The 57,671-nt window shown below is 62.1% G+C and carries 36 protein-coding genes (1 of these 36 running past the window's edge); 12 read left to right on the top strand and 24 right to left on the bottom strand.

All coding sequences use genetic code 11. The features are described 5' to 3' along the window. From AC1DX3_RS18915 to AC1DX3_RS18900, 4 genes are all read right to left on the bottom strand, one after another. A protein-coding gene (locus tag AC1DX3_RS18915) for a PAS domain S-box protein (RefSeq protein ID WP_476990887.1) crosses the window boundary here: on the bottom strand, positions 1-1,423 show its 5' portion. It extends 902 nt beyond the left edge of the window; only the first 1,423 of its 2,325 coding nucleotides appear in the window; it begins with the start codon at positions 1,421-1,423; its stop codon lies off the left edge, out of view. Next, on the bottom strand, positions 1,420-2,214 hold the full coding sequence (locus AC1DX3_RS18910; protein ID WP_476990886.1) for an alpha/beta fold hydrolase: 795 nt from the start codon (positions 2,212-2,214) through the stop codon (positions 1,420-1,422). The genes AC1DX3_RS18915 and AC1DX3_RS18910 overlap by 4 nt, the downstream gene beginning before the upstream one ends. A gap of 155 nt (positions 2,215-2,369) precedes the next feature. Then, positions 2,370-2,888 carry a response regulator gene (locus AC1DX3_RS18905; RefSeq protein ID WP_476990885.1) on the bottom strand — a complete coding sequence of 173 codons (519 nt, stop codon included), beginning with the start codon at positions 2,886-2,888 and terminating at the stop codon, positions 2,370-2,372. Continuing rightward, on the bottom strand, positions 2,885-4,042 hold the full coding sequence (locus tag AC1DX3_RS18900) for a TadE/TadG family type IV pilus assembly protein (protein WP_476990884.1): 1,158 nt from the start codon (positions 4,040-4,042) through the stop codon (positions 2,885-2,887). Before AC1DX3_RS18900 ends, AC1DX3_RS18905 begins: the two co-directional genes overlap by 4 nt. A gap of 186 nt (positions 4,043-4,228) precedes the next feature. Here AC1DX3_RS18900 and AC1DX3_RS18895 point away from each other — a divergent pair, with 186 nt between their 5' ends. Then, positions 4,229-7,735 carry an EAL domain-containing protein gene (locus AC1DX3_RS18895; protein ID WP_476990883.1) on the top strand — a complete coding sequence of 1,169 codons (3,507 nt, stop codon included), beginning with the start codon at positions 4,229-4,231 and terminating at the stop codon, positions 7,733-7,735. A gap of 6 nt (positions 7,736-7,741) precedes the next feature. On the opposite strand, the gene AC1DX3_RS18890 is transcribed toward AC1DX3_RS18895, so the two are convergent. The 6 genes from AC1DX3_RS18890 to AC1DX3_RS18865 all read right to left on the bottom strand — a co-directional run bounded on the left by AC1DX3_RS18890 (position 7,742) and on the right by AC1DX3_RS18865 (position 19,282). Next, positions 7,742-9,319 (bottom strand): trypsin-like serine protease, encoded by a 1,578-nt coding sequence (locus tag AC1DX3_RS18890; RefSeq protein ID WP_476990882.1) that lies wholly within the window; start codon positions 9,317-9,319, stop codon positions 7,742-7,744. A 1-nt stretch (position 9,320) separates the two neighbouring features. Next, complete coding sequence (locus AC1DX3_RS18885; protein WP_476990881.1) at positions 9,321-10,877, bottom strand: caspase family protein; 1,557 nt, start codon at positions 10,875-10,877, stop codon at positions 9,321-9,323. 7 nt (positions 10,878-10,884) lie between these two features. After that, on the bottom strand, positions 10,885-13,062 hold the full coding sequence (locus AC1DX3_RS18880; RefSeq protein WP_476990880.1) for a C1 family peptidase: 2,178 nt from the start codon (positions 13,060-13,062) through the stop codon (positions 10,885-10,887). Positions 13,063-13,181: 119 nt separating this feature from the next. After that, on the bottom strand, positions 13,182-16,028 hold the full coding sequence (locus AC1DX3_RS18875) for a beta-L-arabinofuranosidase domain-containing protein (RefSeq protein ID WP_476990879.1): 2,847 nt from the start codon (positions 16,026-16,028) through the stop codon (positions 13,182-13,184). A gap of 97 nt (positions 16,029-16,125) precedes the next feature. Continuing rightward, entirely contained in the window at positions 16,126-16,872 is a 747-nt protein-coding gene (locus AC1DX3_RS18870; RefSeq protein WP_476990878.1) for a hypothetical protein, read from the bottom strand. A 10-nt stretch (positions 16,873-16,882) separates the two neighbouring features. Beyond that, positions 16,883-19,282: a beta-L-arabinofuranosidase domain-containing protein gene (locus AC1DX3_RS18865; protein WP_476990877.1), complete on the bottom strand. Its 2,400-nt coding sequence runs from the start codon at positions 19,280-19,282 to the stop codon at positions 16,883-16,885. A gap of 107 nt (positions 19,283-19,389) precedes the next feature. Here AC1DX3_RS18865 and AC1DX3_RS18860 point away from each other — a divergent pair, with 107 nt between their 5' ends. After that, a complete protein-coding gene (locus AC1DX3_RS18860) occupies positions 19,390-21,192 on the top strand; it encodes a DUF885 domain-containing protein (RefSeq protein WP_476990876.1) in 1,803 nt (600 codons plus the stop codon). Positions 21,193-21,323: 131 nt separating this feature from the next. On the opposite strand, the gene AC1DX3_RS18855 is transcribed toward AC1DX3_RS18860, so the two are convergent. Further along, on the bottom strand, positions 21,324-22,502 hold the full coding sequence (locus tag AC1DX3_RS18855; RefSeq protein ID WP_476990875.1) for a M24 family metallopeptidase: 1,179 nt from the start codon (positions 22,500-22,502) through the stop codon (positions 21,324-21,326). 7 nt (positions 22,503-22,509) lie between these two features. Then, a complete protein-coding gene (locus tag AC1DX3_RS18850; RefSeq protein ID WP_476990874.1) occupies positions 22,510-23,721 on the bottom strand; it encodes an NAD(P)/FAD-dependent oxidoreductase in 1,212 nt (403 codons plus the stop codon). Between the two features lie 83 nt (positions 23,722-23,804). Here AC1DX3_RS18850 and AC1DX3_RS18845 point away from each other — a divergent pair, with 83 nt between their 5' ends. The 3 genes from AC1DX3_RS18845 (at position 23,805) to AC1DX3_RS18835 (ending at position 26,904) form a co-directional block, all read left to right on the top strand. Then, positions 23,805-24,719: a dihydrodipicolinate synthase family protein gene (locus AC1DX3_RS18845; RefSeq protein ID WP_476990873.1), complete on the top strand. Its 915-nt coding sequence runs from the start codon at positions 23,805-23,807 to the stop codon at positions 24,717-24,719. Between the two features lie 258 nt (positions 24,720-24,977). Further along, positions 24,978-25,988, top strand: coding sequence for a 4-hydroxyproline epimerase (locus tag AC1DX3_RS18840; protein WP_476990872.1), 1,011 nt, complete (start codon positions 24,978-24,980; stop codon positions 25,986-25,988). Positions 25,989-26,244: 256 nt separating this feature from the next. Beyond that, entirely contained in the window at positions 26,245-26,904 is a 660-nt protein-coding gene (locus AC1DX3_RS18835) for a GntR family transcriptional regulator (RefSeq protein ID WP_476990871.1), read from the top strand. Between the two features lie 144 nt (positions 26,905-27,048). On the opposite strand, the gene AC1DX3_RS18830 is transcribed toward AC1DX3_RS18835, so the two are convergent. The 6 genes from AC1DX3_RS18830 to AC1DX3_RS18805 all read right to left on the bottom strand — a co-directional run bounded on the left by AC1DX3_RS18830 (position 27,049) and on the right by AC1DX3_RS18805 (position 35,285). After that, positions 27,049-27,651, bottom strand: coding sequence for a hypothetical protein (locus AC1DX3_RS18830; RefSeq protein WP_476990870.1), 603 nt, complete (start codon positions 27,649-27,651; stop codon positions 27,049-27,051). Beyond that, the gene (locus AC1DX3_RS18825; protein ID WP_476990869.1) at positions 27,635-28,927 is read right to left on the bottom strand and encodes an adenosylmethionine--8-amino-7-oxononanoate transaminase; all 1,293 of its coding nucleotides are present in this window, start codon (positions 28,925-28,927) and stop codon (positions 27,635-27,637) included. Before AC1DX3_RS18825 ends, AC1DX3_RS18830 begins: the two co-directional genes overlap by 17 nt. Further along, a complete protein-coding gene (gene bioD, locus AC1DX3_RS18820) occupies positions 28,924-29,550 on the bottom strand; it encodes a dethiobiotin synthase (RefSeq protein ID WP_476990868.1) in 627 nt (208 codons plus the stop codon). Before bioD ends, AC1DX3_RS18825 begins: the two co-directional genes overlap by 4 nt. Then, positions 29,547-30,665 (bottom strand): aminotransferase class I/II-fold pyridoxal phosphate-dependent enzyme, encoded by a 1,119-nt coding sequence (locus tag AC1DX3_RS18815; RefSeq protein ID WP_476990867.1) that lies wholly within the window; start codon positions 30,663-30,665, stop codon positions 29,547-29,549. Before AC1DX3_RS18815 ends, bioD begins: the two co-directional genes overlap by 4 nt. Before the next feature lie 346 nt (positions 30,666-31,011). After that, entirely contained in the window at positions 31,012-32,430 is a 1,419-nt protein-coding gene (locus AC1DX3_RS18810; RefSeq protein ID WP_476990866.1) for an amino acid permease, read from the bottom strand. A 62-nt stretch (positions 32,431-32,492) separates the two neighbouring features. Next, positions 32,493-35,285: a DUF5695 domain-containing protein gene (locus tag AC1DX3_RS18805; protein ID WP_476990865.1), complete on the bottom strand. Its 2,793-nt coding sequence runs from the start codon at positions 35,283-35,285 to the stop codon at positions 32,493-32,495. Between the two features lie 575 nt (positions 35,286-35,860). On the opposite strand from AC1DX3_RS18805, the gene AC1DX3_RS18800 reads away from it, so the two are divergent. Beyond that, the gene (locus tag AC1DX3_RS18800; RefSeq protein WP_476990864.1) at positions 35,861-37,381 is read left to right on the top strand and encodes a glycoside hydrolase family 27 protein; all 1,521 of its coding nucleotides are present in this window, start codon (positions 35,861-35,863) and stop codon (positions 37,379-37,381) included. Here AC1DX3_RS18800 and AC1DX3_RS18795 read toward each other — a convergent pair. The 3 genes from AC1DX3_RS18795 to AC1DX3_RS18785 all read right to left on the bottom strand — a co-directional run bounded on the left by AC1DX3_RS18795 (position 37,376) and on the right by AC1DX3_RS18785 (position 42,238). Then, positions 37,376-39,256 (bottom strand): peptide MFS transporter, encoded by a 1,881-nt coding sequence (locus AC1DX3_RS18795; RefSeq protein WP_476990863.1) that lies wholly within the window; start codon positions 39,254-39,256, stop codon positions 37,376-37,378. The two genes, AC1DX3_RS18800 and AC1DX3_RS18795, sit on opposite strands and share 6 nt — an antisense overlap. A 69-nt stretch (positions 39,257-39,325) precedes the next feature. Then, positions 39,326-41,605, bottom strand: a complete 2,280-nt coding sequence (locus AC1DX3_RS18790; RefSeq protein WP_476990862.1) for a S9 family peptidase — start codon at positions 41,603-41,605, stop codon at positions 39,326-39,328. A gap of 87 nt (positions 41,606-41,692) precedes the next feature. Further along, a complete protein-coding gene (locus AC1DX3_RS18785) occupies positions 41,693-42,238 on the bottom strand; it encodes a hypothetical protein (protein WP_476990861.1) in 546 nt (181 codons plus the stop codon). 176 nt (positions 42,239-42,414) lie between these two features. Here AC1DX3_RS18785 and AC1DX3_RS18780 point away from each other — a divergent pair, with 176 nt between their 5' ends. After that, positions 42,415-43,932, top strand: a complete 1,518-nt coding sequence (locus AC1DX3_RS18780; protein WP_476990860.1) for a tryptophan halogenase family protein — start codon at positions 42,415-42,417, stop codon at positions 43,930-43,932. A 113-nt stretch (positions 43,933-44,045) separates the two neighbouring features. Here AC1DX3_RS18780 and AC1DX3_RS18775 read toward each other — a convergent pair whose 3' ends face one another. Further along, positions 44,046-46,817, bottom strand: coding sequence for a TonB-dependent receptor (locus AC1DX3_RS18775; protein WP_476990859.1), 2,772 nt, complete (start codon positions 46,815-46,817; stop codon positions 44,046-44,048). 430 nt (positions 46,818-47,247) lie between these two features. On the opposite strand from AC1DX3_RS18775, the gene AC1DX3_RS18770 reads away from it, so the two are divergent. From AC1DX3_RS18770 to AC1DX3_RS18760, 3 genes are read left to right on the top strand one after another with little or no spacing between them, the layout of a single operon-like run. After that, positions 47,248-49,644: a beta-L-arabinofuranosidase domain-containing protein gene (locus AC1DX3_RS18770; protein ID WP_476990858.1), complete on the top strand. Its 2,397-nt coding sequence runs from the start codon at positions 47,248-47,250 to the stop codon at positions 49,642-49,644. A gap of 8 nt (positions 49,645-49,652) precedes the next feature. Next, complete coding sequence (locus AC1DX3_RS18765; RefSeq protein ID WP_476990857.1) at positions 49,653-51,539, top strand: Svx/AvrXca family virulence/avirulence protein; 1,887 nt, start codon at positions 49,653-49,655, stop codon at positions 51,537-51,539. 20 nt (positions 51,540-51,559) lie between these two features. Next, positions 51,560-52,294 (top strand): FadR/GntR family transcriptional regulator, encoded by a 735-nt coding sequence (locus AC1DX3_RS18760; RefSeq protein WP_476990856.1) that lies wholly within the window; start codon positions 51,560-51,562, stop codon positions 52,292-52,294. A 3-nt stretch (positions 52,295-52,297) separates the two neighbouring features. On the opposite strand, the gene AC1DX3_RS18755 is transcribed toward AC1DX3_RS18760, so the two are convergent. Beyond that, on the bottom strand, positions 52,298-54,415 hold the full coding sequence (locus AC1DX3_RS18755; protein WP_476990855.1) for a family 43 glycosylhydrolase: 2,118 nt from the start codon (positions 54,413-54,415) through the stop codon (positions 52,298-52,300). A gap of 200 nt (positions 54,416-54,615) precedes the next feature. Next, positions 54,616-55,092, bottom strand: a complete 477-nt coding sequence (locus tag AC1DX3_RS18750) for a terminase small subunit-like protein (RefSeq protein WP_476990854.1) — start codon at positions 55,090-55,092, stop codon at positions 54,616-54,618. A 515-nt stretch (positions 55,093-55,607) separates the two neighbouring features. Between AC1DX3_RS18750 and ku the strand changes: the two genes are divergently transcribed. Continuing rightward, positions 55,608-56,474 (top strand): non-homologous end joining protein Ku, encoded by an 867-nt coding sequence (gene ku, locus AC1DX3_RS18745; RefSeq protein ID WP_476990853.1) that lies wholly within the window; start codon positions 55,608-55,610, stop codon positions 56,472-56,474. A gap of 206 nt (positions 56,475-56,680) precedes the next feature. Then, on the top strand, positions 56,681-57,671 hold a 991-nt coding region (locus tag AC1DX3_RS18740), incomplete at its 3' end, for a calcium-binding protein (RefSeq protein ID WP_476990852.1).

Genomic DNA, 57,671 nt, shown 5'->3' with positions numbered 1-57,671 from the left:
GCGCCAAATCCAGTTCGAGATGGCCGGCATCGAGTTTGGAATGGTCGAGGATGTCGTTGATCAGGCTGAGCAAGCCTTGTCCTGCTGCCCAGATGCGGTGGCTGTAACGGCGATGTTGCTCATTTTCCACCAGCAGGTCGCGCAGCAGGCTGGAAAAGCCGATGATACTGGTCAGCGGCGTCCGCAGTTCGTGGCTCATGGTGGCCAGGAATTGCGCCTTGGCGTCGGCCGCGGCATTGGCTTCGACCGTCGCCTGCGCCAGGGCGTCCTCAGTCGCCTTCTGTTCGGTGATGTCGCGCACGACGTCCTGGAAGCGCAGGACCTGGCCGTCATCGCCAAGAATGGCTTTCGGGTGGGCTTCCAGCCAGACCTCGCGGCCGTCACGATTCAGGATGCGATAGCGGATATGGGGCGCGTCGTCCCATTTTCCACCGGCGGCATAGGCGCGATAGGCCGCGGCGACGGCAGGATAGTCTTCGGCCATCACGAAACTGCGCACCGTCTTGCCGATAAAGTCCTCGGGCGGGAAACCCAGCACATGTTCGACCGACGGCGAGATATATTCGATGCGGCCGGTAACATCGGTCACGGTTATGACGTCGCTGGCATTGTCGGCGAGCAGGCGATAGCGCGCCTCGCTCTGGGCCAGTTGTTCCTGGGCTCTCAGGCTCTCGGTCTGGTCCTTGAACACGCCGAACAGGCCGGTGACCCTGCCGGTGGCGTCGCGTTCGCACACGCCGCTGCAGCTCACGGTGCGGATTTCTCCGGTGTCGGCGCGGACCGCGCGCGTTTGAAAGGTGAAGGCCTCGCCGGAAGCGATCGCCGCGGCAACAATCGCCTGGGAAGCCGCGCGATCGTCCGGGTGGAGAAGCGCTTCGTGGGAGCCCAGGACAGGCTTGAACGTCTTGGGATCGCAGCCGAGAATGGCGTAGATTTCGGGCGACCAGTAGCAGGCGCGGGTGGCCAGACTGACATGCCAGTGACCGACATGGACCAGTTTCTCGGCCATCTGAAGATAATCGCGATACTGGGTCAATTGCGCCTTGGCCTGCAGGTACTCCTGCTCGTATTCGCGGCGTTCGCGCGCCGGTAATACGGCGTAATGATATTCGACGGCGCCGGCGTCACTGACGATCTTGCTGACATTGACCAGAACGGCCACGCCGGCGCCATCTGGACCGGCCACGGTCAGGGCTATTTCGCGCGCCACACCCATCGTATTGAGTTGCGGCAGCACCTTGGCATTGAAGATAAATTGGGACGGCCGTGTCAGACAGCGCCCGAACGTCCTGACCACGCCATCGGCATAGCCGCTCATATCGCAAAAATAGGCGTTGGCGCGGATTATGGCGCCATTGCCGTCGCAGACGACCAATCCACATGGCGCCTGATCGAACGACATGTCGGTAGAAGGGGGACTCATGCCGGATGTGCCTCGGCAAGATAGGCCTGCATGGCGGCCGTCACCTTGGCCGGGGCGCTGAACTGGGGATAGTGTCCCTCGGTATCGAGGACGACCATCCGGCTGTTCGCCAGGTGGCGGTGGAGGTAGCTGCCGACCTCGACCGGCGCGACGATGTCGTCGGCGCACTGCATGATGAGGCAGGGCGTGGTCATGCCGGCCAGGTCGGCGCGATGATCGGACATATAGATGGTGCGGGCGAAGTGGTGGGCGATGGCCGGATCGTTGTTGCGGAAATAGACTTCCAGGGCCGCGGCCAGTTCGGGCCTGTCGGCATTGCCCATCACCGCCGGCGCCATCTGGGCGGCCCAGGCTTCGTGGTTGAGGGCGAGGAAGTCGAGGAGTTCGTCAATCCCCGCGCGTTCGAAACCGCCGACATAGTCGCCATTGTTGATATAGCACGGCGACGGCCCAAGCAGCATCAGACGGTCGAACAGATCGGGACGCTTCTTGGCGGCCAGCAGGGCGATCATGGCGCTGGCGCTGTGGCCCAGCACGTCGACCTCCTGCAGATTCAGGTCCTCGCAGATCTCGATCAGGTCGTCGGCAAAACCGTGCAGCGTGGCATATTTGCTCTTGTCATAGGCGTTCAGATCCGAGCGGCCGGAACCGGTGTGATCGTAGAGCACCTGTTGACGGTGGCGGGTAAATTCCGGTGCGATATAGCGCCACATGGTCTGGTCGCAGCCGTAACCGTGCAGAAACAGCAAAGGCTTGCCGGTCCCCGTTACGGTGACGGCATTGCGGCGCATAACGGGGCTTAACGTGGCGGGGCTTAAGGGGGATAACGGTAAGGACATAAGGATACGCACGCATTTTGCGAAGGGACTGATGCCGGAGGTTACATAATCCCGGTTAAGATAGACCTTAAAGCAGAGTGCCCACGAGAAACTTTTACCGTTATCAATCAGGCCGCCGAAGATGTCCCGCCCATCAAACCCGCCTGGGCCGCCAATTTCAGCAGCCGGGTTTTCTCCGCCGACAGCTTCTTTTCCGCCGCCAGTTCGGCACGCAGGGTCGCCTCGGCCCGGCCGCTGCGCAAGACATAGGCCAGTTGGTGCGACAGAACGCGCCAGTTCAACGGCTTGACGATAAAGGAGGTGGCACCGACGGCATAGGCCCGGTCGACGGCATCCATGTCCTCACGGCCGGTCGCCACGATAATCGGCAGGTGTTGCAGCAGCGGATCCTTGCGCACACGCGCTATCAGTTCGAAACCGCCCATGCGCGGCATGCCGAGGTCGACCAGGGCGATGTCGATGCCGCCCTGTTCCAGTCGCTCCAGCGCCGCCATGCCATCTTCGGCCACCTCGACCTCGACATTGGGCGTCGCCAGGTGGGCGACGGCGAATTCGCGCAGAATCGGGTCGTCATCGACCACAAGCAGCCGGGCGTTAATTTGGAAATCGACGAAAGGTCCGCTCATTGTTTCAGCACCGTGGCGTTGTTCGGGCCGACGCCCTTGGGCACCGGCACGCCGGAACCGATGTAATTATTGTTGATGACCAGGGTCGGACCGTTGCTCAGCGACAACTGCTTGGCGACGATGATGCTCCAGTCGGAGTCCTGGGCGACATTGCCAGTCGATGTGACCTGCAAGGTGGCGTTGGGAATATAGATGGTGCCCAGAAGCTGGGAGACATTGGTCGAGGAAATCTTGAAGGTCTTGGTGTTGTCGCGGCTGGTGGCGATCAGGAAGCCGGCGAACGGCCCGGACTTACGCGCCGTCAGCCGGACCGTGGCCTGATTGGCGAAGTTGAAGATTTGCAGCGGGCTGAAGATCAGGGCGACATCGTCGCCGTCCAGGGTCGAGTTCTGCGACATGATCAGGCCACCGACAAAATAGTGATCGCCGGGCAAAAGATGGATGTGCGCCTTGCCCACGGCCAGGATCGGCAGGCAATGGACACCCGGCGCCAGGTTGGTGTCGCCCAGCAACGGCGTGGCGGCAACATTCAGACTTAGCGTGCACAGGCTGGTCGGGTTGAGGTTCATGCCGGCGAAAGGATCGGGGATGGCGATAGCGCCGGCATTGCCCTGGGGCGACATCGGACCACTGACCGTACCGGTGGCCTGGATGCGTTCCGCCGAGATCATGCCTGTGCTGGCGACAGCGATATTGGCGTTGGCATGGATGAGGCAGCCGGGAGCCCGAATGGTCGAATTGCTGGACAACGAGATTCCGCCCGCATCGGTTTGCAGAACGCACAGCGGCGTCTTTTGCAAGGCTTCGGCGGTGGCGGTGGCGTTCAGGGTCTTGTTGAAGTCCATGAAGCCGATCAGGGATTTGTGGTCGGCCTGGCCGTTGACCGTCAGGGTTCCGGCAGCGTGGTCGATGACAACGGTGAAGCGCCCGTCCAGCTTGCCACCCAGGTTTTCCGTCGCAGTGTTTACTGCCGCCGAGGTGGCCTCGGTATCGCCGTCGTAAAGCGCAAGTGACAGCCGGCTGGCTCCGGCCAGGGCGCCGGCATCGGTGGCCGCCTGCAAGCGCGACTTCTGGCCCGACATATCCGTCAGTTCGACGGCGCCGGCGACGGCCAGCAGCAGAGGAACGGCGGCCATGGCAAAGAAGGTGGTCACATTACCACCGTCACGCCACATAGCCCTAAGCAAATTCCGCCATACCATCAGCTTTATTCCCAGCCTTGAGCAGGCATAGCAGTAAGATTTTAAGATTTACTTAGTAAGCTTTAAGGCACATCTGCGCGCCACGGCGGCGGCGCCCGGTTCAACCTTGCAAGACTGTCCGGATGTTTCAGGGCAGATATGAGTACCATGACGTCACCGCTAAGGCCGGAAACACAGGGACGGCGCAGTTCTATTCGTCGTCGCCTGACCTTGCTGGTGCTGGGTTCGGTGCTGTTTTCGACCGTGCCTGTCGCGGGGCTGTTCGTCGCCCAGGAAACGGCCCGCCACGCCCAGGCGCGCTGGTCGCAGATGAAAACCGCGGCCGATGTGCTGGCCTCCGCCGCCACCGACGCCGCGCTGCAAAACGATTCGTCACGCGCCTTTACCGCCATTCGCGCCGTATCGCGTGTGCCCGGCATCATCTATGCCCGTGTCGAGGCCGCCGACGGTTCGGTCCTCGCCGAAACCGGCACCGGGGCACGGCTGCGCAACGACGTTCACCTCAGCACCGATACGCCCAATCCGTCGATCATGGCGCTGGTCATGACGCGCAGTATCGAGGTCGAGGCGCCGATCACTTCGGGCGGCCATGCACTGGGCCAGGTCATCGTCGTGCACAAGGCCGACGATATCGGTCTGGACCTGCTCAAATCCGTCGCCGGCATACTCGGCATCGCCATCGGCGCCCTGGTCCTGGCCTTGCTGGGCGCCCGGCGCCTGCAATTGACCATGACCCAGCCCCTGGCCGAATTGACGGCCTCGGTGGAGGCCATCAAGGGCGACGGCGATTTCAGCCGGCGTGTCGATGTGCGCAGCCATGACGAGGTCGGCCAACTGGTCGACGGCTTCAACACCATGTTGGAGGCCATTTCCCAACGCGACCGCAAGATCGACGCCCAGGTGAAGGGCCTGGAAAGCGAGGTCGCCGCCCGCACCCAGGACTATGTCGCTGCCCGCGACGAGGCTCTGTCGGCCAATGCCGCCAAATCCGATTTCCTCGCCACCATGAGCCACGAGATCCGCACGCCGATGAACGGCGTGATGGTGATGGCCGAATTGCTGGCGGCCGAGAGCCTGCCGGCCAAGGCGCGCCGCCACGCCCAGACCATCGCCAAGTCCGGGCGATCGCTGCTGGCCGTCATCAACGATATTCTCGACTTTTCCAAGATCGAGGCCGGCAAGCTGGAGGTCGAGACCGCCGAGATCGACATTATCGAGCTGGTCGACGACGTATTGACCCTGTTTCAGGCCAAGGCACGCGAAAAGGGCCTGGAGCTCGCGGCCTTCGTCCATCCGGAAGGACCGCGCTACGTGCCGGCGGACCCGGTGCGCCTGGGCCAGGTCATTTCCAACCTGATCTCCAACGCGTTGAAGTTCACAGAAAACGGCTATGTCCTGATCCAGGTCGAAAGCGGAACTGCGCCGCGCACCTGGCGTCTGACGGTGCGCGACAGCGGCATCGGCATCGCCGCCGACAAGCTGGGTTCGATCTTCTCGGCCTTCACCCAGGAAGACCAGACGACGACGCGGCGCTTTGGCGGCACGGGGCTCGGCCTGTCGATTTCGAAGCGCCTGGTCGAGGCCATGGGCGGCGAGATTTCGGTCGCCAGCCAGCAGGGCAAGGGTACGCAGTTCCGCATCGTCATGCCGGGTCTGGCCGATCCCGAAAATGCCGCACCGCCGCACCTGCCAGAGGCCATGCCGGTGTCGGTATGGATCGACGGCGTCACCACCCGCGCCGCCATCGTCCGCCGCCTCGAAGCCGCCGGCGCCGTTGTGGCCAGCGACGGCGCCGCCCTGGTCATCGCCGACAAGACCGGCCGGCTGAAAATACCCAAGACGACCCGGCATGAGGCCGTGGTGCTGCTGGCCGATCCCGACGACAGCGAGGCCGATAGCTGGGTAAGGACACGCCGCGCGTCCTGCATCCTGCCTGCGCCGGCGCGCCATCGCGATATTGACACGCTTCTGATGCATTTGCGCGACGGCACGCCCTTCTCCCTGACCGACCTGGCCATCGAGCCCAACGCCATCGATGCCGCCTATCCTCAGGCCCGCGTCCTGGTCGTCGACGACGGCGAGGTCAATCGCGAGGTGGCGTGCGAGGCGCTGTCGCGCTTCGGCATCAATGCCGACACGGCCAATGACGGCGCCGAGGCCCTCGACCGGCTCGACAAGGGCGCCTACGATCTTGTGCTGATGGACGGCTCGATGCCGATCATGGACGGTTTCGAAGCGACGCACCACCTGCGCCTGCGTGAAGACAAGTCGGGCGACGCCCGCACGCCGGTGATCGGCCTCACCGCCCACGTCGTCGGCGCCGCCGCCATGGCGTGGAAAGACGCCGGCATGGATGACGTGCTCTATAAGCCGTTTACCCTGGCCAGCCTGGCCACGGTGCTGCGCAACTGGCTGCCGCCCGAACTGTCCGAAGCGCCGATGGTCACCGCCGAAGACCTCATGCCGGTCGAGGTGGTGGAGACGGCGGTCGACGGTGAATTGTTCGATTCCGAGATTGTCACCCCCCTGATCGACGGCCTGGTCACCGGACGCGGCGACTTCGTCCGCAAGGTCATCGGCCTCTATGCCAGCCATGCGCCGGCCGCCGTTGCCAACCTCGCCGCGGCGCAGGCAGTGGGCGATCGCGACGCCATAGCGGGCGGGGCCCATGCGCTGAAATCCATGAGCCTCAATATCGGCGCCAAAGCCGTCGCCATGATGGCCGCCACGATCGAACGGGCGGTGCGCGAAGACGGCCGGGCCGTCACGGTCGACGAAATCGAAGCCGTCCAGGCCCTGGTGGAACAGTCCGTGGCGGAGCTCAACGCCATGATCGGGGTCGCTGCCTCAAGGGCGGCGCCGGCGGAAACGCCCGACCAGATCCTGCTGCGCGAACTGGAGGCCGATCTGACGGCCGGGCAGCTCGAGATGAAATATCAGCCGATCTTCGATCGCACCGGCACCCAGGTCGTCTCGGCCGAGGCGCTGATCCGCTGGGATCGTGGCGATCGTCCGCCGGTCGGGCCGGATGTCTTCATTCCTCTGGCGGAAAAATCCGGGCTCATCACCCGGATCGGCGCCTTTACCCGTCGTCGCGTCCTCGAACAGGCGGCGCATTGGGGCGGCGTGCCGATCGCCATCAATGTTTCGGCGATCGAATTCGACCGGCCGGGCTTCGTCTCAGGCCTGCGCGCCTTGTTGGACGAAACCGGTTACGACCCCAATCGGCTGGTACTGGAACTGACCGAAACGGCGTTCCTCGGCGACCCCGTCCGCACCAAGCTTTTGTTCGAAGAATTGCGCGCCATGGGTATCAAGCTGGCGCTCGACGACTTCGGTGTCGGCTATTCGTCGCTGACGGCGCTGCATCGGTTTCCGTTCGACAAGATCAAGATCGACAAGGAGTTCGTCAGCGCGCTCGACGGCGAACCGCGCGCGGCCCTCGAAGCCCTGGCCATCATCCAGGCCGTCACCGGCATCGGCCGCGCCTTCGGCATGCAGGTCGTCGCCGAAGGCATCGAAACGGCGACCCAGCACAGCCACCTCAAGGCGGCCGGCGTCCACGCCATGCAGGGCTATCTCTTCGGCAAACCGATGTCGGCGGCGGGCTTTTCGGCCCTGATCAACGCGGCGGAAGCGGCTTAAGAGGCCTTACTTCGACACCGTATAGTCGAGCACCGCAATCCCCCAGCCGGGCAAGGATCCGGTGACGGGTGCGTCTGTCGACACAGTCTGGGTGGCGTCCTTGGTGTCCGCCACCTCGGCATTGACCTGGTTGGCCAGGTTGGCGGCGAAAAAGTCAGCGCCGGTTTCACTGTCCCAGCCGGGTTCGTAGGTGACATTGACACCCTTGCCCTTAACGTCGGGAGAGGCGATGAAGTCCTCCAGTGACGCCCCGGCCGGGGCCAGGATCGCCATCAGTTGCGATGAGCCATAGGGCGGTTGCGCCTGGATGCGGAAATGCAGGCTGGCGTCCGGGAAGGTGACGGCAGCGCCGGCGGCGATGAAACCCCGTGCGGCGTCCCCTTCGAAGCTGTTGGGAAAGATCTGGTTGATCTGGAACTCGGCCGTGCGGTCGATCAGGATCAGGCGGCCGGACAACGGGCTGGTCACCTTGAGACGGATGGGTTGGCCAGCTTTCAGTTCCGTGAGCCCGCAGGGACCGTCATCGCTGTCAGCGCAGATCTCGACCTTGATGCGGCCCTCGGCCGGGGCGAGTTGGGTTTGCAGGGCCGTGAAGCCGGCGGCCTCCTTCGGCGCCTCCTGGCTGCCGGCCATGGGATGAGCGGCGGCGATGTCACCGACGACGCTTTCGATCCACGGGGCATAGGCCGAGACGCGGGTATAGACGCCGGGTTCGCCGACCTGGCCGCAGGGCGTCGGGCCCCAGCTGACGATGCCGATTTGATAGGGATGGTGGGCGCCGTCATAGGCGACCAGGGGCCCACCGGAATCGCCGCCGCAGGCGTCGCCGATGGCCTGGCTGGCCGCCACCTTGACCCAGCCGGCGCACAGCTGATGCGGGCCGATAATGCCGCCGGTTCCCTCGCGGCTGGCATTACAGGTGTCTTCGGGCACGATCGGCATATAGGCTTCGAGCAGGCGTGCCGCGCGGGCCGACAGTTTCGAGCCGTCGCGCGCGGCAAAGGTCTGGGTCTCTTCGCTTTCGGTCGTGCCGAGGCCGGCGACGGCGGTCAGGCCGCTAACTGGGTCGGTGTCGGGCGACAGAGAGAGCGGCGACAACGGACCAGTGTACGCATGGTCGACCTCGATAATCGCCAGGTCATTATCGTAGGTGGGCTTCGCGTCGGTTTGTTGCAGCTCGTCCTCGCAGGTCGCCCGGGGGTGGGCGGTGACGCGGACGGCCTTATAGGGCTTGGCGTCGGGGGCGGAGGTCAGGTCGACCAGGCCGGGATAGAGCAGCAATTGCCCAGGCGCCTTTACAACATCGCCGCAATGGGCGGCTAGCTTGGCGTCATAGGCTTCGATACAATGGGCGGCGGTCAGGGCGTGAAGCTTGCCGATCATGGTGGCGCCGCAAATCATCATGACGCTGCCATCGGGGCGCTTGAGGCCGAGCGCCGCATAGCCCGGCCAGCGGGCGGGGTCGGCGAATTGTCCGCCAACGACCTTGGCTTCGGGCGGCGGGGTCGAGACCTGGGCCGCCTGTACGGCGACGGGCAGCAGCCACGCCGCACCTGCGACCAGCCATGTTTTCAAACCGGTCATGCTATTTGTCCATCAGGTCGAGCAGGGCCTGAGCGCCGACATTGCCGGCGGCGATCGAGGACTGGTACCACTTTTTGGCCTGGGCCGGATCGTCGGGAACACCGAGGCCACCGTCATAAAGAATGCCGAGATAGAGCATGGCTTCGGAATTGCCGGCGGCGGCGCCTTTCTGGAACCAGGCGGCTGCCTGGGCCGGGTCCTTGTTAACGCCTTCACCGGCGAAATAGAGATTGCCCATGCCGTACATGGCGGCGCCATTGCCAGCGGCCGCGGCCTGTTCGTAGATGGCGCGCGCGTTGGCATAGTCCTTGTTCAGTTCGTAGGCGCGGCCGAGATTATAGGCGAGATGACGGTTGTCCGAATATTTGGCGAGCGCCCGCTTGCAGTCGGCGATCGCCTTGACCGGCTTGACGTCGCGGTCGAGCACGGCCACGGCGCCGGCGACGCGGTCCGTGTCGTGGTCGGCATTGACGTCGGTGTCACAGCTGTCGACCAGCATTTCCGTGTCGTCGTCGTACCACGGTGACGGTTCGGTTGCGGCCAGGTTCAAGGTGCCTGCCGTTGTGGCCGGCAGGTTGGTCATCGGCTTCTGGACCGATGCCTGGACCGGCGCCGGCGTAACTGTCTTGCAGGTCGGCGACGACAGGCGTCCCTGTGCCTGGGTAACAAAGGCGCCTTTGGGGTATTGGGCGACATAGCTGCTGTAGTCGACACAGTCCTTGGCCGAGGTCCAGACAGCCTGCTCGCGCTGCCAGTCGGCGTCGACCGGCGGGGCGGCGATGTTGTTGACGGTGATATCGCAACCGGCCAGGCACAGGGTGTCGTAGATGCGATTGTTCGACCACGGGCGCTGCTTGCGGCCGGTCTGGTTGGCGACCTGGACCTGAACGGAATCGAAGACCTGGGTGACGGTCTTGCCCGGTTTGACCAGTTCGGCCGCCAATATGGGCGCGTACACGCCGACGCCGGCAATGTCGCCGAGATCGGTCGAATAGGCGACGAGGGTGTTGGGGTCGGCGGCGACGGCGACCAGGCCTTTGGTGGCGCCCTTGCCGAGGCTGGGGGTATTGCGGCAGGCGTCGACGACGATGATCACGGCAGTCGCATTGGTATTGGACATGCCGTCCATCAGATCGCCCAGCTTGATGCCTGACGACGGCAGGTCGGCGGCGACCTGGACATCGGCATCGATGCTGAGGAGGTAGTTGTCGCCCTTTTCGTCGGTCGGGTCGGCCATGCCGTGGCCGGTATAGTATATAAAGCCGATGGCGCCGGGCGAGGCGGCCAGCTTACGGCGGAAGTCCTTGATGACCTGGCGCAGATTGGGGTGACCGCCGGAACCGTCGAGTGTCGCGTCGCGGATCGAGGTGACGTCGAAGCCGACCTTGGTCAGGGCGTTTTTCATTTGCGCCGCTTCGCCGTCGGTGTCCGGCAAAGGCGTCAGGGACTGGTAATCGACCTGGTTGATGACCAGGGCCAATTTGGTCGCGTCGGCGGCATGGGCCTGGGCGGTCAGGCACCACAGGACGGCGGCGAAGAGTGGCAATAAGCGTTTCATGACGATCTCACGCTCCCGTCTTGAAATTGAGTTCGACAATGCCCTGACGGCCGCGGGCGTCGAGGACCGTGAGGCGGAGCTTGTGGCGGCCGTCCGGCAGGGAAAGGGCATTGGTGGAGATACCCGTGGCGTTGACCTGGCCGGCGGCGCGGACGCGGTCGGTCACGTCCTTCCAGCCGGTCTGGGTGCGATATTCGACACGCACCGTGTCCGGACGGATGGTGCTGCCCCAGCCCTGATTGAACTGGGCCTTGAGCAGCAGCTTGCCACTTTGGGTTCTAAGACTGGCGGGATCGACCTTGATCTGCGGGCCGAAGAAGTCGCCCTTGGAGACAACGGCGGCCTCGGACACCAGGCTATTGCCGGCGGCGATGGTGTCGTATTCCGACGGTGTGATCAGCCAGGCATCGGACGGGTTGGGATTATCCATCACCTCGACCTGGACGATCTGGGCGCGGATCGAGGGATCGCGCTGGACTGCGGCGCCGAGATCGCCGCGCAGGTGATCCATGAAGCCGATTTCGGAGGTATTGTGTTCCATGGTCGCGGGCGACATGACGCCACGACCGGCCAGGACCAGAACGGCTTCGGTGCCGTAGGGCCGGCTGGCGGTGAGCTTGATTTTGGAGTTTGCGCCGCCGATCGACAGACGGCGGCGGCCGTTGCCATCGGGCTTGATCTCGCCGCGCCAGATTTCCTTCACCGACTGGTCGGCCTGGAGATAATAGATCTGGACATAGGGCGCCTGGTCCTGGACCTCGGCGTCGATTTCGAACTTGTCGCCGTTGCGCAGGGTAGCCGTGGTGGTGACCGGCGCGTCTTCCTCGGTGATCTGGACGCCGCGCGCCTGGGGCGGGGCATCGGGTTCGAGATTGACGACGCGGGCATCGACGCCGGGGCGCGACACCGCGTCCTTCAATATGCCGCGGATTTCGCAGGCCGGCCACGGCGTGCCCTCGACGTCGACGGCGACGCGCTGACCGTAGCGGCCGGCGACGGTGCGCAGATATTCGACCTCATCGACACAGCCGTAGCCGGTGAGACGATAGCTGTCGCCGTCGCGGAAGACCTTGATCTCGCCGGTCTTGAAACTGGCCGCCATGGCGTTGAGATCAGCGGTCAGGTCGGGTTGGGCGACCGGTGCGGGCGGCGGCGGCGGCGGGGTTGGTGGGGTATAGGTGGGCTGGCTGGGCTTGGGTGCTGGCGCCACAACAGCGGGCTGGGCGACAGGCATAGGCATCGCCACCTGGACGGGCGCCGCGCCGCTGGCCGTGATGGGCTGCATGATGCCTTCGCGCGGCACCATGGGCGGGACGACGCCCTTGTAGACATAGGCCTCCTGGACCAGGGCCAGCAGCGAATCGTAACTGGCCCAGATGAAGCCGCGATCGGCGAAGCCCTCGCCCCACGAGTTCATCACCTTGAAGGCGCCCTTTTCGCCATTGGCGGCGACCTTGTTGTCGTCATAGCCGACAATCACCATAGCGTGGCCGGTATAGCCTGGCGTCGCCGGTGTACCGAGCGAGTTGGGCGACAAGGTATAGATCGCCGTGCGGTGGTAGTTTTGCCATTCGCTGGCATTGATGAAGGCGCCGATCATGACAGGGACACCGCGTTCCAGCATTTCGCGATAGGCGTCGGGTTTGTGAATGGATTCGGGCGCGATGACATCCCAGCCCGGCACCTTCCATTGAACGGCTAGCTGTTTGTCTTCGACACCGGGCGCCGGGATGCAGCTGTCGGCCGAATAGGGCATGCGCGCCAGCGAGGTCGAGCCCTGACTGACGACGACATTGAGCGCGTCGCGCAGAGCGGCGCCGCCGCAATTGACGCCCTTGTCGGCCGGGCGGCGCGTCGACGAATTGAAGACATAGGCGGGGCTGGAAATATCGCCGGGCGTCACCGGCTTGTGGCCGCTGATGGCCGCCAGGTAGTAGGAGCGCGCCGCATAGGACACAGCCCAGGCGGTGCACGAACCCTGATACTTCTGGTCGCCGACGGGCGGAAAATAGGGGCTGAGATCGACGGCTGACAGGAAGGTGGCGCTACGGGCGCGCACGGCGTGGGGCTGAGCGGCGTATTCTTCCTTGCTCAAGGGGATGAAGCCCGTGCCGTGCTCCTCCGCCGCTACCGGAGTCGCGGCTGCGATCAGAAGCGTCAAGGTTCCGAACCGCCGACCGATCATGTAAATTCCCGCCCGATGCCTGTTATATTTATCTTAGGCAACAGGTGACACAACCGCGTTCGCTTTTCAAGCAACCGCGGCTATCGTGACGGCAATTGTAATGCCGCGGATCGATGCCCTTAAACGCGATCCTTGAGCCAAACCTGGGAATCGAGGTTCCGCGACCATGACCGCTCGGGTGCGGCAACGGCGGCCGTGGCGGTCGTGCCGGGGGCGTAGTCGACATTCCCCGCACCGACATCGGCGACCTGGGTCACGCGATTCATGCGGGCGAAGTTCGGGATGGCCAGCATGGGCGAGCCGTCCTGCCATGTGCCGGTAATCGCCATGACGCCGTCCAGCAAATCCGGACGCCATTCGGCCTTCAGCGGCGCACTTCCCAGCGCCTGTTCGATATTCGGCTGGTCGGCGCGTTCGACATTATAGACCAAGGGACCATAGGCCAGGGCGACTCGGCCGCGGTTGGCGGCGATACGGTCGTCGGCGCGGATGAGTTGGGCCGCCATCGGCAGGTCCAGCTCGATGGTATCGCCCTTCGCCCATTGCCGGGTGACGACGGCATAGCCCTTCTCGATCACCGGCGTGACGGCCTTGCCATTGACCTTGAAGGTCTTGACGCCGCTAACCCTGGGGCTGGCGGTGTAAAGTTCGCTGGTTGCGCGGTCGGGGATGCGGACGCGGATGGTGAAGGTCTTGCTTTCCTTCGGGTTGACCGTGATGGCGACGGCGCCGTTCCACGGATAGTCGGTCTTTTGCACCATTTCGACATCGGTGCCGGCGACCTTTTCGACCAGGATGCGGCTGCCGACGAACATGTTGACATAGAGCCCGCCCGCATCCTTCACATAGGTCCAGGTCGGCATCATCAAAAGCGTGCGCGGGATATTGCTGACGCAGCACGGACAGACGTGCCACAGGGTGCGTTCGGTATTGATCAGCGGGTTAGTGTAGCAGAAGCTCTTGCCGGCAAGGTCGACCCCGCCCAGCAGGGCGTTGTACATGGTCTGCTCATAGAGGTCGGCATATTTGGCGTCGTGATAGGCCAGGTTGAGCTTGTACTGGAAGAAGATCAGGCCGCAGCTCGAGCAGGATTCACAATAGGCGTCGTTGCCCAGCGAATAGTCGGGCCCGAAGCCTTCCGAGGTCTCGCCGCTGCCAATCCCGCCGGTGACATAGTATTTGCGGTTGACCATGTTGTCCCACAGGGACGCCACGGCGCTTTGGTAATCGACATCGCGGGTTTCGGCGGCGATATCGGCCATGCCGGAATAGAAATAGGTGGCGCGGACGGCGTGGCCGACGGCCTCGTACTGCTTGATCGGCGGCAGGTGGCTTTGGTCGTACTCCTGACCGCCGCGGCGCGAATCGAGCAGGAAGCGCGCCAACTTGATATAGTCGTCACCGCGTCCGTGACCTTCCTCGTCGTTGACGAAGCGGCCGAAGCGGACCAGCGCCTGTTCCATCTCCTGGTGACCGTCGTACCAATCCTTCTTGCCCGGCCCGATATTGGCGACCCAGCAATCGGCCAGCTTCTTGGCGGCGTTATACAGGCGCAGGTCCTGGCCGTCGGTCAGGGTGTAGTGGTTGATGGCGGATTCGATGAAATAGCCGGCAATATAGCCTTCGTGATTGCCGCGCTGATCGGGCGACCAGTGGGCCGGCCAGTCGGCGCGATCGGCCAGGGTATAGGCGGTTTGCAGGTAGCCGTCGGGTTCCTGGGCGGCGAGGATGATCGGAATCCAGCGGTCCAGCGTCGCCTGCATTTTGGTTTGAGCGGCGATGATGTCCGGATCGCCATGCGGATCGACCATCAGGGCGATCGACATGGCCTCGACGGTTTCCAACACCCAGGCATTGGAGAAGACATAGCCTTTATGGCGGGCGTGCGGCTCGCCGCGCAGGGCCTTGGCCGCCTCGATGAAGTTGTCGATGCCGCCCTCGCCTATCTTCAGGTCGGTGCGTTCGCAATAGTCGATGACGTGTGGGATCCAATTAACGATCAAGGTCTTGGCGCGAGCGTTCCACAGCGGGCTGTCGATGCTGTAGCGCTTGGTATAGACGACGTCGAGGCGTTGCGGCGGCGGCGCGGCCTGGGCGCGCACGCGCAGTTTCGAGGTCGTCACCTGACCGCCGGCATGGCCGACCAGTTCCAGAACATAGGTCCCGGGCGCCGAAAAGGTCGCCGTCGTTTCGGGCGCCAGGGCATCGGCGAAACTGACATCGCCGGGGCCGGAAACCTTGCGCCACAGGGCGCCCGTGTCGGGACCGGAGGTCAGGGTATCGACCTTGCCCATGAGATAGGTCTTGCCGCCCATGACGACGGAGCGATCAATGCCGGCGGCGACGGCCGGGGCAAAGACGGGCACAGGGCCGCTGCTCATGACCCGCCATTGCAGGACACCGGTCGACAGGGTGCCGTCCGAGACGATCTCCAGGCGCAGCTTGTCGGTCGTAACGGCGTCGAAGGTGGTGGTGTTGAAAGCATCTTTGGTCACGCCAAGGCCCGAGGCGTTTTTCACCGGAGCCCAGGCCTTGCCGTCCCAATAGAGCAGGCGTGCCGATTTCGGCGCGCCGACGCCTTGACCGTCGGCCCACCAATAAACGTCGATGCGGTTGGTGGTGACGGGCTGGCTCCAGTCATACTGGACCCACTGGGTGTCGGTCTTGGGCCAGTTGCCGTACATGCCGGCATTGTTGTCGGCCGAGCTGGACGGCGTGGCGCCGCTATTGAGCGCAGTGACCTTGGTGTCGCCGGACGCGTAAAGGGCTGACGGGGTGGCGACCTTGGCGAGGTTGACCGGGGCGTCGTCGGCCTTGGCGGTCTTGGCAAAAGCGGCCAGGCTGGTCACAAAAGCAGCGCCCGCAGCCCCGGCAAAAAAGCCGCGACGGCTGAGCCGGTCCTTGCAGGCGCACGGGCCGTCGACGCAGAGATGGTGGCCTGAGGCGGCAAAAAACGGGCTGGACATGGACGCTTCCTGGCTATTAAATTATACAGTATACTATTAACTCAGACAATTAGGCTTGGCAAGCGCTGAACGGCTGCAAACCCATCCTGTTGCCCGACTATTCCACCATACCCCGGATCTCGCCGGTGCGCGACAAGGTCACGGCAAAGCCATTGATGCGAATGGCGTCGCCCGGACCGCCACCTGGTCGCGCCGCCTCCGTGCCCGGCATGCCGGCATTTCCGCCGTCTCCCCCTGCGCCGCCGCTGCGGCCTCCCCGGCCGCCGCCACCCGGCGTCCCGTAGTGGCCGGCCTCGCCGAATATATTGCTACTGCTGCTCACACCGCTGCCGGCTTCGCCGCGCCGACCATTGGGAAAGCCTCCGCCCCCACCGCTGCCTGCGGGACCGGCGCCCCCGCCTCCGCCGCCTCCGCCCGCCTTGACCGAACCGCCGGCGGAAATGGTGATGGCGATCGGCGCCTGGACATAGATGGCGTCACCGCCACGACCGCCATAGGACGGGCCGGGAATATCGCCGCCGGCGCCACCGTCACCACCGCCACCATAGACATTGCCGTGGACGATGAGAGACAGGGTCACGCCATCGGGCCATTTGCCGGTATCGATGGCGCGGCCGCCGCCCGACGCGCCGAGGATATTGGTCTTGGCCGGCACGACGAAGGTAAAGGTGGCCGGGCTTTGACCGTCGAAGCCGGCCTTGTCGGCCAGATTACGCAGATTGGCCGCCTTGGTCACGGTAATGACTTGGGCCGCTTCCTGGGCAAGCGCCAAGGCGGGCGTAAGGCAGGCAGGCGACAGGAGAGCAACCGCCGCGATCACGGCGTTGCGAAAAACGTTAGGCATGGTGGTGTCCTCAGGTTTGGGCCGACGCGGTATTGGCGGTGAACAGGCGGACACCGAAGACGGGGCCTGCCGTCTTGCCCTCTTTCGGCTCGAAGCGGACGGTGATCTTGCTCTTGCCGGCCGTCAGGGCTTCGGGGATGGGATAGTCGACATCGATCCAGGCGCCGGGCTGGCGGCCGCTCAGGCGCTCATGGCCGACTGCCGTGCCGTCGACCAGGATGTCGAAGACACGATTGGTTTCGGAACCCCAATAGGTGACTTCGAGGACCAGCGGCCCCTGCGCCTTGCCATCCTTGGTGACCGCCATGTCGAACTGCATGTAGCCGAGGTTGCGGGCGTCGCGGCCGTTGCGGCCGCGATAGACGACCGGATAGGAGATGGCCGATTGCAGATTGTGGTCGTGTTCGGCCTGCATTTCGCCGAGGTGGACGACGTCGACCGAGCGCGCCGCCACGTCCTTGACGCGGGCCTGTTCGGCGCGATAGGCGACCTGGGCGGTCGCCCATTCGGCGTCGGTATAGCGGTTGAAATAGACGGCGCTGCGGCGGTTATACTGGCTGTAGAACGGTGAAAACGTCATGTCGCCCGGACGGCCGGTGCCGTTGCTGCGATAGACGGCCCCCTCCACCTTGACCGGCGTGAAGGCGGCGATCAGGTCGGCGCCGACAAGGGCGGGCGCGTCGCCTTCAAACGGGGTGGCGGCATCGCCGAGATCGGCGGCGAGCACCATCGGTCCGCGCAGGACGGCGATCACCTTGTCGTCACCGGGCGTGGCTTCGAGGCGGAGATCGAGCGGCAGGTCGAGCGTCACGACGTCGCCGGCGCGCCAGGCGCGGTGGATCAGGGCATAGCCGTTGGCGGCGGTCGCCATGGCCGGCTGGCCATTGACCAGCAGGCTGTGGCTGCTGGCCCAGGCGGGGATGCGTACGGCCACGGTGAAGGTTTTGGCACCGGTCAGGCGTTTGACGGTCAAGGCGATCTGGCTGTCATACGGGTAGCTCGTCGCCAGCTCGAAATCGGCCTTTTTCGCCTGCCAGGTCATGGTTGACGGGATGAAGAGGTTGACGAAGAGAGTGTCGCCGCCGGTCCAATAGATCGAATCGCCGTGCTTGGCGTGGCTTTCCATGCCCGACAGGACGCAGCACCAGAAATCGCCTTCCGGCGACGAATATTCGCGCGCCGTCCCCGACATCAGCGGCGTCATATAGGTGAACATGCCGGTCTTCGGGTTCTGCGCCGCCAGGATGTGGTTGAGGTGGGTGCGTTCGTAATAGTCGAAATAGGCGGCATTCGGCGCCCAGCCATAGAGGTGGCGCGTCAGTTTCAGCATGTTGTAGCTAGCGCAATGTTCGCAGGTCTGTTCAGTGATGTGCTGGGCGATGGTGTCGGGCTGGAAGAAATATTCGCGGTCACCGTCGCCGCCGATGACGAAGCTGTGGTGGTTCGTCACGCGGTCCCAGAAAAAGCCCGCTGCTTTCGCGTTCTCGGGTGCCGTCGACACTTCCGACAGGCGGGCCAGGCCGATGATCTTGGGGATCTGGGTATTGGCGTGGGTGTTGCCGAGTTCGTCGCGGCCGGCCATGATGGCGTCGAGGATCTTGTGGTCGTAGATGCGCTTCGACAGGTTGAGCCAGCGCACGTCGCCGGTGCGTTTATAGAGTTCGGCGAAGCTTTCGTTGAGCCCGCCATATTCGCAGCCCAGCATGGCCTGAACCTGGTCGTCGTTCAAGGCGGCGAAGACCTTGTCGATATAGCCACCGAAGCCGATGGCGACCTTGAGCGCCAGGGCGTTGCCGACCAGTTCGTGGGCATCCAACAGGCCGGCGAAGACCTTGTGGATATTGTAATAGGGCGACCAGGCGCCGTTGAGATCGAAGCCTGACGAGCGGATATCGCCAGCCATCAGTTCAGGAAAGATTTCCTTGCCGTCGACAATGGTGCCATCCTTGCGCTTGCGCAGGAAACCGGCGCAGTAGCCGTCGCCCTGGGCCGCCTGGACCCGCGCCATTTCGGCGACCAGATAGGTGATGCGCTTGACGCATTCGGCATTGCCGGTTTGCGCGTGCATCAGGGCGAGCGCGGTGAGATAGTGACCGGCGCCTTCGCCAGCGATGGTGTCGGCTTCCCAGCCGCCATAAACCTCGCCACGGACCGGCAGGCCGGCAAATTTATGGTAATTGTGCAGGAAGCGATCCGGCGACAGGAACAACAGATATTTGAGATTGGCTTCGACCGCCGTCAGATAGGGCGACGGCAGCAGGCGGACATCGGCTAGGGGCACGGCTTCCGCCGTCGCCGGCAGGGCCGAGGCGTCCGCCCAGGCAGTGCTCGAAACAGCGGTCAGCAGACCAGCCGCGGCGCTCCCCTGAAGCAGATGGCGACGGCTAAGGGAAAACGATGTGCGCGGCATGGGGGACCTCTTGTGTTGGGTCTGTTTTTGCGGGTTGCGTGGACATTATTATACGGTATACAATCCTTACGCAACATCTCCCCACCGAAAAGTGAGCCCCGCATCCGATGAAACTTCTCCTGCGCGCCACAGCCCTGAGCACCCTTATGACTCTTGTCCCCGCTCTCGCCCTTGCCCCCTCCGTGCATGCCAATCCCTTGGCTGATCCCGCGCCTGCCGCCGCAGCGGATACACCCGATGGCCGCTTCGTCGCTCTCTACACGACGGAATATGAATGGCGCGGCAAGCAGATGACGGCGGACGAGGACACGCCCAAGGGCGGTGATGTCGCCTCACACCTGCCCGAGGTTGGCGAAAAGTCGCAACAGGCCAAGCTGGCCTACTGGCAGGATGTGCTTAAACAGTTGACCGCCATCGACCCGGCCACCCTGACCCCGCAACACGCCGAAGATTATGCCGTCTACAAGTTCCAGATCGAAACCCTGATCAACGACCAGGTTTACAAGACCTATCAGCGCCCCTTGAGCGGCGACACCTCGTTCTGGGGTGATCTGACCGAGATGACGCGCGGCGGGTTTCACAATGCCGGGGATTATCGCAACTATATCTCGCAGCTGAACGACTTCCCGCGCTATTTCCAGGAAAATACCGACAATATGCGCGCGGGTTTGAAGCGCGGTTTCACCCTGCCACAGATATCACTGCAGGGCCGCGACGCCACGGTGACCAGCGTGACCGACGCCAAGACGCCGGAAGACAACATCTATTATACGCCGTTCAAGACCATGCCGGCCAGCATCCCAGCGGCCGAGCAGGCCGAGTTGCGCGCCGCCGGCGTCGCCGCCATCCGCGACAAGGTCGTGCCGGCGCACCAGGCGCTGCTGACCTTTCTGCGCAAGGACTATATCCCGGGCGCCGCCAAGTCGATCGCCGCCTATGACCTGCCCGACGGCAAGGCGTTTTATCAATCGCAGATTCGCGAATATACCACGCTGGATCTGACGCCCGACCAGATCCACCAGATCGGGCTCGACGAGGTCGCCAAGATTCAGGGCGAGATGAAGGCCATCATCACGGAGGTCGGCTTCAAGGGCGACATCCAGGCGTTCAACAATTTCCTGCGCACCGATCCGCAATTCTACGTCACGACACCCCAGGCCCTGCTCGATCGCGCTGCCTGGACCGCCAAGATGTTCGACGGCAAGGCGGCGCAGTATTTCGGCCGGCTGCCGCGGTCGCGCTTCGCCATTATTCCGGTGCCAGCCGATATCGCGCCGTTCTATACCGGCGGCCGTGGCGGTCCGGGCGTTTACCTCGTCAACACCTATAATTTGCCGTCGCGGCCGCTCTATTCATTGCCGGCTTTGACCATGCATGAATCGGCGCCCGGCCACGCCTTCCAGATGCCGCTGGCGGCGGAAAACACCGCCCTGCCCTCTTTCCGCCGCGACACCTATATCTCGGCCTATGGCGAAGGCTGGGCGCTTTATTGCGAACGCCTGGGCGACGAGATGGGCATCTATCAGACGCCCTATGAGCGCTACGGCATGCTGAGTTACCAGATGTGGCGGGCGGCGCGTTTGGTCGTCGATACCGGTATCCATAGCCAGGGCTGGACGCGCGAACAGGCGCAGCAATATTTGCTGGCCAATACGGCGCTGTCGACCCACGAGGTAACGACCGAGGTCGACCGCTATATCGCCTGGCCGGGTCAGGCGCTGAGCTATTATCTCGGCGAGATGGATATCTGGAAACTGCGCGCCAAAGCGGAAGCGGCCCTGGGTGAGAAGTTCGATATCCGCTATTTCCATGATTCGGTGCTGGAAACCGGCTCGGTGCCGCTGCCGGTGCTGGACGCCCATATCGACGGTTTTATCGCCAATGGCGGCAAGGATCCGTACGGGGAATAGGCAAGTTTGGAGCCGGCTGTGTTTCGCCGTGCGGCGAGCATTCGGAGTAGCGTGAGCCTATATTACCGAAAACCCGCACTCCGAATGGCGGCAAACGAGGCAAACTATTACCTCTTTAAAATTTCCGGAGTCTATAGCCGGCCGATGGCAGGTTGCGGCTCGGTGAACCATTTGGCGCCGCTGTCGGTCACATACATGTGGTCCTCCAGGCGCACTCCGAATCGTTCCGGTACGACGATCATCGGCTCGTTGGAAAAGCACATGCCGGGCGCCAGCGGTGTCTTGTCGCCGCGCACCAGATAGGCCGGTTCGTGGATGGCAAGCCCGATACCGTGGCCGGTTCGGTGCGGCGTGCCCGGCAGGTTATAGTCCGGCCCCAGGCCGTGCTTTTCCAGCACGACCCGGGCGGCATAGTCGACGGCTTCGCACGGCAGGCCGATTTCGACCCGCGCGAAGGCGGCGGCTTGCGCTTCCTTTTCGATGTCCCAGATACGCTGCTGCTCGGCCGTCGCCTGACCGAAAACGTAGGTGCGGGTGATGTCGGAGGTATAGCCCTGGACGAGGCAGCCGGTATCGACGAGGACGAGGTCGTTGTCTTTCAGGCATTGTTCGCCCGGCAGGCCGTGGGGATAGGCGGTGGCATGGCCGAACTGGACAATAACGAAGGAATTGCCGGCGGCGCCCAGTTTACGGTGGGCCGCCTCGATGAAGTTCTTGACGGCGGTCGTGGTGATGCCTTCGTGGAGCATGCGCGCCGTCGCCTGATGGACCTGCAAGGTCATCGACTTGGCCTGCTGCATCAGGGCGATTTCGGCCGCAGATTTGTACATGCGGCAGCCGTTGATGACCGGCGATGCCTCGATGATGTCGAGACCGCTTTCGCGTCCGAGGCGGTGGACCATCTCGAAGCTCATGGCCGGATCGACAGCGATCTTGGCCAAGCCCCAGTCGCTCATGGCTTGTTTGATCAAGGCGTGTGGGCTTTCGTCTTCCTGCCATAAACGCAGATCTGCCGTGATCTTGAGATCGGCTTCCAGCGAGCCGCGCTCGAAAAACGGGCAGATGATCACCGGCTCGCCGGTCACCGGCAGCAGCATGGCGACCAAACGTTCGGAGGCGCCCCAGGGCACGCCGGTGAAATAGTTGAGGCTGGCGCCGGCGCCGACCAGCAGGGCGTCGGCGCCGAGATCGCGCGTCAACCGCCGCGCCTTGGCAATACGGGCCTGGCGCTCATCGGTGGTGATGGCGGGGGCCGGGGCCGGCGGTGTCAGCCGGGCCAATTCTGTGTCGATGGTGGAACTGCCGATCATAGTGTCCTCATGAAAATCGCTTGAGATCGAAGGCGGCCGGAGCGTTGCCACCCGCGACTATGGCGGCGACGATGTCGCCCGTGACGGCACCGAGGGTCAGGCCAAGATGCTGATGACCGAAGGCGTAGTAGAGCTTGGTGCCGGCCAGGCGGCCGATCGCCGGTAGATAGTCGGGAAAGGTCGGCCGTGCGCCGGTCCATTCGGTTGACTCGCCCTGGAACGGCAGGCCGAGATCGGCGACATGGGCCTTCAGGCGCGCCCACTTGCGTGGATCGGCGGAATCGTCGGCGCGGGCGAATTCGACGAAGCTGGCGGCGCGCAGGCCGGACTCGAAGCCCGTGACGATCATCGAGCGATCTTCGAACACCACCGGCGGCAGGTGATCGGGCCAGGCATGTTGCGTCGCCTGGATATGGTAACCGCGCTCGGCGATCATCGGTACTTTCAGGCCCAGGGATTGCATCAGCGGTTTCGAGGCGATGCCGGCGCTGACGATCACGGCGTCGCCGGTCAGGACTTCACCGCCGCTGAGCGCGACGCCGTCGGATGTCAGGCGTTCTGCGCGTTCGTACAGAATGCGGCCGCTACGGGCGGTGAAGGCCGTCGTCATGGCTTCGAGCAAACGCGGCAGGTCGGCGATTTGGCCGGTGTTTTCGAAACGAATCGCGCCGTGAAGGGTCTTGCGCGTGACGGCCGATAACTGGCGCATCTCGTCGCCCGTGACCTGCCGGAATCGCGCTGGGCCGGTATCCGTGGCCGACCATGAGGCCACACCCTTGCGGGCGCTTTCCGGGCTTTCCCAGACAACATAATGGCCGTCCTGACGCAGCACGTCGGGCGCCCCGAGGTCGGCAACGCGTTTTTGCCACGCTGGCATGGCGTTGTGGATCAGGCCGGACAGGGCGTCCTTGCCCGCGGCAAAGCGACGCGGTGCCGCCGCCTGCATCATGCGCAGCGAAAACGGCAGCCAGGCATCGATGGCCTTTTGTGGCAGGGACAAGGCACCGCCGCGCATGAAAAACCGCCTGGGCGCGCTGCGAATCGTTGCCCACGAGGCCAGCGGCTCGACCTGTTCGATGGCGATATGGCCGGCATTGCCGTAGGATGCGCCCGTTATTTGCCGTTGGCTTTCAATCAGGATAACGTCGTAACGTTCGGCTTGCAGGGTCAGGGCGATATTCAGACCGACGACGCCGCCACCGATAACCAAGGCTCTCATTTAGTTTAACAATCCATGTTGCAAGGCAGTATCGGATATTGTATACCGTATATGTTTTTACGCAAGCTTCAGGAGCAACCGACATGAAAATCGATTGGCAAGGTGTATTCCCCGCCGTCACCACGCAATTCCGGGAAGACCTTTCCATTGATGTCGCCGATACGCAACGGGTTGTCGATGACCTGATCAAGGACGGCGTCACCGGCATCATCGCCATGGGCACTTGCGGCGAAAACAATTCGCTCGAAGCCGACGAAAAGCGCATGCTGTTGGCGGCCATTGTCGAGGTCGTCGCCGGCCGCGTGCCGGTCGTCACCGGCGTGTCGGAACTGACGACGGGCAAGGCTATTGCCTACGCCCAGGACGCCGAGAAGCTGGGCGCCGACGGCCTGATGCTGCTGCCGGCCATGGTCTATGTGCCCAAGGTCGAGGAACTGGTGGCGCACTTCCGCATGGTCGCCGAAAGCACCGCCTTGCCGATCATGCTGTACAACAATCCGACCTCCTACCGCGTCAATATCGGCGTCGATACGCTGGAAGCCCTGCGCCCGGTCAAGAACATCGTCGCTGTCAAAGAATCGGCCGCCGATACGCGCCGCTTCACCGATATCTATAACGCCTTCGGCGACCGTTACGCCATTTTCGCCGGCCTCGACGACGTCGCCTTCGAAGGTCTGTTACTGGGCGCCCAGGGCTGGGTGTCGGGCCTGACCTCGGCCTTCCCCAACGAATCGGTCCTGCTGGTCAAGGCGCTGAAGGCCGGCGACATCGCCACGGCGCGCGAAATCTATCGCTGGTTCCTGCCGCTGCTGCATCTCGATGCCGAACACGATCTGGTTCAGTCGATCAAGCTGGCCGAACAGATCATGGGCCGCGGTTCGGAACGCGTGCGCATGCCGCGCCTGCCCTTGTCGGGCGCCCGCCGCGCCGAGGTCACCGCCATGGTCGAACAGGCCGCCGCCACCCGCCCCAGCCTGAAGATCATCAAGGCGGCGTAAAGGTTGTTATTTCCTTTGGAGCAGATAACGCTGAAAGAAGTGACTCTCCCTTCTCCCCTTTCAAGGGGAGAAGGTGGGCCAACGGCCCGGATGAGGGGATGCCTTTGCCAGCCACAGCAAGAACCCCTCACCCGGCAAGCCGAAGCCTGCCACCCTCTCCCCTTGAAAGGGGAGAGGGGAAGTGGGAAGCTTTCGCTCGGGGTGATACCGCTCTAAGGGCCGTGATCCGTTCCGCGGCTTTTTCTCTTTGAGGCTCCCATGCGTCACACCTTCTCCTGTATCGATGGCCATACCGCCGGCAATCCCGTCCGCCTTGTCGCCGGCGGTGCGCCGCTGCTGAGCGGCAGCTCGATGAGCGAGCGGCGCCAGGATTTCCTTAGCCGCTTCGACTGGATCCGCACCGGCCTGTGCTTCGAACCGCGCGGCCACGACATGATGTCCGGCGGCTTCCTCTATCCGCCGACGCGCGACGACACCGAAGCCGGGATTCTGTTCATCGAGACCTCGGGCTGTTTGCCGATGTGCGGCCACGGCACGATCGGCATGGTCACCTTTGCGCTCGAAAACGGCCTGATCACGCCGCGCACGCCAGGCAAGCTGAAGCTGGAAGTGCCCGCCGGCCTGATCGACATCGCTTACACCAGCGAAGGCAACCGCGTTACCTCCGTCAAGATCACCAATGTTCCCGCCTACCTCGCCAAGACCGGCATCGAGATCGACGTGCCGGACTTCGGCCGCCTGACCTTGGATGTGTCCTATGGCGGCAACTACTACGCCATTATCGAGCCGCAAGGCCCCTATACCAGTCTCGACGATCTCGGCGCCGCCCGTATCATCGAGCTCAGCCGCACCATCCGCGCCCTGCTGCGCGAGCAGTACGAGCCCGTCCACCCGGTCGACTCGACGATTCGTGGCGTCAGCCATGTTTTGTGGGCCGACAAGCCGAAAGCCGTCGAGGGCGAGCCGCCCGCCGACGGCCGCAACGCCGTCTTTTATGGTGAGCGCGCCATCGACCGCTCGCCGTGCGGCACCGGCACTTCGGCGCGCCTGGCGCACCTGCATGCCACCGGTCGGCTGAAGAAAGGCGAGCGTTTCGTCCATCAAAGCTATATCACCAGCCGCTTCATCGGGACGGTCGAGGACGAAGTCGACCTGAACGGACAGCCGGCCATTATCCCATCGATCGAAGGCTCCGCCATCGCCACCGGCCTCAATACGATCTGGATCGATCGCGAAGACCGCTTCTGGCAAGGCTTTCAGGTGTTGTAATATCAATGGCAAATGAGCTTGCCTCATTGGCCATTGTAAGCGGGCAAGCGCCCGCCGCCGCTAATGCGGGGAGCCATGGGGGACGCACAGTCCGGCGCTTGAGCTCAAGAAAAGCTCATACCAAGGTCATCCTTTATGACCGTTGGTATGCGCGGAGACTCAGGCAATAATAGCCTTGCTAAAGGCCGGGTTTAATGGTCAGATGTTTGTATACTTTATAAAAACTGCTTCGATCCAAAACTGAGTGGGGCATTATATGGCCATTGTCGTCCAGACGCTTTCCGAACAGATATTTTCCCTGGTCCGTGACCGGATCATTTCCGGCAAGATTCCCGTCGACGCAGCCATACGCCAGGATGCCCTGGCCGCCGAGTTGGGTGTCAGCAAGATCCCGTTACGCGAAGCCCTGGCGCGCCTTGAAACCGAGGGCCTGCTTTTGTCCCAGGCAAATCGCGGCTTCTTCGTCAGGCCGCTCAGCTATGACGAAGTCGAAGAGGTCTATGCTCTGCGTCTCAAGCTGGAACCCGAAGCCGTCGGCATTGCCTCGACCATGGCCAAGGACGCCGACCGCCGCGCCGCCCACGACGCCCTGATCGCCCTGGATCAGGCCGCGGCGTCGGACAAGGCCGAGGTCGGCCGCTTCAACCGCGCCTTCCACATGTCACTGGTCCGTCCGTTGCGGCGCCAGATCACCATTCAGATTATCGAACGCCTGAACATCATTTCCGAGCGCTATGTCGGCAAGCATCTCGAGCCCGCCGGCCGCGACGACCGCGCACACAAGGAACATACCGGCATGTACCAGCTGTGGGCGGCCGGCAAGGCCGACGAGGTGTCGGCCATGATGTACGAGCATATCGCTTCGACCCTGGACGATCTGCGCAAACAGTTCGAGTCGGAAAGAGCCGCTAACTAATACCCAACGTCATAAGAAGGACGCTGGGTATTAGCTTTTTTAACTCAAGCGCCGCATGGCTCCTCGCATAGGCTCGGGCGGGCAGTCGCCCTTGCCAGTCGCAATGAGTCAGTCTCATCGCTGCCTGGAAAACCGTCTTTAGGTCTATTGCGCCCGCATAGAAACCAGCAGGCGCGAGAACAGGTGCTGCTCCAGCGCCATGGCGGCGGGCAAGGCCTGTTCGACATCAAAGCCAATTTCATCGAGGCGCTCGACCATATCTTCCAGATGCCGGTCTTCCTCGGCGATAATGCCCTTGAGCGACATCGGCAACCCGGCCTGGGTCAGGACCTGCTGGTAGCGGCGGTAAACCCAGATGGCGCGCAATTCGACCACCATGGACACCCACAGATAGCCGGTCTCGCGATGCACCGTCTTTGCCAGGGGTTGGGTCAGGCCGGCATCGAGGCGGCCGAAATAGAACCGTCCGGGTCCGGCGCACAGCGTGTCCTCGTCGGCATAGCCTTCCAACGGGCGGCGGGCGAGCTTTTCGGCCTCGCGCTTGAAGAAGAAGGCGTGGCGCGTCTCTTCGGCCAGATGTTTGAGAATGTCCTGGGTCAGGATACCCTTCATCTGCGAGAGCATAATCTTGCGGCTGCCCATATGTTCCAGGAGGGACAGCAGGTTGAGGAAGCGCATATGCCGGCCGGTATCGGCGACGGTGCGGTTCAGGAAATCGATGAAGTCCGTCTCAAGAGGCGCATTCAAGGCCGCCATTTCCGAGAGCATCGAGTCCACGTTCAATAGTGTCTGCAATTTTATCCAGGTCCTGTGTGGTGACGCAGTAGGGAGGCAGCACATAGACCGTGTCGCCCATCGGCCGCAACAGCATGCCTTGTGTCAGGAAATAGCGATAGAGCTTCACGGCGACATCGGCAAGGTAGCCGTGTTCACCTTTTACATCGAGCGCCAGAATTGTGCCCATGTGGCGGACATTGGCGACGTCGTCACGCTTAGCCAATCGGCGGGCGATCATCGCCTGATGGGTTTGGATGGCGGCGATGCGTTGCAGAACGGGCTCTTCGTCCCACAGGTCGAGAGCGGCGCCGGCCGCGGCACAGGCCATAGGATTGCCGGTAAAGGACGAGGAATGGAAAAAGGTCTTGGCCCGATCGTGGCTGTAGAAGGCCCGGTAGATGTCCTCGCTGGCCATGGTCACCGCCAGCGGCAGGAAACCGCCGGTCATGCCCTTCGACAGGCAGATAATATCCGGGGCTACGCCTGCCTGTTCGCAGGCAAACCGCGTGCCCGTGCGCCCCCAGCCGGTCATGACTTCGTCAGCGATGAACAGAATGCCATGGCGCCGGCACAGGGCATGGAGGTCTTTCAGTACCTGCGGCGGGTACATCAGCATGCCGGCCGCGCCGAGGACCAGCGGCTCGACGATCAGGGCGGCGATATCGTCGCCCTGTGCTTTCAGGAGGGTCTCGAAGGCATCGATCGTCTGTGCGCCCTGATCACCCGGATAGGGCAGGCGATGAACGTCGAAAAGCAGATCTTCATAGGCCGCGTTAAAGACGCTGCGCCCGCCTACCGACATCGTGCCGAAGGTGTCGCCGTGATAGGCGTGTTCGAGGGCCACAATACCTTTGCGCGGTTTTCCCTTATGGGTCCAATAGCCCAGGGCCATTTTCAAAGCGACCTCGACCGAGGTCGAGCCGCTGTCGGAAAAGAAGACGCGCGTCAGGTCGGGCATATCGGCGGCTTTGGCCAAAGCGATGAGCTTCTCCGCCAGGGCTTCGGCCGGGGCGTGGGTAAAGCCGGCAAAGATAACCTGATCGAGCCTGGCGGCCTGGGCCTGGACGGCGGCAACGATCCTGGGGTGGTTGTGACCGTGGATATTGACCCACCACGACGAAATGGCATCGAGGATGGGCCGGCCGTCGCGATCATAGAGATAGGCGCCTTCGGCCCGATCGATAAAGATCGAGTCCGGAAAGACGGCGTGCTGGGTGAAGGGATGCCAGATCGGGGATTCGCTCACAGGAAATCCTCGCGTTGAAAATGGCCGGCGAAGACCTCCGTCAGGGAGGTTCGGTCGACGACGGGCAGATGCGGCACATGGCCCAGCACTTTCGTGCCGCTCATTTCGGCTATGGTGCGGATATTGTCGGGATTGTCGGCGCCGATGAAAATCAGTCCATGCAGGGGAATCTTGCGGCTGCGCAGGGCTTCGATCGACAGCAGGGTGTGGTTGATGGTGCCGAGGCCCGTGCGCGCGCACAGGATGACCGGTGCGTCCCAGGTGGCGAAGAGATCGATTTGCAGGCGTTGGCGGGTCACGGGCACCATCAAGCCGCCGGCGCCTTCGATGATCAGGGGCGTTTCGGTAACCGGACGCGCCAATTGGGCGATATCGATCGTCACCTCGTCCAGTTCGGCGGCACGATGCGGCGACAAGGGTTGGGTAAGGACATAGGCTTCCGGCAGAAAATGCTTGTCGGCCAGGCCGGTCAGGGCTTTCACGCTCAGGGTATCCGTGCCGTCCTCGGTGCCGGACTGGATAGGCTTCCAGTAGGTGGCCTGAAGCGCCAGGGTCAGCATGGCCGCGACCGCCGTCTTGCCGATGCTGGTATCGGTTCCCGAGATGATAAAGGCCTGACTCATTGCGACAGGAGTCCGCGATCCATGAGCGCCCCACGCAGCGCGCCGGCGAAGGCATCGACGTCGTCATGGCTGAGCCCGGCATTCAGGGACACACGCAGCCGCGCCGTACCTTCCGGCACCGTCGGCGGACGGACGGCGCGCACATCGAACCCTTGATCCTGCAGGGTCTGGGCTACCGCCGTCGCCGCCGCATCCTCGCCGATAATGACCGGAATAATCGGACTGCGGATAGTGAACTCCGGCATGGCCGCCTGCATGCGATCCATCAGACCGAACAGATATTGACGACGTTCCGGCTCGTCCCGGACGAGTTCGAGAGCCCGCTGCACCAGGACGGCCTGCAAGGGCATGGGCGCGGTGCTGTAAACGAAAGGCCGCGCGGCATTGATCAAATAGTCGATAATCGTGTCGTCGGCGCAGACCAGCGCGCCGGCGACGCCCAGGGCCTTGCCGCAGGTGTGGACGGTGATCAGCCGATCATGTGGCAGGCCCTCGGTGACGCCACGACCCGTGGCGCCGAAAACGCCCGTGCCATGGGCTTCGTCGACGATCAATGTGGCGTCGTAGGTTTCAGCCAGGGCCAGTATCTCCCTGACCGGAGCGATATCGCCGTCCATGCTGTAGACCGACTCGATCATGATCCAGGCCCTGGCGCCGGCGCTGCGGGGCTTGCTGAGGGCCGCCTCGATCGCCGTCAGGTCGTTATGCTTCACCTTGATGGTCGGGCAGCGGCTGGCAAAAAGACCGTCGCGCATGCTGGCGTGGCACAGGGCGTCGAAAATCACGGTGTCATGCCGGCTCACCAGGGCCGTGATCAGGGCGTAATTGGCCTGGAAGCCATTGGGGAAGAACAGGGTCCGCGGCACGCCGTAATAGGCCGCCGCGAAGGCCTCCAGTTCGGCATGGGCCGCGCGGTGGCCACGCAGCAGGCGGGAGCCGGTCGCACCGATCTCGATTCCGCCCTGAAGCGCGGCGATGGCCGCCTGGCGCAGGGCCGGATGCGCGGACAGGCCGAGATAGTCGTTGGAGGAAAAGTCGACACCACCGGGCAAGGTTAGGGAGCGGTAGCGTCCCTTGGCCTGCAATTGATCGAGCTGATGGGCGAATGGTTTCACGTCGAACCTGTCGGGACAAAGCCAGAGGACCCATAAAGGCGCGACAGGCCGAGGTCAAACGGCAACGGGTTTTTCGCCGAGGCCGGCATGGCTTAAGGCTTTAAACACGAAAAGCACGAAAAGAAGGGAAAAACACGAAAATTCAGTATGTTGGGCTCTATCTGCGCGGCTTACAACTCATGAAGGATGGCCTTTCAGGCCATCGAAAATGTAAGAAGGGATTGAACCTGCCGGCGAAATGACCCTGCATTTTCGTGTTTTTCCCTTCTTTTCGTGCTTTTCGTGGTCAATCCTTTATCTGCCTGTCCCTGTATAAAGGGCGGGATTTTACCCCCGCCCCCAGATCCTATTCTGCCGCCTTGGCTTCCTTGCGCAGGCGGCTGTTCCAGCGGCCGTAGCAGATGTAGAAGACCAGGCCGATACACATCCAGATCAGGGTGAACATCTGGCTTTGGACCGGCAGGCTGGAGAAGATAAAGCCGCAGCCGCCGACGGTGATCAGGCCGACGATCCAGTGCAGGGGCGTTTTGAAGACGCGCTTGGCGTCGGGCAGTTTGTGACGCAGAATGATCATCGACAAGGCCACGGCGATAAAGGCGATCAGGGTGCCGGCATTGGACAGTTCGGCGATCTTCTTCAGCGGAATGAAACCGGCGAAGATGGCGACGAAGATACCGGTCAACAGGGTGATCAGGGCCGGCGAGCCCTTGGCATTGACCTTGGCGACCGCGGCCGGCAGCAGGCCGTCGCGCGCCATGACGAAGAAGATGCGGCTTTGGCCGTACATCATGACAAGGATGACCGACGGCAGGGCGACGATGGCGGCGCCCCCGACCAGCGAGGCAACGAAGGGATAGCCCAGCGTGCGCAGGACATGCGGCAAGGGCTCGCCCGAAGCGGCGATGTCCTTGAAACCGACGGCACCGACGGCGACGGCCGCCACCAGCATATAGATGACGGTCGAGACGCCCATGGAGCCCATGATGCCGATGGTCAGGTCGCGACCAGGATTCTTGGCCTCTTCGGCCGAGGTCGAGACGGCGTCGAAACCGAAGAAGGCGAAGAAGACGATGGCGGCGGCCGCCATGACGCCGAACTTTTCACCGCCGACCTCCTGGGACAGGAAGCCGAACGGCATGAAGGGGTCGTAGTGGCCGGCCTGGATGGCCGGGAAGCCGAGAAAGACAAAGGCGCCCAACGCCACGATCTTGACGATGACCAGGATGATGTTGAGCGTGGCGCTTTCACGGGCGCCGATCAACAGCAGGCCCATCACCGCCAGCGACACGACGACGGCCGGCAAGTTGACCAAGCCGCCGGCATAGGGTCCGGACAACAGGAATTCCGGCAGTTTCAAGCCTATGCCCTGTTCCAGCCAGCCGACCAGGTGGGCCGACCAGCCTACGGCGACGGTCGAACAGGCCAGCGAATATTCGAGAATCAGCGCCCAGCCGACGATCCAGGCCGGGATCTCGCCCATGGCCGAATAGGTATAGGTGTAGGCGGAACCCGCCGTCGGGATCAGGGTCGACATTTCGGTATAGGCCAGGGCTGCGCAGGCGCAGACGATACCGCAAATGGCAAAGGACAGGATGACGCCCGGTCCCGCCAGGCCGGCGCCGACGCCGGTCAAGGTGTAGATGCCTGTGCCGATGATGCCACCGATACCCAACGCCATCAGGTGCGGCCAGCTCAGCGTCTTGGCCAGCGCCTTGCCATCGGCTTCGGTTCGTTGCAGCGGCTTTAAAGGCCCGAATAGTCCCATGTGTCGTAGTCCCCAAAATTATAATTGGCCGCGACCCGGGATGGATCGCGGCCTGACGAGGTTTAGTCGGCTTTAGGCGTTAGCTCAAGAGTGGTTTCATTTGTACCGAGTTTGACGACATAGGCGCCGCGTTGCACAGGCGCATCGGCTGTGTAGGGTTTGCCGTCTTTCGTAGTCGTCTCAACGTCCAGCCAGGCCTGGGGCGTGTGGACGTCGGCCGGATCCAGGGTCACCGTCACCTTGCCCGAGGCCGGGTCATAGGTGACGGCGGCGAACTTGCCGGCATCGAGGGTCAGCCACAGGCCGGCCGGTGCAATAAAGACGCGCGACCGGGCGCTGTCCTTGGGTTGCAGGGTCACCACCTGGCCGGCCTGGCTGACATTGCCGCCCATGCCGACCCAGCCGAAAGTCGGGTCGTTGGTGAGGTAGCTGGCGGCGCCATAGGCTTGGGCGAAGAAACTCATGCCGTAATCGCCGTTGATGGCGTCGAACTTCATCATGTCCGGGAAGGAGTGGAAAGCGGCCGAGCCGAAACCTTCGGAGTCGATATTGCTCAGACTGCCCATCAGGCCGCCATAGGCGACGCGCAGCAAATGAAAATCACTGGGGTCGCGGCGATAGGAATCGAACAAGGGCAGCGCGTTGTTCGATGAGCCGTAGTGGTGCAGTTGCCGTTCGATCCGCGACGTCTTGCCAGCGTACAGGAAGTCCCAGAAGCGGCGAGCCGAGCCATTATAGCCCCAGCTTGGGATGGTCGGGTCATAGGCCAGGATGACTTCGCGCGTGGCGGCCGCCTGAGCATCGTAACCGAAATAGCGCATCCATTCATAGACCTCGGTCTGGCCGGTCGAATCCCACGGCATTTCCGAGCCGAACGGGTATTTTTCCTTGGACCAGGCGTCGGCGCGGCCCTTCATCAGAGTCTCGATCTTGGCGGCTTCGGCGGCCATGGCCGGATCGTCCCGGCCTTCGCGCTTGAGGTCGTTCAGAATGGCGACGAAGACACTGCCCTCCATCTGGCCGAACTGGGTGTAGTAGGGCGCATCGCGCATCATGCCTTCGATCGTACCGCCGGCGCGCGTGAGATAGTCGTGCCAGGTGCCTTGGGTTTCAAGGCCTTCGTGGTAGCGGCCCAGGCGATAAAGCGTCCACCAGGCGGCGGCGACGTGGACATAGTTGAACGAGCGGCCGAGATCGGCGGCGTCGGTGGGGCTCCAGGCCGACCAGGTCTTCCAGTCGAGAGCGGGATCGTAGGTGCCGGCCGGCATGTGGTCGGGATCGTAATAGAACAGGCTCTTATGGACGCCGTAGATGTGCTCGCCCTCAGAGACCTGGAGATGTCCCCAAAGAGTGGTATCGGCGAAGGTCTCGAACTTGGCGACCTCGTCCGGCGACGGATTGTCGAGCTGCTTCATGATGGTGGCCAGCCACGAGCCGGCGCCGCCTTCGTCGCTCAAGCCGGCGATCCAGACGCGATGGTCCTGGGTGATGATCGTATTGTCATCGCGGTCGTAGCCCATGATCGACGGGCTACGGTGGAACAGGTCACCCGGGTTGTCGTACCACTGCTTTGTCGTCAGGAAGTGGCCCATGTCGGCGACAACCTGCTGTTCCGGCTTGGTGACGAGATAGTGGACGGTCTGGACGGAGCCGTCGCCATAGGTCAGGGTCAGGCGGGCGCGGCCATCGGTTTTGCCGTGAAGGACATATTTGATCCAGCCGTCCTTGACCGGTTCTGCCGCGCCGATATCGAGCGCGCCAGCGGGTTCGACGGTAATAGAATTGACCGGGCTGGCCGAATGGACGAACAGCGAGACGTCCATATCGGTCGGCACGACATAGCCCGGCAGGCCGACGACGACGGGACGATGATCCTTCATCAGGGTCGGTTCGATGGCGCGAACCGATGGCGACAGCACGAACTGCACGCCGATGGTGCGGCTTTCGCCCGGTTTCAGCGTCAGGCTGGTGGTCGCGTTCCACTGCTCGACGCCTTTCCAGTCGGTGTCGGCGAAACCCTTGGCGGTGACCATCCAGTCGTAAAAACCTTCGAAGGTCATGTTGCGCGGTTCGGGATCGCTGTAGATCTTCAGCGATTTGTCCGGGTTACGCGTATTGAGGATCGGTTTGTAGAGTTCGAACGGCGTATTCTTTTCCGGCACGACCAACAGGGTAGGCCCAGCGCCGTTGAGGCGCGCGACCTGGAGGTAGCCGCCGTCACGGCCGACATAGGGATCGTAGAAAGACGCCGTTTCGTGGGCTTCGTTAAGGTCGCGGCCGCTGATGATATTGTCGAAGACCATGGGCAGGCCCAAGCCGCCGATTTCGACGGCGGTCTTGCCCGGATTGGTCAGGGTGAAGCGCATGGCCAGTTTGCCGTCGACCGTGGCCCAGGTGCGCGTCACCTTGAGCGGAAAGCCCGCGCCCAGCGAGGCTGTGATATCGGCGGCGGCCAGGGCGCCCCTGACCATTAGCGGTTTAACGGCCATGCGATGATAGGCAGTGGAATAGTCGCTCCATTCGCTGGCGCCGACAGGCCGCATTCGCAGGTCGAGATCGCCGAGGCGATAGGCGCCGTCGCCGAGGCGTTGGGTAAAGCGGTTGGAGGGGGCGAAGTCGAAGCCGTCCTTGGCAGATTTCGGCGCCAACGACACCAGGGTCTGGGAGGTCGATTGCAGCGACAGCATGAAGTCGCGCGTTTCAAAGAGGGTCGTCGCGGCGTCGGGGCTGTTCCACGGCTGGATCGCGGCCGCCGGATCGGCCAGGACGTGGGGCGCGGCGGTACCCAACAGGGCAGAGCCAAGCGCGGCGATGCAGGCATGGCAGCGGAGCTGTGTCAGGAAAGATCGTGTCATGGTGGCCGGACTCCGTGAACCCATTGTCGTGCCCTGATAAAAAAAGTCCGCCGGGGAGGCCATTCCAGGCCGTCTGCCCGACGGACGCTTCAAGGTGGTCCCATTCGCCAGGAGGGAGGCCGCAGCGCGGGATTAGTCCGGAATAAACTTGCAGCGGCCGAACCCGAAAACGACCGCCGGACAGCGCCGCCTTCCGCGGAACGGCATTGCCCATAAGGGTTACATTAAAAGCACGATCGCGCGAGGGCGTCAATTATAAATTATACGATTTCATGGGCGGGTGGCGGAAATCGAAGGAAGGCTTGTCCGCAGATTGCGCAGATTACGCAGATTTTTCAGTGCTCTATCGGCAAGGGTCGTGTAGGTGGTTGGTCACGGGCCGCCGCGCAGCGGTCATTATCAATGCGGTTCGGCTGCCTGGATCAATTATCAAGGCACTGAAAAATCTGCGTAATCTGCGCAACCTGCGGACAATCTTCCCTTAAAACGCCCGCCACACGGCTTCAATGTCGCGCCTTGCGCATTCGTAAATCCTAATCTATGAATACGGTATACGATTTATAAGGATAAATTCCATGAAAACGTGGTTGCCGCGTCTCCTCGTCTCCGCCCTGATGGCCTCGACAGCCATGGCGTCGGCCGCCGTGGCAGCACCGCCGACCGGCGCCTGGGTGTTCGACGAAACGCCCGACATGCCGGGCTTTACGCGCATCGTCGTCAGCGAGCAGAACGGTCAATATAGCGGCACGGTGACCTCGCACTGGTACGGCGACCTGCCGTTGAAGGACATCTATATCGACGGCGACAAGCTGAGTTTCCACCTGTTCAACGGCAATATGCGCGTGCCGGAATATCCCATCACCCTGACCAAGGACGGTGATCGCATCCGCATGAAGGGCCAGGTATGGGATGCCATCTTCGATTTACCGGCGCATTCGGGCAGCGACGCGGAGGTCAAGGCGCTCGATTTCCCGACCTTCCCCCTGCCCGCTCCCCGCACGGTCAAGGCGATGGTTCCGGGCGCCACGCCACCCATGGGCTGGAGTTCATGGAACAAGTTCGCCACCGATATCGACGACAAGACGGTACGCCAGATAGCCGACAGCCTGGTCAGTTCCGGGCTGCGCGACGCCGGCTACGTCTATGTCAATATCGACGACGGCTGGCAGGGGCAACGCGATAAGGACGGCGTTCTGCAACCCAATGAGAAATTTCCCGACATGAAGGCCCTGGCTGACTATGTCCACAGCCGAGGGCTGAAACTCGGCATCTATACATCGCCGGGGCCGAAGTCGTGCGCCGGCTATGAAGGCTCCTACGGCCATGTCGAGCAGGACGCCAGAACCTATGCCGCGTGGGGCATCGATTATCTCAAATACGACCTGTGTTCAGGCGAGGCCTTTTATCACACGCCGGAAACCGTTCGGGCCGTCTATCAGCAGATGGGGGAAGCCATTGTCGCCGCCGGCCGGCCGATCATGTACAGTCTGTGCGAATATGGCCGCTTCGATGTCGGGTCCTGGGGCCGCGATGTCGGCGGCAGTCTGTGGCGCACGACCGGCGATATCGAAGACAAGTACGCGACCATGGCGACCATCGGCTTCGACAAAAACGGCGTGCCTAACCATACCGGTCCGGGCGGGTGGAACGATCCCGATATGCTGGAAATCGGCAACGGCGGGATGAGCTTCGACGAATACAAGACCCATATGAGCCTGTGGTCGCTGATGGCGGCGCCGCTGATGCTGGGCAATGATGTGCGCACCATGACGCCCGAAACGCTGAGCCTGCTGACCAATCGCGAGGTCCTGGCCATCGATCAGGACAAGGCTGGCGCCCAGGGCTTGCCGGCCAAGAAAGACGGCACGACGGAGATCTGGACGAAGAAACTGGCCGATGGTTCAACAGCGGTCGGGGTGTTCAACCGTGGTGAGACCGATGCCAATGTCGCCGTGACGTGGAGCGAGCTGGGTCTGAAGCCGGCGAAGATCCGCGATGTGTGGAACCATGCCGATCTCAAGGCGGACAAGGGTTACGCCCTGGCCGTACCGAAACACGGTGTTGTCTTGCTAAAGGTCACGCCCGCCAAGTCATAGCACGTGGGCGCCGCCGGGTTCGCTGTCATTGACGCCGCCCGCCCACGACTTGACGAAGAAGGACAGGGCGAACAGGACCACGCCGAAGACGATCACGGCTATGCCGATAGAGTTGAACACCGACAACGAGCGCGCCAGGGCCTGGGACGGATCGGCGACCTGACCGCCAATGGTCAGTGAGCCGATGCTTTGGGTAATCAGCCCGCCGAGATATTGCGCCCAGGCCGTGCCGGTGAACCACAGGGCCATCATGGTCGAAACCGTCAGGGCCGGCGACAGCTTGGTTTGCTGCGACAGGCCGACCGGCGACACGGTCATCTCGCCGATCGTCGTGAACATATAGTTGAGCACCAGGAAAATCAGCGGCAACTGGAATAAGGCGTTGTGCAACGGCGCCGCCCACACCAGGATGAGGAATCCCAGGCCGGTGACGACGATGCCGAAAGCGAACTTTTTGACCGGATCGGGATCGGCATTGCGTTTGCCGAGATAGGTGAACAGGGCGGCGAAGATCGGCGCGAAGATCAGGATGAAGCCGGTATTGATGGTCTGGGTCTGGGCGGCGGTCAGGCCGACATCGATCCATAGGGTATGCGCCGGCATGGTGATCGCCGCCAGCTGCGACCGCGTCGCCAGGACGACATCCTGGCCCAGTATGTTCAGCCACACCGGTGCCTTGACCAGGTCGAGATCGACATTGCGGTCGGCAAACAAACTGAGCGCCGAGCCGGCCAGTTCTTCCAGGGTGAAGAAGACGATCGAGGCGAAACTGAGCAACAGGGCGAGGCCGATGCGGAAGTTCTGTGCCCGGTTGAAGCGGCGGATCATGGTGACGACGACATAGCCCAGCATAAGGATGGACAGGCCGAGCAGGACGAAAAAGACGATAGAATTGCGCTGGACCAGGGCATAGACGACGCCGACACCGGCTATCGCCAGCAGGTAGATCATCATGTCGCGCGGCAGGACGCCGGCGATTTTGGTTTTCAGCTTGACGGGATCGGGCGCCTCACCCCTGCCCTGCAGCCACGACTTGCCGAGCAGGAAGCCGATGAGACCGGCCGCCATACCAAGGCCTGCGGCGCCGAAACCTGCCCACCAACCGACGGTTTCGCCGAGATAGCCGCAGATGACCGCGGCCCAGAACGAGCCGAGATTGATACCGAAATAGTAGAGCTGGAACCCGGCGTCGCGGCGCGGGTCGCGATCGCCGTAGAGCTGGCCGACGATCGTCGAGACATTAGGCTTGAGGAAGCCGACGCCCATGATGATCAGCGAGATCGACAGGTAGAAGGCGCTTTCGGCCCACGGCGTGGCGACGACGCGATTGAGAGTGTAATCGGCCTTGGCCAGGGTGGCCGGCAGGGGCGCCGACGCCGGCAAGCCGTCGATGACGAGGTTGTCCTGCCCGTCGGCATGCCAGGCATAGAGGCCGTCCCCGACCTTCAGGCGCGGCGATTCTGTGCCCTGGCGGACGAAGTCGTAGGTCTGGCTGTGATAGGTCAGGCTCTGTTCGACAGGCTTGCCTTCCAGCACCATGCCGCAATGGCCGGCGACCAGCAGGACGGCGCCGAAGATGATGGCGCGGCGCGTGCCGATCCAGCGGTCGGCGATCAGACCGCCGACCAGGGGGATCAGGTAGATCAAGGTCATGTAGGAGGCATATTGCTGGCTGGCGTGACTGTCGCTGAACAGGAAATGCTTGGTCAGGTAATAGATCAGCAGGCCGCGCATACCGTAGAAAGAAAAGCGCTCCCACATCTCGATGAAGAAGCAGACGAACAGGCCTTTCGGATGCTGGCGCATCTGCAGGAAGACAGGCACCGCCGTGCACACAGTAACGACCAGGCCGGCAATAAAGATCAGGTTCAGCATGGCAGCCTTTGTTCGCTTTGGTTGGCGCGCAATCTATCCAAAAAGTGGGAGGCACTTTTTGGAATGCGCTCATGGAGCCGGCGGCGTTTCGCCGAGCAGGTTTTCGGTGAAGTAGTCGAAATGCTTGCGCCAGAAATAAGGCGTATAGGTATCATGCGTCCGATTGGGCATAATGACCAGCTCATGCGGCTTGTTGGCGTCGATCAGGGCCTTGTCAAGGCGCAGGGTCGCGGCGATCGGCACGTTGTCGTCGATATCACCATGCATCAGCATCAGCTTGCCCTTGAGATTGCCGGCGACTGAGGCGTTGGAGTTGCGCTCCCATGTGGCATCGTCGGCCAGGCCCATCGATACCTCCGGCCACCACGCCTTGTCGAGGCGCAGATCCTGATTGCCTGACGACGCGATGCCGACCTTATAGAAGTCAGGACGACGCAGGACGAAGCGCGCCGTGTCGTAACCGCCAGCGGAATGGCCGTAGACACCGACGCGGTCGAGATCGAAATAGGGATATTTCGCCTTTATCGCCTTTAGCACCCAGATATGGTCGTCGATCCCGACCTCGCCCATGTTCTGGAAGGCCGGCAGACGGAAGGCCTGGCCCCGCTGCGAGGTGCCGCGGCCGTCGATGGTGACGACGATGGCGCCGATCTGGGCCATGGCGTTGATCGAACCGGACAGGCTCTGGCGATAGTCCGACGCGTCGATATGGGTCGTCGGGCCCGTATAGACATATTCGATGACAGGATAGGTGCGCGTCGGGTCGAAATTCTTCGGGCGATAGATGACGCCATAGAGCGTGACCTGGCCGTCTTCGGATTGCGTCTGGAACTGTTCCGGAGGCGTGAAGCCACTGGCCAACAGGGCCGACGGATCGGCGTGACCGAGCTCGGCGATGATGTGGCCGTCGGCGCCGGCGCGCAGCACGGTGCGGGCCGGAGTCGTCGGACTTGACATGACGTCGATAAAGGTCGCGCCGTTGTCGGAGACCGTGACATTGTGATCGAGCGGTTCGGGCGTCAGATTGCGAATGGCACCATCAAGGCCGACGCGGTAGAGGCCGTTGTAATAAGGATTGACGCCGACTTCGCGGCCGTTGCCGTCGACCAGGACAAAACCCTTATCGTCGACATGTTCGATCTGGCTGACTTCCCAGGCACCGGTTGTCAGAGCCTGGCCGCCGGACGGGTCGGTACCCTTGGCGACATAGTAGAGCTGGGCCCAGCCGCTGCGTTCGGAGATGACGAGATCGCCCTTGAGTTCCGGCGCCGGGCGGATGTCAGTCGAGGTGACGGTGACGACCGGCTTGACCGCTTCGTGGACGCGGATGGTGGCGGTATTGGTGGCCGGATCGATGTCGTATTCGTCGACTTCACCGTAGCCGCGCTTGGTCCATTGGTAGAGGACGTGGCTGCCGTCCCAGCTGAGGTCGGGATCGCCGGGCCACAACAGGGAGAGCGATGGCACGGCCAGTTCCTCGATGGCCGGATGGCCGTCTTTCAGGGTTTTGGCTGCGTCGATGACGATGGGCACGGCCTGGGGCACGAACTCGGCGCCGGCCGTCGGATAGACATAGGCGAACGACCGCGGGAACTGGCTGTGCGGCGGATTGGGCTGGACGCCGTGCCAAATATAGCTGCCGTTCCGGTCCATGCGATAGGTCAGGATCTGCTTGGAATCGGGCGACCACTGGACGCTGACCGGCATGTCGGGCGTTTCGCTGTTGGCGGCGACCATATCGGCGAACAGGGGATAGTTCATGCCATAGCGATGATCGTAATCGCCATCGGCGGTCAAGTCGGTTCTCTCACCCGTGACGGTGTCGATCACGGTCAGGTTATAGCCGGTGTGGACGACCCGGTACTTGCCGTCGGGCGACAAGACGCCTTCGGACGGCTTGGCCTCGTCGGGGACGGCTTTCACCGCGCGTGTTTTGATGTTGTAATTGTAAGCGTCGCCGCCGGCGGTGAATTTCAGGATACCGGTTGCCAGATCAAAATCGGCCGGCATGACAGCGGCGACGGGCGGTTGCCTGGTCGCGGCGGCGACCAGTCGGATGAGATCGGCATCCCTGGCCAGGTCACGGGTCTTGCCGGTCTCGGCATCCGCCAGAGCGATAGCACCCTGGCCCTTGGCGCCGTGGTGGTAGAGGACGGCCGTACCGTTGGCGACGAAGCGCGCCCGCAGGTCGAGATCGACGACTTTGTCGGCGATACCGCCGTTCACATAGGCATTGGCAGTGGCGTAGCGATCGGCGATCGACGGCGCAGGCGCTGGCGCGGCCATGGCGTGGCTGGTCAGGAGTGACAGGTTGACAACACTGGTCAGGAGAAGGGCTTTAAAGCGCACGGCAAGCTCGTTTCGAAAGGAGAGAAAATGTGTCAGTGGGGACGCAGGGGGTTTGCCCGCCATGAACAGCCTGCGTGGGTAAGAAAATCACGGTGCATCCGGCAGTGACACGGTGACGACGATTTCGCCGCTATTGTCGGCGTAGATGTCGTCATTAATGCCGAATTGCAGGAGCTCGGCCCCTTCGGGCACGGTAATGGTCATTTCGGTGCCGATCGGAAACGGCGACTTGACCATCTTGCCATGACTGTCGGCGAAGACGGCAACCAGCTCGTTGAGATGGGTGGGGTAGAAGGCATGGTTCATGAACATGCTGGGGAACGGCATGCCTGAGCCGCCGACATGATCATCCGTAATGAAATCGGACTGACCGTTGGGATCGAAACTGCCGCCACCGGCGACGGTCGTCGTCGAGCCGGTCGCCGTCATATGCAGCAACATGCCGGGCTTGACGGCGATGCTGGCGGCCGCCGTGCCGTCGTTCTTTCCAAAGGGCAGGTCCTTGTTTTTCTTGAGGCTCCATGGCATGGCGGTCGCCGCCACCTTGACCGTGACATCGGCCGCCCGGGCCGGTTGCCACAGGAGGGTCAGGGCGCTCACCGCCGTCATGATCGCAAGTTTCGAAATCCGCAAAAGTCCCTCCCGAGCCAAGGCCGTTCCGTGCCACTATCCACATAAAATGTCATATCGTCAAATATTTTATACAGTATACGAAGAACTTGACTTGGTATCGGCCACAGGCATAACTGGGATCAAATTCGCCGTGGCATCTGCTGTTATGCCTATAAAATCTGTGAGATAGTGACGCCATGAACCCGGGTGGAATACGCGATATTGTCATTGTCGGCGGCGGCACGGCCGGATGGATGACGGCCGCTGCGCTCTCCAAGGTCATGGGTACAAGCCGCTATACGATCACCTTGATCGAGTCCGACGAGATCGGCACGGTCGGCGTCGGCGAAGCGACGATTCCGACGATCCAGACCTTTAACAAGATGCTGGCCCTCGACGAGAACCAGTTCATGAAAGAGACCAACGCCACTTTCAAACTTGGCATTCGTTTTCACAACTGGTCGGCGCCGGGCAGCGACTATTTCCACCCGTTCGGTATCTACGGCATCGATATGAACGGGCTGAACTTCACCCAATACTGGCTGCGCTTTGCTCAAAACGGCGGGTCGAAGGATTTCGGCCTGTTCAACACGCAATCCATGGCCGCGCGCCTCAATCGCTTCGCCCGCATGGAGGAGATCAATCCGCAGGCGCCCGTTCTTAACTACGCCTTCCATTTCGATGCTGCTCTCTATGCCCGTTTCCTGCGCCGTCTCGCCGAATCCCATGGCGCGGTACGCAAGGAGGGTCGCGTCGTCTCGCTCGAACAGCATGGCGATAGCGGAGATATCGCCTCGGTCACCCTGGTCGATGGCACACGCGTGAGCGGAGACCTGTTCATCGATTGCTCCGGCTTCCGCGGCCTGCTTATCGAGGAAACTCTAAAAACCGGCTATACCGACTGGAGCCACTGGCTGCCGTGTAATCGCGCCGTCGCCGTACCGTGCGACAAGGTCGGCCCCGCCACGCCCTATACCAGCTCGACCGCTCGCGAAGCCGGCTGGCAATGGCGGATACCTCTCCAACACCGCACGGGCAACGGCTATATCTTCTCGGACGGCTTCATGTCCGAAAATGAAGCGGGGGAACTTTTGCTCAGCCGACTGGATGGCAAGCCCCAGGCCGATCCGCGTGTATTGAAATTCGTCACAGGCCACCGCAAGGTGCAATGGAACAAGAATGTCATTGCTGTCGGCCTGGCGAGCGGTTTCCTGGAGCCGCTGGAATCGACGTCGATTCATTTGGCCCAAGAGGCCATCATGACGCTGATCCGATATTTCCCGCGTTCCCGGATCGGCGCGACCCAACGCGACAGTTTCAATCGCGACATGCTGGCGGCCTATGACAACGTCAAGGATTTCCTCATCGCGCACTACAAGGTGACGACGCGCGAAGATACGCCCTTCTGGTCCTATTGCCGTCATATGGACATTCCCGATAGCCTGGCCTTCCGCATGGAAAGCTTCGCCGAGCATAACCAATCCCTGGTCAAGTCCGAGGAGCTGTTCAAGGAGGCCAGTTGGTTCGCCGTCCTCGCCGGTCAGGGTATGATGCCGAAATCGTATCACCCCATGGCCGACCTGATGCCTGAAGACGAATTCCGCTGGCGCATGCAGCGTGTCCGCGAAGGCACAGCCACCATGGCGAACAGCCTGCCGCAGCATGAGGCCTATATCGCGCGTGTTTGCGCCTCCCCAGCCTTGGTCAACACCTAAGCTGTCGACAAGGTAAGCTGAGGCAAAGGTCGGCCAGACTTTCTTCGTCGTCTGCTCAACGAAAAAAAGCCCGCCGGTTTCCCGGCGGGCTTTCATGTGGTCACGCGTCCGGCTTAGTAGCGGAAGCGGGCGCTCAGCTGTATCGTCCGCGCTGCAACGCGAACGCCGGCCGGGATCAGGTTATTCGCACCGTAATGGGTGTGCGAATTGTCGTTGGTCAGGTTCGTGCCTTCCAGCGAAAGCGTCAGGTGCGGTGTCGGCGTGTAGTTGAAAGCCGCGTCCAGTCGCGAGGTCGGCTCGAAATAGGTACTGTAACCGATCTGCGAGTAACCATCGAGGCCCGCACGCCAGGTGTCGCGGTAATTGTAGGCGATACGAGCGCTGAATTTCGTCCCTTCGTAATACAGCGTCAGGTTATAGGTCTTCTTCGAGTTATTCGGCGCGTCGAACAGGCCCGGGATGGTGTCGAGTTCCTCCTGAGTGATCGGTGCACCATTGTACATCGAATAGTAGATCTTCGCCTTGGTGTTATAGGTGAAGTTCGCCTGGGCACCGAAATTATTCCATGGCGCCGGCAGGAAGTCGAAGAAGCCCTGGGCATTCAGTTCGATACCCTGGAATTCGCCGCCATCGGCATTGATCGGACGGCTAATATTATAGGTGATACCATCAAAGACTTGCGGCGTCGTACCATAGATGATGAAGCCGTCCGGCTTTTTCAGATAGGTGGCTGCCGAAATAACACCGCCGCGTCCGAAATAATATTCGAGCGAGGCATCATAACTCGTCTCCTTGTTCGGGCGCAGATCCGGGTTACCGCCCCAACCGCATTTACAGCCATTGGTATCGTAGAACACGAATGAACTGGCATCGATGAAGTTCGGACGCTGGATATTGACACCATAGGCCAGGTGCATCTGCAGCTTTGACGTAAAGTGCACGATAGCGCTGGCATTGGGCATGACGTCGTCACCGCCGCCCGGTGTCGTAACCGGAACCTGTTCCAATTGCCCCGTCGAAGACACACGTTGATTGGTCGTCGTACTTTGCCCCCAAGTGTGAACCGAACGCACACCGACGGTGCCGTCAACCGGATAATCCCATGCCTTGAAGGCGTAGTTCAACTGGGCGTAAATCGCGGCGGTATTTTCATCGGACGTAAAGCTGCCCTGGAACTTTTCGGTATCGACGACTTCCTTGTCCCAATCGCCGGATCCGCCGTTATAGCTGCGGTTCGTTAGGAGATACTGGCGGACAGCATCGTAGTTCCCCAGCAGACTGTTGCGCGAAATACGGTACCAGCTCGGCTGATCCGAACCGCCAACATCGCTTTGGATCAACTCAGGCGTCAAACCTCCGGCAAACACTGCCAGATCGACGGGCGTGTTGAAGCCGGCATAGCGGTACCCGTAGGCGCGGTCCACATCGCGGTTGGTGTGACGGACACCCAACTGAATGGATCGGAAAAACTTGTCGTCGCTAAGGCGATGGGTCATGTCGATAGCCCACGCTGTTTCCGTACTATACTCAAAGGCTTTACCGTCTTCGAATTCCTTGACGCCGTAGTCGTTCACGTCGCTGGGGTCGGCGCCGAGATAGGTGACGAAAGGTCCGCCGCCCGGAACCTTGGGTGACTTCAGATCAATCGTGAAGCCCGTGAGGCCCTTCAAACGCAGGGTCTGGGTAATCCACTGATTGTCGAAGGTGTTCTTGTCGCGATAAACGCTGGCCGTGACCGTGGTGCGGTCGTTATGCCAATGGGTTTCGAAATTGACACGGGTGTTGGTTGATCTGTTGAAGTCGTCACGCGAGGTGGGGCCGACCGGGAGAATGTCGCCATCGGCAGTATTCGGGTCCGTTACCGTCATCGAAGTAATGGTGTTGCCGTCCGGGCCAAAGACGACATTCGACAGGACGCCGGGGCTATCCTTGATACGGGTGTTGAGGGCGCTGTAGGCGCGATTTTCCGTCGCGGAGAAGGATGAGGCTTCGAGGACGAAATCAAGGTTGTCGTTGACACGCCATTGATAGGAAGCATTCAGGGCCGGGCGGCGAACCTTACCGCTTTCAACACCATACTGGGCGCGATAGATGGAAATATCCGTTGCCTGATGCGGCACGGAATCCCATTGCGTGCCGCAGCACCAAAAATGCGCCGGCGTCTCGCTCTGGACGTATTCTTCGTTATAGTTTGTTTCCTGATAGGACAGGTTGAGCAGGAAGCCCATTTCCCCGACCGGCGTATCGAAACGCTTGGCAATCAGGGCGCTGGCATACGGACTTTCAGTATCACCGATGCTTCCGTAAACGTTGCGTATGCTGCCCGCGAACGTCCAGCCCTTCTTCAGATCCAAAGGACGACGCAGCTCAACGTTCACCGTACCACCGATACCGCCTTCGACCTGGTCGGCCGTACGGGTCTTGTAGACCTGAACGGATTTCAACAGTTCGGCCGGAATGTCATTCAGCGACGCCGTACGGCCCGCGCCGGAGGCATTGGGGGCGCCGTTCAGGGTCGTCTGGATATCGCCCTGTCCGCGGATCATCAGGCTTTCGCCTTCGCCGCGTGCGCGGGTAATCTGAACGCCGGTGACGTGGGCCAGGGCCTCGACGACATTGTTATCCGGCAGCTTGCCGACGTCTTCGGCATCGACGGAATCGACGATTTGCTTCGACTTGCGCTTGCGGTCGGCGGCCGTCTTGATACTGCCACGGATACCTTTGACGATGACGACCGCCTCAACGCCGTCGGGCGGCGGGGCGGCCGCAGTGTCCGTTGGTGCCGCCTGTGTGGCGGCTTCCTGGGCCAGGGCTGGCGAGCACATGATGACGGCCGCAAGGCCCGTCGCGGCGAATAACCAACGTTTCGACGATGTCGTCTTCATTTTTAGTCCCCTTGATTATGGCATTTTATGGTGAGCTTAGGTCTGCATCGAAAAAGGGGCGTCGTCAAAATATTTTATACGATATACGACGTTTTCACGGCGTTTTTATTAATAGGACAAATACGCGTGTCATAAATGCAACGTTTTTCGCCTGCATTTTTCAATCGTCATCGGATTTTGCCCCAGGTCGGCGATGGCGCCGTCACAATGATTGGTAAATCTGTTGTATTGCAAGGAGATGAGACTGTATAACAACGTCATGCCACGCCAAATTGTTGCTGCATTGCAGCGAACTTCATCGAGAATTTACGACCGCACAGTCGAACAATTCGCATAAAATAGCGGAAATTTTGACGTTTTTGTCGGACATGTTTCTTGCAAAACGTGCGTATATCGTATACTAAAATAATGCCAAGCGGAGATAAACGTCATGCCTATACCGTATACGAACCGCCGCGGGCTGCTGGCCGGCGCCGCTACTGCGACGGTTTTTACACTTATCAGCCGCAATGCTGAGGCCGCCGAGGCGACTGCCATCGCGCCTTTGCCGTTGACGCAGGTGCGACTCTTGCCCTCGCCTTACAAGACGGCGGTCGATGTCAATGAGCGCTACCTCCTGACGCTCGATCCGGATCGCTTCCTGCATAATTTCCGTAGCGGCGCCGGTCTCAAGCCCAAGGCCGAGGCCTATGGTGGCTGGGAGCAGGATACGATCGCCGGTCACAGCCTGGGGCACTATCTCTCCGCCATTGCGCTGATGTACGCCCAGACCGACAATCCGGTGCTGAAGGATCGCGCAGCCTATGTCATCGATGAATTGGCTCTGATCCAGGGGATGCAAGGCGATGGTTATGTCGCCGGTTTCCTGCGACGGCGCAAGGATGGCACGGTTGTCGACGGCAAGGAGATCTTCCCCGAAATCATGGCCGGCGATATCAGTTCGGCCGGCTTCGACCTCAACGGCTGCTGGGTCCCGCTCTATAACTGGCACAAGCTTTATAGTGGCTTGTTCGACGTCCAGACCTGGTGCGGCCATGACAAGGCCATTGCGGTCGGCGTGGCGCTGGGTGGCTATATCGACAAGGTGTTCGCAGCGCTTAATGACGATCAGGTTCAGCAGGTGCTGGATTGCGAGCACGGCGGCATCAATGACAGTTTCGCCGAGCTCTATAGCCGCACCCATGATGCACGGTGGTTGCGCCTGAGCGAGCGCCTTTATCACAAGAAGGTCCTCGATCCGCTGACGGCCAGGCAGGACATCCTGGCCAACCACCACTCCAACACCAATATCCCGAAGATCCTGGGTCTGGCGCGGCTTTACGAGGTCAGCGGCAAGGAAGATTACCGCACGGCGTCCTCCTTCTTCTGGCAGCGCGTGACGGGGCACCATAGCTTCGTCATCGGCGGCAATGGCGACCGCGAATATTTCTTCGAGCCAGACACCATCTCGAAGCACATCACCGAGGCGACGTGCGAGCATTGCGCCACCTATAACATGATGAAACTGACCCGGCAGCTCTATGCCTGGGCGCCGGATGCCAGCTATTTCGACTATTATGAGCGCGCCCATCTCAACCATGTCATGGCGCAGCAGAACCCGAAGACCGGCATGTTCAGCTATATGACGCCCCTGTTCACCGGGGCGGCGCGCGAATTTTCCGATCCGGTCGACAATTGGACTTGCTGCCATGGCACCGGCATGGAGAGCCACGCCAAGCACGCCGACTCGATCTTCTGGACCGCCGGCGATAAGCTGTTCGTCAATCTCTATATCCCGGCGACCGCCAATTGGACCGATAAGGGCGCCAAGGTTCGGCTCGACACCGGCTATCCCTATGATGGAGATGTAAAGCTGTCCGTGACCGGTCTGCGGCGGCCGACGCGGTTGACGGTAGCCCTGCGGGTGCCGGGTTGGGCGAAAACGGCGACGGTTACGGTCAACGGCAAATCGGTCGTGACCACAAGTGGCCAGGGCTATTTGATGATCGATCGCGTCTGGCAGGTCGGCGATGTCGTCGCCTTATCCCTGCCATTGGATTTGCGCATGGAGGCGACCAGCGACAATCCGGGCCTCGTCGCCGTTTTGCGCGGCCCGATGGTCATGGCGGCAGATCTCGGTCCGTCGGACAAGCCGTGGGCGGGCGCCGATCCGGCCCTGGTGGGCAGCGATATCCTGGGCGGCTTCAAGCCGGTCGCGGCCGAGAAGGCCGTCTACCGCACCGAAGGCGTCGGGCGGCCGGGCGCGCTCGATATCGTACCGTTTTATGGCCAGTATGAACGACGCAGCGCCGTCTATTTCAACCGTTTCAGCGATGCCGACTGGCAGGTGCAGGAGGCCGCCTTCACGGCCGAACAGGCGCGGCAACGCGATTTGGCGGCGCGTTCGGTCGACGTCATGTATCTTGGGGAAATGCAGGCCGAACGCGACCACGATCTGCAATCGGACGTGTCGTGGCCCGGCACCTATCGCGGGCGCAACGGCCGCGACGCTCGCCAGGGCGGTTATATGTCCTTCATCATGAAAGTATCGCGTGATAGCAAGCCGGCCGGACCGCTGGAATTGCAGGCGACCTACTGGGGTGATGACCGTTGYGGCTTCGATATCCTGATCGACGGTCAGAAACTGACCTCGGTCGTCCACGAAAAGGCGCCGCATCCCGGTCAGTTCTTCGACGAGACCTATCCTGTGCCGGAGAGCTTCACCACCGGCAAGAGCCAGGTCCTGATCAAGCTGCAGCCCCAGGAGAACCGCTCTACCGGCATGATCTTCGGCCTGCGCCTGTTCACCGCCGGCCCCGCTTCCCTTAACGCTTCCCCGACCATCTGAGAGACTTCATGCGACATCGCCTGCTAAAATCCTGCGCGTTCCTGGCCCTGCTTCCTGCCGTCATGGGCCTGACCGGCTGCGGGGGCGGTGGTGGTTCCGCCAATGCCGCCACGCCTCCGGTGACACCGCCCGTGACGCCGCCGGCCGCGGCCTGTGTCGCCGGCACATGGTCGGTCGTCTCGGCCGATCCGGCGACCGAGCAGCCTGTCCAGTACGAGACCGCCCACTTCGCCTTCCGCTGGAAGGCCGGCGACGTCACGATGGCGGACGCCATCGACGGCGGCAAGGCGTTGGAGGTGATCTGGGCGACCTATATGGGCCGGATCGGGTTTACCGAACCGTTCTGCGACACGGCCGCCAAGCACAAGGCCAATGTCAATCTCGACCCGAGTTTTGGATTAACGGGTGGGCCGACGGGCGAGCGCGATATGGGCATGTGGATCGGGCCCTTGGCGTTGAAGGACCATTGGGGCCTGGCGCACGAATTCGACCACGCCTTGCAGGGCTCGACGCGCGGCTTGCGCGACTCGATCTATAGCGGCTGGATGTGGGAAAGCCACGCCAACTGGATGGCGCATCAGACGGACGAGTATCACAAGACCGAGGTCCACTGCTCGGAAATGCTGGTCAATTATCCGCACCTCTATTACGGCTCGACGCGCGACCGGTACTGCAATTGGCAGTTCTTCGAATTCCTCAAGGACAGCTTCGGTTACAAGGCGGTCAACGACATCTGGACCAAGTCGCTGAAGCCCGATCAGCCGGGCTATACCGACGAGGATCCGTTCACCGTCCTGGCGCGCAATCAGGGCTGGAGCATCGACCAGCTCAACGACGTCTTCGGCGATTGGGCGCTCAGCAATGTCAATTGGGACTATATCGATCCGGACGGCCATGACGAAGGTGCGTTGTACCGCGCCAAGTACGGTTCGATGGATTCGCGCGACGGCGATCGGGCTTTGCGGGTGACCGCTCTGGATCCGGTGGACCTTGCCAGGCATCGCTTTGCCGTGCCCGAAGCCTGGGCGCCGCAGCGTTGGGGCTATAATATCGTGCAGCTGATCCCCGATGCCGGCGCCACCAAGATCGACGTCAAGTTCCGCGGTGTCGTGCAAACGGCTTCGGCCGTGGCCTCCCTGCCCGGTCTGGAGAACGAGCCGGCCAGTATCGGCGCGCCGCATTCCGACTGGCGGTGGGGCGTGGTGGCCATCGGCGCCGACGGCCAGTCGCGGCTCAGCCCGATCGTCGGTGGGGCTGACGGCGAGATGGTCTTCCCGCTGAAGGCCGGCGACAAGGCGGTCTATATGGTGGTGGTCGGTGCGCCTTCCGCCATGCAGAAAATCCAATGGGATCAAGCCTATTACAGCATTTACCGCTATCCGTGGATGGTGGAGCTGGACGGCGCCATGCCCCAGAGTTTCGAGGCCGGCGCAACCGATCCAGCAGGCGGTCATCGCCACAGCAATGGCGGCGGTTGGGTGTCGAACAGCGCCCATGTCGACGCCAGCGCTTATGTCGGACCCTATGCCCGCGTCCTGGGCGGTACGGTCACCGGCCATGCGCGCATCGAGGACCACGCCATCGTCACCGGCGGCACGGTCCAGGATGACGCCGTGGTCGGGGCGCTCAGCGTCATTTCGGACGGTGTGACGGTCAAGGATCACGGCGTCGTCAAGACCATCTTCAAGGGCATCGGCGCGTTCGAACCGGGCACGGTCATCGGCGGTACGGCCCAGGTGCTGGGCGATGTCGAGATGCGCGGCGGGCCGACCCTGACCAAGGGGGTCTATTACGGCTTTGTCGATCAGTCGAGCATGACCGATCCTGCCAAGGGCGGCGATTTGACCGCGCCGGTCCCCGAGGTCACCGCCAAGCCCGATTACACGTGGAATTAAAACTCCGAGGAGATTTCGCCATGACGATCCAGAGCAAGTTCGACAATGCCGATGCACCAGAGCCCGAACTGCGCCTGGTGCACAGTGGGGCCGCACGGGACCTGGGCATGGCGATCGTCTCCGGGAAGTACCTGCCGGGCGAGAAGCTGCCGACGGAGATGGAGGCGTCCGAGCGCCTGCATATTTCGCGGTCGGCCTATCGCGAGGCGACGCGGATGTTGATGGCCAAGGGCTTGCTGGTCAGCCGGCGCAAGGCCGGAACCGTGGTCAGCCCGCGGTCGTCGTGGAACCTGATGGATCCGGATATTCTGGCGTGGTTTTTCGAGTCGGCGCCGAGCGAAAGCTTTATCAACGACCTGTTCGAACTGCGGATGGTGGTGGAGCCGGCGGCGGCGGCTATGGCGGCGCGGCGGCGGACGCCGGGTCAGTTGGCCGGGATGGAGCTGTCTTTGGTCACCATGCGGTCGGCGACTTTGGCGACCGAGGAAGGCCGGGCGGCCGACCGGCATTTCCACGATCTGATCCTGTCGGCCACGCACAATGAGGCGCTGATTTCGCTGTCGAGCGGGATCGGGGCGGCGATCCGCTGGACGACCCTGTTCAAGCAACGCGACCGGGCCTTGCCGCGAGATCCGATCCCCGACCACGTGCGGTTATTGGATGCCATCCGGGTGCAGGATCCGGAAGCGGCGCGGAGTGCAGCGACGACCTTGTTGTTACTGGCTTTGGAAGATACCCACGCGTCCATGACATAGGTATTAGTTAACCTTACAGCCTTTGCTGTCGCCGGTGGCGAGGGTGACGGGTTGGGCGGTGGGGGCCAGGGCTTCCCATTCCTGGACGCCGACGCCGGCATAGGTGCCGTCCGCCGTCGAAGCGTCGAAGACGGCACGCAGGCAGGTGGTGCTGACCGGGGCGAAGCTGACCTCGTTGAATTGGCCGCTTTCAGTGGGGTAGGTGCCGGCGATCGCCTGCCATTTGCCGGCGTTGAGATATTCCAGATGCCAGGCCTTGGGGACGGCGACGCCGACGCCGGAGCCGGCCGGTTGGTCGTTGAAGAAATAGATGCGCGCGCCGTTGAGGGTGACCGGCGCATCCCAGCTATATTGAATCCACGGTTTGGGCGGATTGTTGCCGTTCCACGTGCCCCACATGTCGGGCGGCAGGGGTGATTCCTCGACAATGCCGTCGTTCAGCGCCTTGATCCAGTATTGGACGGGGATCGGCTGGTTCGAGGCCTGGCTGTGGGCGGCGGGAGCGATGTTGCGTTGCGGTGGCAAGGCGGTGGCCGCGGCCGGGGTCGGGGTGACTTCGATCATTCGGGCGGGCGTGACGCTGTCGTCCCACTTGACCTCGTCGATGGCGACGCTGCGGCGGAAATGGCCGCCGTCTTTGGCGCCGGCGGTGTGGTAGGCGATGTACCACTTGCCCTTGAACTGGACAAAGCCCGGGTGCGAGGTGGTCGAGGAGACGACGGGCAGGACGACGCCCTGATAGGTCCACGGGCCCATGGGCGACGGCGCCGTGCCGTAGGCGATACAGGCGTGGTAGACGGCCGGGGTGCAGTTGTCCTTTGGGTCAGTCGAGTTGCCGGCATAGGCGAGATAATAGGTGCCGTTGCGCTTGAACAGCCAGGAGGCTTCGAAAAAGCCTTTCAGGCCGTGGACCTCGACTTCCGCGGTTTTCGGCGTGACCATGTCGCTGTTGAGTTCCAGCGCGCGCATCTGGCCGAACGTGCCCCAATAGAGATAGACGCGGCCGTCATCATCGACGAAGGGGGTTGGGTCGATGTTCTGGATATCGTTGGGCGACGGTGTCGATTGCGAGACGATGGGGCCGGCCGGGTGGGCGTCGACCCAAGGGCCGAGGGGGCTGTCGGCGACGGCGACACCGACGCCGAAGCAATCCGGCTTGCCGCAACTGGCTTCCAGGACCGGGGCATAGAGGTAGAAGCGCTTGTCCAAGCCCTGGATGATCTGGCCGGCATAGGCGCGGGCGGGCTCGGCCCAGGCAAAGACCTTTTCCGGCGCCAGCAGGTGGGGATAGAGTTTCCAGTCGCCCGACGCCACGTCATTGGTCGCCAGCAATTGCCACTCGTTCATGATGAAGTCGTTGACGCCCTTGGGGGCTTCGTCGCGGCCGGTCATGATATAGAGGGTGTCGCCGACGACGATGGGCGCCGGGTCGGTGGAATAGAAGCTGCCGTCGGAGACGATGGGATTGTGGTCGGCGTGGATGGTGATGGGTTGGGGCGGGGTCGCCGGATAAGGCGGCAGGGCCGGTTTGGCAGTTGGGGCCTGGGTGGCTTTAGCCTGGGTCAGGTCGGCGAACTCGGTCACAGGGGTGACGGTGACGGCAATCTCGCCGGTATTGTCGCTGTAGATGTCGTCATTGATGCCGAAGACCAGGCTTACGGCGCGGTCGGGGACGATGCCGTGATAGCCGGCGCCGATCGGGAAGGGTTCGGCGACCAGGCGGCCGGTGGCGTCGACAAAGGCGCCGATCAGTTCGTTGAGCTGGGTCGGATAGTCGACGGGGTCGATATATTTGCTGGGGAACCAGGCGCCGGAATTGCCGGGCTTGTCGTCAGTAATGAAGTCGGTTTGGCCTTCCGGACCGAAGGTACCGCCGTCGGCGACCGTGGTGGTCGATCCTTGCGCCAGGATTTGCAACTTTTGGCCGACGGTGACGGAGGTGGCGGCCGGCGGAGTGCCGTCGCCCTTGCCGTAGGTGAAGTGCGGATTGGCCGTCAAGTCCCATGGCATGGCGGTGGCAGGTACCTTAACAGTCGCCGCCACGCCGGTATCTGTTTGAGCATAAGCCTGGCCGGCCGTGAGGGCCAGGACGGAAACCGCCGCAAACAAGGTAAGGCGCATGGGCGGCATAAGGCTCTCCTGAAGTCCGATTATTGTGTAATATTTTATACGATATACAATTCTTGAAGGCAATTCGCGAATTGAGGATCGCAGGATTTATCTTGAAGATTGGCGGACATTTCCGGTCGGCGTGAAATATGTCAGCATGAGACGGTAGGGGGTCTGCATAGGGAAGTCGGAAGCTACTTCATTTACTGGCGTCATTTCGGGTCATCGTGAACCGTGTCAGCATGGGTCGGCCCCGTACAGTCATAATATTTTTTGGGCGACAGCCCGGTCAGTAGCTGCATACGCCAGGAAATGCGCTGCTTGGCGCGGGCGAGATGGACCGGGTTGGGGACCCAATAGGGTTGACCATCGGCGGTTTCGCGTTCGGTGAGGTCACCGGCGTCGTCATCGGCGATCTCCAGGCAGTCGTCGAGGAGGTTGTGGACCTGGGTTTGACGAGCCAGGGTATATTGGCGGCGAAAGCCAGCATCCTGGTCCAGCCAGCGGTAGAGGGTGCGAACGTTCGGCATGCCGTCTTCGGACTCGGCGATGGAATCCAGGCTGCGACAGGAGGTTTGGAGGATTTCGCAAATGCGGTTGCCGATAGCCGGGCAATAGCCCGCTGGCGGCCGGGTTTTGCGGATACGGCTTTGACGCCTTTCGGAGCGCTTTTTGAATTGTTCGGGCATGGCTGTTTCCTGAGGGTGAGAAGCGTGGGGATTTCAGGATGCCATGTCAAGAGGAAAGCTACGAAATATAAACTTATTTACTATTTTTCGGAACGATGATGCCTGGCCAACGATGTTTGCGGGCGAAATCGGTGAAAATGCGGTCGATTCCGGGCCTGTTTTGACGCCGCAGCGGTGGTTTGCGGCTATTATTGGGGCATATCTGCACGTTTCGCGCAGGATTTGCACAGTTAAAACGGACCGGATCACGCGCCGTTCGCCTCTGGTGGGGGGGGAAAGTGCCGCGCTCGACAGACTTATCGGCCATGGGTGCGGGATTCCACCCATTTCCACCCATTTATCCGACCCGGTTTGTGTGTTTTTGCCCGATATATGGCTCAATCCGACAGGTTATGGGCGCCGGCCGCGGACGCCGTAACCGTGTCTCATTAGGATTCCCACCCCGGTTGCCTACTGAAAACTTATCGCGCCGGAGATATGCTGACGGCCTCTTCCTCGAAAAACGCGAGGCTATCATGGCAGTACGGCCCTATTGGAGCGGCACCATTCGCGTGTCGCTGGTCTCCCTCTCGGTGGAGATGTTCACGGCGATCGATGCGAAGGGCAAGATCGCCTTTCACCAGATTTACAAACCGACCGGCGAGCGGGTGCGGCAAAAGCTGGTCGCCGGTGATGTCGAGGTCGACCGCGACGATATCGTCAAGGGCTATGAGGTCGAGAAGGGCGAATATGTCCTGTTCGAGCCGGACGAGATCAAGGACCTCAAAATCCCATCCAGCAAGGCCATGGAGTTGGTGCGCTTCGTGCCCTATGACGCCGTGGACGCGGTCTATTTCGACACCCCCTATTACCTGGCGCCGTCCGGCAAGGGCGATCTGGCGACGTTCAGCGTCATCCGCGACGCCATGCGCGATGCCAAGGTCATGGGCCTGGGGCAGATCGTCATTTCGGGCAGTGAGCGGTTATGCGCCGTCAAGCCGTGCGGGCCGGGCCTGTTGCTGGAGACCCTGCATTATGCCGATGAGATCAAGAAAAGCGGCTTTGTCTTCGGCGATATCAAGGACACCAAGGTTGACGCCGACGAAAAGGATTTGGCCACCCAATTGATCAAGCGCAAGATCGGGGCGTTCGCGCCGGAGGAGTTCCACGACCGCTATACCGATGCATTGAAGGAACTGGTTGACTCAAGGATAGAGAAGCGCGAGCCGGTTATCCCGACGGAACGGCCGACGGCCAAGGTGGTCAATCTGATGGATGCGTTGCGGGCCAGCCTCCGCGACGGCGGGCCGGCGCCAGCCGCCAACGATGGCGCAGAACCCGTTGCAGCGGACAAAGGGAAACCCGCGAAGACGAAGGCGGTGACTCGCCGCAAGGCTGGTTAGCCCGCTGCGCAGAAGGGCTTTAGGTCGCCTCGCAGCCAGGCTTATCGCTCCAGCCAGCGGTTTCAGGGCTTATCGAGCCGTGGCGGGGGCGACGAAGCCGAACGGAACGCGCGTGGAATTGAGTTTAACGCCATGGCTGAATGATCTAAGATAGGCAAAATTGCCGCTTGCGCCAGGCGACGGGCGGCAGAACAGGGAAATTTGTCATGAGCGGCGCGAACGACGTCCTGACCGGTACCGATGGCCCGGATCATCTTATCGGCCTGGGTGGCGATGACACGTTGAACGGGCTGGCGGGCGACGACCTGCTGGAAGGCGGCGACGGCGACGATACGCTCAATGGCAATGAGGACAACGACACGCTGGACGGCGGCGTCGGCAACAACAAGCTCTATGGCGGCACGGGCAACGATACCCTGACCGTATCGGGTAGCGGCGCCAATACCTTGGCGGGCGACGACGGCAACGACACGATCACCGGCAGCGACGGCATCGATACGATTACCGGCGGGCTGGGTGACGATACCTTGAACGGCGGGCTGGGTGACGACGTCATCAACAGCGGCGGCGGCAATGATGTGGTGTGGGGCGGCGACGGCAAGGACAGGCTAACCGGCTACGACACCGCGGTCCTGCACGGCGGGGCGGGCGACGACACGATCGGGTCAAGCGGAGGGACCTATACGGCCGTCACGGTGTGGGGCGATGACGGCAACGACGTCATCGACATGTCCAGTGGCGGCACGGCCCATGGCGGCACTGGCAATGACAGCTTCAAAGGTTCCCACGCGCAGTTCTATGGCGATGATGGTGACGACACTTTCACGATCCAGCTTGGCACCGCTTTCCAGATCGACGGCGGCGCGGGCATCGATACCGTCCTGTTCAATGAATATAGCGGCAGCACGGCGGGTATCACCGGCATCGAATATATCGGCGGATCGATGTACTATATCGATTCCAAAACTACACCCTATGTGCCGCACGCCATCCGCATCACCCTGGCCGACGAGACCTTCGCCGCCGGTACGACCGGGCAAATCTCCGAGGTGCGCTATCTCGACGGCTCGGCCGAGACGGACGCGCGTATCTTCGCATCGGCGTCCACCCATATCTACGACTATTGGTCGCTCGATCCTGTTGTGATGATCGGCGGGCACCTCGATGACGGCCTGTCCGGTTCGAAGTATCGCGACC

The organism is Asticcacaulis sp. P2_B1, assembly GCF_056404915.1.
The sequence above is the reverse complement of the archived record's forward strand: the minus strand, read 5'-3'. Positions and strand labels throughout refer to the sequence as shown.

Excerpts from the sequence above, each read along its gene's own strand:
- AC1DX3_RS18885 (WP_476990881.1), bottom strand. The coding sequence starts at position 10,877 with ATGAAACGCTTATTGCCACTCTTCGCCGCCGTCCTGTGGTGCCTGACC.
- AC1DX3_RS18775 (WP_476990859.1), bottom strand. The coding sequence starts at position 46,817 with ATGAAGACGACATCGTCGAAACGTTGGTTATTCGCCGCGACGGGCCTT.
- AC1DX3_RS18880 (WP_476990880.1), bottom strand. The coding sequence starts at position 13,062 with ATGATCGGTCGGCGGTTCGGAACCTTGACGCTTCTGATCGCAGCCGCG.
- AC1DX3_RS18860 (WP_476990876.1), top strand. The coding sequence starts at position 19,390 with ATGAAACTTCTCCTGCGCGCCACAGCCCTGAGCACCCTTATGACTCTT.
- AC1DX3_RS18810 (WP_476990866.1), bottom strand. The coding sequence starts at position 32,430 with ATGGGACTATTCGGGCCTTTAAAGCCGCTGCAACGAACCGAAGCCGAT.
- AC1DX3_RS18865 (WP_476990877.1), bottom strand. The coding sequence starts at position 19,282 with ATGCCGCGCACATCGTTTTCCCTTAGCCGTCGCCATCTGCTTCAGGGG.
- AC1DX3_RS18875 (WP_476990879.1), bottom strand. The coding sequence starts at position 16,028 with ATGTCCAGCCCGTTTTTTGCCGCCTCAGGCCACCATCTCTGCGTCGAC.
- AC1DX3_RS18795 (WP_476990863.1), bottom strand. The coding sequence starts at position 39,256 with ATGCTGAACCTGATCTTTATTGCCGGCCTGGTCGTTACTGTGTGCACG.
- AC1DX3_RS18755 (WP_476990855.1), bottom strand. The coding sequence starts at position 54,415 with ATGCGCCTTACCTTGTTTGCGGCGGTTTCCGTCCTGGCCCTCACGGCC.
- AC1DX3_RS18800 (WP_476990864.1), top strand. The coding sequence starts at position 35,861 with ATGAAAACGTGGTTGCCGCGTCTCCTCGTCTCCGCCCTGATGGCCTCG.
- bioD (WP_476990868.1), bottom strand. The coding sequence starts at position 29,550 with ATGAGTCAGGCCTTTATCATCTCGGGAACCGATACCAGCATCGGCAAG.
- AC1DX3_RS18750 (WP_476990854.1), bottom strand. The coding sequence starts at position 55,092 with ATGCCCGAACAATTCAAAAAGCGCTCCGAAAGGCGTCAAAGCCGTATC.
- AC1DX3_RS18910 (WP_476990886.1), bottom strand. The coding sequence starts at position 2,214 with ATGCGCCGCAATGCCGTCACCGTAACGGGGACCGGCAAGCCTTTGCTG.
- AC1DX3_RS18840 (WP_476990872.1), top strand. The coding sequence starts at position 24,978 with ATGCGTCACACCTTCTCCTGTATCGATGGCCATACCGCCGGCAATCCC.
- AC1DX3_RS18765 (WP_476990857.1), top strand. The coding sequence starts at position 49,653 with ATGCGACATCGCCTGCTAAAATCCTGCGCGTTCCTGGCCCTGCTTCCT.
- AC1DX3_RS18850 (WP_476990874.1), bottom strand. The coding sequence starts at position 23,721 with ATGAGAGCCTTGGTTATCGGTGGCGGCGTCGTCGGTCTGAATATCGCC.
- AC1DX3_RS18845 (WP_476990873.1), top strand. The coding sequence starts at position 23,805 with ATGAAAATCGATTGGCAAGGTGTATTCCCCGCCGTCACCACGCAATTC.
- AC1DX3_RS18835 (WP_476990871.1), top strand. The coding sequence starts at position 26,245 with ATGGCCATTGTCGTCCAGACGCTTTCCGAACAGATATTTTCCCTGGTC.
- AC1DX3_RS18895 (WP_476990883.1), top strand. The coding sequence starts at position 4,229 with ATGAGTACCATGACGTCACCGCTAAGGCCGGAAACACAGGGACGGCGC.
- AC1DX3_RS18760 (WP_476990856.1), top strand. The coding sequence starts at position 51,560 with ATGACGATCCAGAGCAAGTTCGACAATGCCGATGCACCAGAGCCCGAA.
- ku (WP_476990853.1), top strand. The coding sequence starts at position 55,608 with ATGGCAGTACGGCCCTATTGGAGCGGCACCATTCGCGTGTCGCTGGTC.
- AC1DX3_RS18780 (WP_476990860.1), top strand. The coding sequence starts at position 42,415 with ATGAACCCGGGTGGAATACGCGATATTGTCATTGTCGGCGGCGGCACG.
- AC1DX3_RS18870 (WP_476990878.1), bottom strand. The coding sequence starts at position 16,872 with ATGCCTAACGTTTTTCGCAACGCCGTGATCGCGGCGGTTGCTCTCCTG.
- AC1DX3_RS18905 (WP_476990885.1), bottom strand. The coding sequence starts at position 2,888 with ATGAGCGGACCTTTCGTCGATTTCCAAATTAACGCCCGGCTGCTTGTG.
- AC1DX3_RS18855 (WP_476990875.1), bottom strand. The coding sequence starts at position 22,502 with ATGATCGGCAGTTCCACCATCGACACAGAATTGGCCCGGCTGACACCG.
- AC1DX3_RS18805 (WP_476990865.1), bottom strand. The coding sequence starts at position 35,285 with ATGACACGATCTTTCCTGACACAGCTCCGCTGCCATGCCTGCATCGCC.
- AC1DX3_RS18890 (WP_476990882.1), bottom strand. The coding sequence starts at position 9,319 with ATGACCGGTTTGAAAACATGGCTGGTCGCAGGTGCGGCGTGGCTGCTG.